The 57,671-nt window shown below is 69.5% G+C and carries 51 protein-coding genes and 1 tRNA gene (2 of these 52 running past the window's edge); 26 read left to right on the forward strand and 26 right to left on the reverse strand.

Annotated elements, in window-relative coordinates; genetic code table 11:
* Positions 1-925: the 5' portion of a Gfo/Idh/MocA family protein gene (locus ABN028_RS06745; protein ID WP_349695994.1), read on the reverse strand. It extends 77 nt beyond the left edge of the window; 925 of the gene's 1,002 nt are visible here — the first part of the coding sequence; its start codon is at positions 923-925; its stop codon lies off the left edge, out of view.
* 474 nt (positions 926-1,399) lie between these two features.
* Here ABN028_RS06745 and uvrA point away from each other — a divergent pair, with 474 nt between their 5' ends.
* From uvrA to ABN028_RS06760, 3 genes are all read left to right on the forward strand, one after another.
* Positions 1,400-4,612, forward strand: coding sequence for an excinuclease ABC subunit UvrA (gene uvrA, locus ABN028_RS06750; RefSeq protein WP_349695995.1), 3,213 nt, complete (start codon positions 1,400-1,402; stop codon positions 4,610-4,612).
* Positions 4,613-4,623: 11 nt separating this feature from the next.
* Entirely contained in the window at positions 4,624-5,265 is a 642-nt protein-coding gene (locus ABN028_RS06755; RefSeq protein WP_349695996.1) for a nitroreductase family protein, read from the forward strand.
* 170 nt (positions 5,266-5,435) lie between these two features.
* A complete protein-coding gene (locus ABN028_RS06760) occupies positions 5,436-6,407 on the forward strand; it encodes an NAD(P)/FAD-dependent oxidoreductase (protein ID WP_349695997.1) in 972 nt (323 codons plus the stop codon).
* A 35-nt stretch (positions 6,408-6,442) separates the two neighbouring features.
* Here ABN028_RS06760 and ABN028_RS06765 read toward each other — a convergent pair whose 3' ends face one another.
* Positions 6,443-7,522 (reverse strand): Gfo/Idh/MocA family protein, encoded by a 1,080-nt coding sequence (locus tag ABN028_RS06765; RefSeq protein ID WP_349695998.1) that lies wholly within the window; start codon positions 7,520-7,522, stop codon positions 6,443-6,445.
* Positions 7,523-8,001: 479 nt separating this feature from the next.
* Here ABN028_RS06765 and ABN028_RS06770 point away from each other — a divergent pair, with 479 nt between their 5' ends.
* Positions 8,002-9,216, forward strand: a complete 1,215-nt coding sequence (locus ABN028_RS06770) for a S8 family peptidase (RefSeq protein WP_349329177.1) — start codon at positions 8,002-8,004, stop codon at positions 9,214-9,216.
* A 94-nt stretch (positions 9,217-9,310) separates the two neighbouring features.
* Here the strand turns inward: ABN028_RS06770 and ABN028_RS06775 are convergent, their stop codons facing one another.
* Both ABN028_RS06775 and ABN028_RS06780 read right to left on the reverse strand, forming a co-directional pair.
* A complete protein-coding gene (locus ABN028_RS06775) occupies positions 9,311-10,117 on the reverse strand; it encodes a helix-turn-helix domain-containing protein (RefSeq protein ID WP_349329178.1) in 807 nt (268 codons plus the stop codon).
* 73 nt (positions 10,118-10,190) lie between these two features.
* Positions 10,191-10,916: a class I SAM-dependent methyltransferase gene (locus ABN028_RS06780; protein WP_349695999.1), complete on the reverse strand. Its 726-nt coding sequence runs from the start codon at positions 10,914-10,916 to the stop codon at positions 10,191-10,193.
* 35 nt (positions 10,917-10,951) lie between these two features.
* Here ABN028_RS06780 and ABN028_RS06785 point away from each other — a divergent pair, with 35 nt between their 5' ends.
* Complete coding sequence (locus ABN028_RS06785) at positions 10,952-12,343, forward strand: hypothetical protein (protein ID WP_349696000.1); 1,392 nt, start codon at positions 10,952-10,954, stop codon at positions 12,341-12,343.
* A 60-nt stretch (positions 12,344-12,403) separates the two neighbouring features.
* Here ABN028_RS06785 and ABN028_RS06790 read toward each other — a convergent pair whose 3' ends face one another.
* The 4 genes from ABN028_RS06790 to ABN028_RS06805 form a co-directional block, all read right to left on the reverse strand.
* Complete coding sequence (locus ABN028_RS06790) at positions 12,404-13,204, reverse strand: class I SAM-dependent methyltransferase (RefSeq protein ID WP_349696001.1); 801 nt, start codon at positions 13,202-13,204, stop codon at positions 12,404-12,406.
* Between the two features lie 47 nt (positions 13,205-13,251).
* Entirely contained in the window at positions 13,252-16,029 is a 2,778-nt protein-coding gene (locus tag ABN028_RS06795) for a PEP/pyruvate-binding domain-containing protein (RefSeq protein ID WP_349696002.1), read from the reverse strand.
* Positions 16,001-16,471, reverse strand: a complete 471-nt coding sequence (locus ABN028_RS06800) for a MarR family winged helix-turn-helix transcriptional regulator (RefSeq protein WP_349696003.1) — start codon at positions 16,469-16,471, stop codon at positions 16,001-16,003. The genes ABN028_RS06795 and ABN028_RS06800 overlap by 29 nt, the downstream gene beginning before the upstream one ends.
* A gap of 113 nt (positions 16,472-16,584) precedes the next feature.
* Positions 16,585-16,830: a hypothetical protein gene (locus tag ABN028_RS06805; RefSeq protein WP_349696004.1), complete on the reverse strand. Its 246-nt coding sequence runs from the start codon at positions 16,828-16,830 to the stop codon at positions 16,585-16,587.
* Between the two features lie 144 nt (positions 16,831-16,974).
* Between ABN028_RS06805 and ABN028_RS06810 the strand changes: the two genes are divergently transcribed.
* On the forward strand, positions 16,975-18,474 hold the full coding sequence (locus ABN028_RS06810; RefSeq protein ID WP_349696005.1) for an MFS transporter: 1,500 nt from the start codon (positions 16,975-16,977) through the stop codon (positions 18,472-18,474).
* Between the two features lie 236 nt (positions 18,475-18,710).
* Here the strand turns inward: ABN028_RS06810 and ABN028_RS06815 are convergent, their stop codons facing one another.
* Positions 18,711-19,931 (reverse strand): hypothetical protein, encoded by a 1,221-nt coding sequence (locus ABN028_RS06815; RefSeq protein WP_349696006.1) that lies wholly within the window; start codon positions 19,929-19,931, stop codon positions 18,711-18,713.
* A gap of 368 nt (positions 19,932-20,299) precedes the next feature.
* Between ABN028_RS06815 and ABN028_RS06820 the strand changes: the two genes are divergently transcribed.
* The 7 genes from ABN028_RS06820 (at position 20,300) to ABN028_RS06850 (ending at position 25,954) form a co-directional block, all read left to right on the forward strand.
* Entirely contained in the window at positions 20,300-21,289 is a 990-nt protein-coding gene (locus tag ABN028_RS06820) for an AAA family ATPase (protein ID WP_349329274.1), read from the forward strand.
* Positions 21,290-21,384: 95 nt separating this feature from the next.
* On the forward strand, positions 21,385-22,338 hold the full coding sequence (locus ABN028_RS06825) for a DUF58 domain-containing protein (protein WP_349329275.1): 954 nt from the start codon (positions 21,385-21,387) through the stop codon (positions 22,336-22,338).
* Positions 22,335-23,288, forward strand: a complete 954-nt coding sequence (locus ABN028_RS06830) for a VWA domain-containing protein (protein WP_349329186.1) — start codon at positions 22,335-22,337, stop codon at positions 23,286-23,288. The genes ABN028_RS06825 and ABN028_RS06830 overlap by 4 nt, the downstream gene beginning before the upstream one ends.
* A gap of 139 nt (positions 23,289-23,427) precedes the next feature.
* On the forward strand, positions 23,428-24,189 hold the full coding sequence (locus tag ABN028_RS06835; protein WP_349329187.1) for a DUF72 domain-containing protein: 762 nt from the start codon (positions 23,428-23,430) through the stop codon (positions 24,187-24,189).
* Positions 24,190-24,346: 157 nt separating this feature from the next.
* Positions 24,347-24,841 (forward strand): DUF3145 domain-containing protein, encoded by a 495-nt coding sequence (locus ABN028_RS06840; protein ID WP_349329188.1) that lies wholly within the window; start codon positions 24,347-24,349, stop codon positions 24,839-24,841.
* A 644-nt stretch (positions 24,842-25,485) separates the two neighbouring features.
* Positions 25,486-25,668: a hypothetical protein gene (locus ABN028_RS06845; RefSeq protein ID WP_349329189.1), complete on the forward strand. Its 183-nt coding sequence runs from the start codon at positions 25,486-25,488 to the stop codon at positions 25,666-25,668.
* 55 nt (positions 25,669-25,723) lie between these two features.
* Positions 25,724-25,954 (forward strand): hypothetical protein, encoded by a 231-nt coding sequence (locus ABN028_RS06850; protein ID WP_349329190.1) that lies wholly within the window; start codon positions 25,724-25,726, stop codon positions 25,952-25,954.
* A gap of 8 nt (positions 25,955-25,962) precedes the next feature.
* On the opposite strand, the gene ABN028_RS06855 is transcribed toward ABN028_RS06850, so the two are convergent.
* The 4 genes from ABN028_RS06855 to ABN028_RS06870 form a co-directional block, all read right to left on the reverse strand.
* Positions 25,963-27,372, reverse strand: coding sequence for a (Fe-S)-binding protein (locus ABN028_RS06855; protein WP_349329191.1), 1,410 nt, complete (start codon positions 27,370-27,372; stop codon positions 25,963-25,965).
* A gap of 61 nt (positions 27,373-27,433) precedes the next feature.
* Positions 27,434-28,642: an FAD-binding oxidoreductase gene (locus ABN028_RS06860; RefSeq protein ID WP_349696007.1), complete on the reverse strand. Its 1,209-nt coding sequence runs from the start codon at positions 28,640-28,642 to the stop codon at positions 27,434-27,436.
* Positions 28,623-30,077, reverse strand: a complete 1,455-nt coding sequence (locus tag ABN028_RS06865; protein WP_349696008.1) for an FAD-linked oxidase C-terminal domain-containing protein — start codon at positions 30,075-30,077, stop codon at positions 28,623-28,625. The genes ABN028_RS06860 and ABN028_RS06865 overlap by 20 nt, the downstream gene beginning before the upstream one ends.
* A gap of 213 nt (positions 30,078-30,290) precedes the next feature.
* Positions 30,291-31,709 (reverse strand): MFS transporter, encoded by a 1,419-nt coding sequence (locus ABN028_RS06870; protein ID WP_349696009.1) that lies wholly within the window; start codon positions 31,707-31,709, stop codon positions 30,291-30,293.
* 129 nt (positions 31,710-31,838) lie between these two features.
* On the opposite strand from ABN028_RS06870, the gene aceB reads away from it, so the two are divergent.
* Positions 31,839-33,437, forward strand: a complete 1,599-nt coding sequence (gene aceB, locus ABN028_RS06875; protein ID WP_349329195.1) for a malate synthase A — start codon at positions 31,839-31,841, stop codon at positions 33,435-33,437.
* A gap of 235 nt (positions 33,438-33,672) precedes the next feature.
* Here aceB and ABN028_RS06880 read toward each other — a convergent pair whose 3' ends face one another.
* The 4 genes from ABN028_RS06880 to ABN028_RS06895 form a co-directional block, all read right to left on the reverse strand.
* Positions 33,673-34,440, reverse strand: coding sequence for an SDR family NAD(P)-dependent oxidoreductase (locus tag ABN028_RS06880; RefSeq protein ID WP_349696010.1), 768 nt, complete (start codon positions 34,438-34,440; stop codon positions 33,673-33,675).
* Positions 34,441-34,487: 47 nt separating this feature from the next.
* The gene (locus tag ABN028_RS06885; RefSeq protein WP_349329197.1) at positions 34,488-35,591 is read right to left on the reverse strand and encodes an enolase C-terminal domain-like protein; all 1,104 of its coding nucleotides are present in this window, start codon (positions 35,589-35,591) and stop codon (positions 34,488-34,490) included.
* Between the two features lie 338 nt (positions 35,592-35,929).
* Positions 35,930-36,607, reverse strand: a complete 678-nt coding sequence (locus ABN028_RS06890; protein ID WP_349696011.1) for a DinB family protein — start codon at positions 36,605-36,607, stop codon at positions 35,930-35,932.
* 10 nt (positions 36,608-36,617) lie between these two features.
* Positions 36,618-39,347, reverse strand: coding sequence for a hypothetical protein (locus ABN028_RS06895; RefSeq protein ID WP_349696012.1), 2,730 nt, complete (start codon positions 39,345-39,347; stop codon positions 36,618-36,620).
* A 133-nt stretch (positions 39,348-39,480) separates the two neighbouring features.
* On the opposite strand from ABN028_RS06895, the gene ABN028_RS06900 reads away from it, so the two are divergent.
* Positions 39,481-39,966: an MSMEG_6728 family protein gene (locus ABN028_RS06900; protein WP_349329200.1), complete on the forward strand. Its 486-nt coding sequence runs from the start codon at positions 39,481-39,483 to the stop codon at positions 39,964-39,966.
* 13 nt (positions 39,967-39,979) lie between these two features.
* Here the strand turns inward: ABN028_RS06900 and ABN028_RS06905 are convergent, their stop codons facing one another.
* From ABN028_RS06905 to ABN028_RS06930, 6 genes are all read right to left on the reverse strand, one after another.
* A complete protein-coding gene (locus ABN028_RS06905; protein ID WP_502877589.1) occupies positions 39,980-41,443 on the reverse strand; it encodes an acyl-CoA carboxylase subunit beta in 1,464 nt (487 codons plus the stop codon).
* 121 nt (positions 41,444-41,564) lie between these two features.
* A complete protein-coding gene (locus ABN028_RS06910; protein ID WP_349329201.1) occupies positions 41,565-42,800 on the reverse strand; it encodes a beta-ketoacyl-[acyl-carrier-protein] synthase family protein in 1,236 nt (411 codons plus the stop codon).
* A 120-nt stretch (positions 42,801-42,920) separates the two neighbouring features.
* Positions 42,921-43,166: an acyl carrier protein gene (locus ABN028_RS06915; protein ID WP_349329202.1), complete on the reverse strand. Its 246-nt coding sequence runs from the start codon at positions 43,164-43,166 to the stop codon at positions 42,921-42,923.
* Between the two features lie 73 nt (positions 43,167-43,239).
* Positions 43,240-44,238 (reverse strand): beta-ketoacyl-ACP synthase III, encoded by a 999-nt coding sequence (locus tag ABN028_RS06920; RefSeq protein WP_349329203.1) that lies wholly within the window; start codon positions 44,236-44,238, stop codon positions 43,240-43,242.
* Positions 44,235-45,443, reverse strand: coding sequence for an acyltransferase domain-containing protein (locus ABN028_RS06925; protein ID WP_349696013.1), 1,209 nt, complete (start codon positions 45,441-45,443; stop codon positions 44,235-44,237). The genes ABN028_RS06920 and ABN028_RS06925 overlap by 4 nt, the downstream gene beginning before the upstream one ends.
* A 78-nt stretch (positions 45,444-45,521) precedes the next feature.
* Positions 45,522-46,640 carry a PucR family transcriptional regulator gene (locus ABN028_RS06930; protein ID WP_502877593.1) on the reverse strand — a complete coding sequence of 373 codons (1,119 nt, stop codon included), beginning with the start codon at positions 46,638-46,640 and terminating at the stop codon, positions 45,522-45,524.
* A gap of 357 nt (positions 46,641-46,997) precedes the next feature.
* On the opposite strand from ABN028_RS06930, the gene ABN028_RS06935 reads away from it, so the two are divergent.
* Positions 46,998-48,011 (forward strand): PHP domain-containing protein, encoded by a 1,014-nt coding sequence (locus ABN028_RS06935; RefSeq protein WP_349696014.1) that lies wholly within the window; start codon positions 46,998-47,000, stop codon positions 48,009-48,011.
* 15 nt (positions 48,012-48,026) lie between these two features.
* Here ABN028_RS06935 and ABN028_RS06940 read toward each other — a convergent pair whose 3' ends face one another.
* Positions 48,027-48,488: a YdeI/OmpD-associated family protein gene (locus tag ABN028_RS06940; protein WP_349329207.1), complete on the reverse strand. Its 462-nt coding sequence runs from the start codon at positions 48,486-48,488 to the stop codon at positions 48,027-48,029.
* Between ABN028_RS06940 and ABN028_RS06945 the strand changes: the two genes are divergently transcribed.
* The 5 genes from ABN028_RS06945 to ABN028_RS06965 all read left to right on the forward strand — a co-directional run bounded on the left by ABN028_RS06945 (position 48,487) and on the right by ABN028_RS06965 (position 51,764).
* Entirely contained in the window at positions 48,487-48,729 is a 243-nt protein-coding gene (locus ABN028_RS06945) for an NfeD C-terminal domain-containing protein (protein ID WP_349329208.1), read from the forward strand. The genes ABN028_RS06940 and ABN028_RS06945 overlap by 2 nt on opposite strands.
* 5 nt (positions 48,730-48,734) lie before the next feature.
* Positions 48,735-49,592 carry an alpha/beta fold hydrolase gene (locus ABN028_RS06950; protein ID WP_349696015.1) on the forward strand — a complete coding sequence of 286 codons (858 nt, stop codon included), beginning with the start codon at positions 48,735-48,737 and terminating at the stop codon, positions 49,590-49,592.
* Between the two features lie 168 nt (positions 49,593-49,760).
* Positions 49,761-51,170 carry a flotillin family protein gene (locus tag ABN028_RS06955; RefSeq protein ID WP_349696016.1) on the forward strand — a complete coding sequence of 470 codons (1,410 nt, stop codon included), beginning with the start codon at positions 49,761-49,763 and terminating at the stop codon, positions 51,168-51,170.
* A 36-nt stretch (positions 51,171-51,206) separates the two neighbouring features.
* Positions 51,207-51,488 (forward strand): dihydrofolate reductase family protein, encoded by a 282-nt coding sequence (locus ABN028_RS06960; RefSeq protein WP_349329277.1) that lies wholly within the window; start codon positions 51,207-51,209, stop codon positions 51,486-51,488.
* A 36-nt stretch (positions 51,489-51,524) separates the two neighbouring features.
* Positions 51,525-51,764, forward strand: a complete 240-nt coding sequence (locus ABN028_RS06965) for an NAD(P)-binding domain-containing protein (RefSeq protein ID WP_349696017.1) — start codon at positions 51,525-51,527, stop codon at positions 51,762-51,764.
* Between the two features lie 107 nt (positions 51,765-51,871).
* On the opposite strand, the gene aceE is transcribed toward ABN028_RS06965, so the two are convergent.
* The gene (gene aceE / locus ABN028_RS06970; RefSeq protein WP_349329212.1) at positions 51,872-54,637 is read right to left on the reverse strand and encodes a pyruvate dehydrogenase (acetyl-transferring), homodimeric type; all 2,766 of its coding nucleotides are present in this window, start codon (positions 54,635-54,637) and stop codon (positions 51,872-51,874) included.
* 209 nt (positions 54,638-54,846) lie between these two features.
* Between aceE and ABN028_RS06975 the strand changes: the two genes are divergently transcribed.
* The 5 genes from ABN028_RS06975 (at position 54,847) to ABN028_RS06995 (ending at position 56,824) form a co-directional block, all read left to right on the forward strand.
* Positions 54,847-55,047: a DUF1918 domain-containing protein gene (locus ABN028_RS06975; RefSeq protein ID WP_349329213.1), complete on the forward strand. Its 201-nt coding sequence runs from the start codon at positions 54,847-54,849 to the stop codon at positions 55,045-55,047.
* Between the two features lie 28 nt (positions 55,048-55,075).
* Complete coding sequence (locus ABN028_RS06980; protein WP_349696018.1) at positions 55,076-55,489, forward strand: YjbQ family protein; 414 nt, start codon at positions 55,076-55,078, stop codon at positions 55,487-55,489.
* 271 nt (positions 55,490-55,760) lie between these two features.
* Entirely contained in the window at positions 55,761-56,192 is a 432-nt protein-coding gene (locus ABN028_RS06985; RefSeq protein WP_349329278.1) for a DUF3052 domain-containing protein, read from the forward strand.
* Between the two features lie 21 nt (positions 56,193-56,213).
* Positions 56,214-56,678, forward strand: a complete 465-nt coding sequence (locus ABN028_RS06990) for a peroxiredoxin (protein ID WP_349696019.1) — start codon at positions 56,214-56,216, stop codon at positions 56,676-56,678.
* A 74-nt stretch (positions 56,679-56,752) separates the two neighbouring features.
* Positions 56,753-56,824, forward strand: a tRNA-Val gene (locus ABN028_RS06995).
* A gap of 21 nt (positions 56,825-56,845) precedes the next feature.
* On the opposite strand, the gene ABN028_RS07000 is transcribed toward ABN028_RS06995, so the two are convergent.
* Positions 56,846-57,671: the 3' portion of an SEC-C metal-binding domain-containing protein gene (locus ABN028_RS07000; protein WP_349696020.1), read on the reverse strand. 125 nt of this gene lie beyond the right edge of the window; 826 of the gene's 951 nt are visible here — the last part of the coding sequence; the start codon falls outside the window, past its right edge — the gene reads right to left on this strand; its stop codon occupies positions 56,846-56,848.

A 57,671-nucleotide genomic window follows, 5' to 3' on the forward strand; every position in this document is an offset into this window, starting at 1 on the left:
GGTCGAGCCCGATCTCGACGTTCGCGGTCGGCTTGGAGCCGTTGCCGATGTGGGTGACCCACTGCTCGAACGCCGACGGCTGGCGCTCCGGGATCGGCAGCTCGACCCAGGACTTGCCGTCGTCGTGGCCCGGGCTGCGGACGAGGAGCTTGTCCTCGGGCGTGCCGTAGAGCAGGCTCCCGAGGGTGCCGTGGATCTCGATCGAGAACGGGGAGTACGTCGTGGCGAAGCCCGCCTCGACGACGGCCAGGGCACCGTCCGGATAGCGCAGCGTCGCGACGGCGTTGTCCTCCACGGCCCGGCCCGTGACGTGGCCGTAGCTGGCGCTGACCGACTCGGGCAGCCTGCCGAGGAAGAGGCGGGCGAGGTACATCGGGTGGCAGCCGAGGTCGATCAGCGCGCCGCCACCACACTGCTCGGGGTCGTAGAAGTGGGCGGGCAGCCAGCCATCGCCGACCGCGCCGCCGTGGGACAGTCGGGTACGGACGACGGCGAGATCGCCCAGGTGACCGGCCTCGAGCACCTCGGTGACCGCCTGCGTGTAGCCGTCGTAGAGCCGTGGCAGGGACAGCATCAGCGTCACGCCGGCCTTGTCGACCTCGGCCAGGATCTCGTTGCACTCCCGGACGGTCAGGGCGAGGACCTTCTCCGTGAAGATGTGCTTGCCGGCACGGGCCGCCGCGCCGATGACCTCGGGGTGGATGTTGGTCGGAGTGTCAATGATCACGCCGTCCACGTCGTCTCGCGCCAGGAGCTCGTGAAGATCGTCGTGGAAGGGGATGCCGAGCTTCTCGGCCTCGGCGCGGCCGCGGTCGGGCTCCTCGTCCCAGGCGGCGGTGAGGGTGGTGTCCGGGTGTTGCTGTGCCTGTCGGGCGTACCCGCCGGCATGGACGTGCCAGAAGCTCAGCATGGCAAGACGAAGCATCGATACCCATTCTGTGGTGGTACGGACCCCCCGGTCGTACGGAACGGATCCGGGGGATCCGGGCGTTCCGGGGAGCGGACTCGTTGTCCATTCTTTCCGGCGTACGGGCTGCTTCGTCCAACCCGGCAGCGTGGAGTCGGCCGGTTATGGCCGCATGTCGGTGGCATGGAGGACACTGGGCTCCCTGATCCAGGACGGCCGACCGGGAGGTTCGACACCCATGCACGGGGAGACGGTGTGGCCCGGCCCGATGCCACGCAAAGATCGTCCTTCGCCGGGACCGATTGTCGGTCGTGCGTTCACCGAGAGAGGCTTGTCGGTGGGCGCGGTTAGCATGTCCGAGCGTGTGGTCATCCCCTGCGGCCCCACCCCTCACCTGATCCTACGGAATCCTGCCTTTTACCGCCCTGACCAGCACAAACGCCAACGACCTCCTATCCACCAGCACCGCCAGCCGAGGACGGAACCGCCGACGTGGCCGACCAGCTCATCATTCGAGGCGCTCGCGAACACAACCTGAAGGACATCTCGCTCGAGCTGCCACGTGACGCGCTCATCGTGTTCACGGGGCTGTCGGGATCCGGCAAGTCGAGTCTCGCATTCGACACGATCTTCGCCGAAGGCCAGCGGCGCTACGTCGAGTCACTTTCGGCGTACGCCCGGCAGTTCCTGGGCCAGATGGACAAGCCCGACGTCGACTTCATCGAGGGCCTCTCGCCGGCGGTGTCGATCGACCAGAAGTCGACGTCGCGCAACCCTCGGTCGACTGTCGGCACGATCACGGAGGTCTACGACTACCTCCGCCTGCTCTATGCCCGGATCGGGCACCCGCACTGCCCGAAGTGCGGCCAGCCCATCGCCCGGCAGACGCCGCAACAGATCGTCGACCGGGTGCTCGAGCTCGAGGAGGGTTCGCGGTTCCAGGTGCTGGCACCGTTGGTGCGGGGGCGCAAGGGCGAGTACCTCGACCTGTTCAGGCAGCTCACCACGCAGGGCTACTCCCGCGCACGGGTCGACGGCACCGTCTATCCCCTTGCCGATGTGCCGAAGCTCGACAAGCAGAAGAAGCACACGGTCGAGGTGGTTGTCGACCGGCTCACCGTGAAGGGTTCGGCGAAACGCCGGCTCACCGACTCGATCGAGACGGCGCTCCACCTGGGCGGGGGACTGGTGACACTCGACTTCGTCGACCTCCCCGAAACCGACCCGCACCGGGAGCGGGTCTGGTCGGAGCACCTGTACTGCCCGGTGGACGACCTGTCGTTCGAGGAGCTCGAGCCACGCTCGTTCTCCTTCAACTCGCCGTACGGCGCCTGCCCGGAGTGCACCGGGCTCGGCACCAAGATGGAGGTCGACCCCGACCTGGTGGTGCCCGACCCGACGAAGTCCCTCGACGAGGGCGCCCTGGCCCCGTGGACCGGCGCGCACATGTCCGACTACTTCGGCCGGCTCGTCGAGGCGCTCGCGACGACGATCGGGTTCCGCACGGACATGGCGTTCGAACGCCTGCCGGCCAAGGCGCGCAAGGCCCTCCTGCACGGATACTCCGACCAGGTCCATGTCGGCTACAAGAACCGCTACGGGCGCGAGCGGTCCTACTACACCACGTACGAAGGCGTGATCCCGTACGTCTCCCGGCGCCATGCCGAGGCCGAGTCCGACTCCAGCCGTGAGCGGTTCGAGGGCTACATGCGCGAGGTGCCCTGCCCGGCCTGCCGGGGTTCCCGGCTCAAGCCGATGTCGCTGGCGGTGACGATCGCCGGCAAGTCGATCGCCGAGGTCTGTGCGCTGCCGATCGGCGACGTGGCGGAGTTCCAGCGGTCCATGGACCTCAGCCCGCGAGAGAAGCAGATCGCCGAACGCGTGGTCAAGGAGATCGGCGAGCGGCTGCGGTTCCTGCTCGACGTCGGGCTCGACTACCTCACCCTCGACCGCCCGTCGGGATCGCTGTCCGGTGGCGAGGCGCAGCGGATCCGGCTGGCCACCCAGATCGGGTCGGGTCTCGTCGGGGTGCTCTACGTCCTCGACGAGCCGTCGATCGGGCTGCACCAGCGCGACAACCACCGGCTGATCGAGACGCTCGTCCGGCTCCGCGACATCGGCAACACCCTCATCGTCGTCGAGCACGACGAGGACACCATCCGGACCGCCGACTGGGTCGTCGACATCGGTCCTGGTGCTGGCGAACACGGCGGACAGGTCGTGCACACCGGGCCGTTGAGCGGCCTACTCAAGCACCCGGACTCGCTGACCGGTGCCTACCTGTCGGGCCGCCGGGAGATCCCGTTGCCGGACATGCGGCGGCCTCGCACGCCCGGACGGACCCTCACCGTGCACAAGGCGTGGGAGCACAACCTGCGCGATGTCACCGTGTCCTTCCCGCTCGGCACCTTCATCGCCGTGACCGGCGTCTCGGGTTCCGGGAAGTCGACGCTGGTCAACGACATTCTCTACACCGCGCTCGCGAAGCAGATCTACGGCGCCCGCGAGGTGCCGGGCCGGCACCAGAAGATCACCGGAACCGAGCACGTCGACAAAGTGATCCACGTCGACCAGTCGCCGATCGGGCGTACCCCGCGGTCCAACGCGGCGACCTACACCGGGGTGTTCGACCACATCCGCCGGTTGTTCGCCGAGACGCCGGAAGCGAAGATCCGCGGCTACCAGCCGGGGCGCTTCTCGTTCAACGTCAAGGGCGGCCGGTGCGAGGCGTGCTCCGGTGACGGCACGATCAAGATCGAGATGAACTTCCTGCCGGACGTCTACGTCCCCTGCGAGGTGTGCCACGGCGCGCGGTACAACCGGGAGACGCTCGAAGTCCACTACAAGGGCAAGACCATCGCCGAGGTCCTCGACATGCCGATCGAGGAGGCATTGGAGTTCTTCGAGGCGATCCCGCCGATCGCGCGGCACCTGCGTACCCTCGTCGACGTCGGGCTGGGATACGTGCGCATGGGCCAGCCCGCGCCGACGCTCTCTGGTGGCGAGGCTCAGCGGGTCAAGCTGGCGTCGGAGCTGCAGAAGCGGTCGACCGGCCGCACGCTGTACGTCCTCGACGAGCCCACGACGGGTCTGCACTTCGAGGACATCCGCAAGCTGCTTGGCGTGCTGGGGCGTCTGGTCGATCAGGGCAACACCGTGATCGTCATCGAGCACAACCTCGATGTGATCAAGACGGCCGACTGGCTGATCGACCTCGGTCCCGAAGGCGGCAACCGCGGTGGCGAGGTGATCTCCGAAGGCGCACCGGAAGACGTCGCGGCCGACGAGGACAGCTACACCGGCCAGTTCCTGCGGCAGGTGCTCCCGGACTATGCGGAGCACTCGAGACGTGCGCTGGCCGCCGCCCGGGAGACCGGTGCCGGTCGGACCACCAAGGCGAAGGTCACCGACCCCAGGAAGGAGCGGCCCAACGCCGGCAAGAAGGCATCGACGCCGACCAGGGCAGCGGGGTCCAGGGCAGCGGGGAGCAAGGCAGCGGGAAGCAAGGGCAAGTCGGCCGGGGCCGGGACCAGGACAGCTACGTCGGAGAACACAGCGAAGAAGGCCCCGGCGAGGAGGACGGCCGCGCAGAAGAGTGCGAAGAAGGCTGCCGTGAACAACACCGCTGGAGGAGCGCCGAAGAAGGCAACCGCCGGCCGTTCGGCTGGTGGCCGCTCGGCGTCGGCACGGCGGAGCGGCCGGTAGGGTCTGCCGGCATGGGCGTGCCTTTCGACACCGCGACAACTGACCGGCTTCTCTCCACCACGCGGGCCGTACGCAAGCGCCTCGACCTTGACCGCCCGGTCGAGCGTGACGTGATCCTCGACTGCATCAGGTTGAGCCAGCAGGCGCCGACCGGCAGCAACAGCCAGGGCTGGCGCTGGGTCATCGTCACCGAGCAGGACAAACGGGCGAGGCTCGCCGAGCTGTACCGCTCCGGCGGAGCGGCCTACATGCGGGCCGCCGCATCGGACGAGGCCGTACCCGTCGACGAACAGCTGGCGCGGGTGCGGGAGTCCGCACGCCACCTGCTCGAGGTCATCGACCGCGTACCGGTCCTGGCGATCCCCTGCATCCATGGCCGGGTCACCGACGTGCGGTATGCCGCCTCGTTTTTCGGTTCCATCCACCCGGCGATCTGGAGCTTCCAACTCGCCCTCCGTTCACGCGGGCTCGGCTCGGTGTGGACCACGTTCCACCTCGCCCACGAGCAGGAGGCGGCGGACCTGCTCGGCATCCCAGCCGACGTCACCCAGGCCGCGATGCTCCCTGTTGCCTACACCCTCGGCACCGACTTCAAGCCGGCGAAGCGCCAGCCGGCCGAGGAGATCACCTTCTGGGAGACCTGGCAGGGCTGAGAAGTCCAGTCGCCGGACGGCGGCGTCGTCGTGGTCGCGTGTCGCGATCGGGTGAGGTGCGCGTTTCCCCCGGACCCGCGGGTCCTCCACGTAGGGTGAAGGCGCGGGACACCGAGTGACGCACGCTCCGACCCGGGCCGTTGCACGTCGGGCCGCGGAGAGTTCTACGCATGATCGAAACGGATCTGCTGATCATCGGCGCCGGGCCCGTGGGGCTGTTCGGCGCCTACTACGCCGGCTTTCGAGGCCTGTCCGTGGCGGTCATGGACTCCCTCCCGGAGCCGGGCGGCCAGGTCACCGCGATGTATCCCGAGAAGCTCATCTACGACGTCGCCGGTCTCCCCGCGGTCAAGGGCCAGGAACTGGTGGACCGACTGGTCGAGCAGGCCGGGCAGTTCGACCCGGCCTACCTCCTCGGGCAGCGTGCCGAGGTGCTCGACCACGGCCCCGAGATCGTCGAAGTGAGCACCGAGCAAGGGCTCGAGGTCGCCGCCAGAGCCGTGCTGATCACCGCCGGGATCGGGACGTTCAGCCCGAAGCGGTTGCCGGTCGGACAGGAGTACGAGGGCCGGGGGTTGCGCTACTTCGTGCCCAAGCTCGCCGAGCTGGCTGACCTGGACGTGCTCATCGTCGGCGGGGGAGACTCGGCGTTCGACTGGGCGATCAGCCTCGAACCGTTGGCCCGGTCGATCACCCTCATCCACCGGCGGACGAAGTTCCGCGCCCACGAACACACCGTCGAGCGGGTACGCACCTCACGCGTACGCCTCCTCACCCCCTGGGAGGTCCGCGACGTCGCCGGGGACGATCGGATCGAGGCCGTGGAGATCGTCAACAACGCCACCCAGGAAAGCGAGCGGATCGAGGTCCAGGCCGTCGTCGCCGCCCTGGGCTTTCTCGCCGACCTCGGGCCGATGAGCCGGTGGGGCCTTGACCAGCGGAAGCGCCACATCGTTGTCGACTCGGCGATGCGGACGAACCTCCCGCGGGTGTTCGCGGCCGGGGACATCGCGGACTACGACGGCAAGGTCAAGTTGATCGCGACGGGATTCGGCGAGGTCGCGACCGCGGTCAACAACGCCGTGCCGCTGATCCGGCCGGGCGCGAAGATCTTCCCCGGCCACTCCAGCGACGCCCACTGAGGCGTCGCTGGAGTGGACCTTGCGCGTGGCACGGGTCAGGAGAGCGTGACCAGCTCGACCTGCCCGGACACCACCGACCGGGCCGCCGCCTCCGAGATCGCGAGGCTCGCCAGGTTGCGGCGCCCCGAGCTCTCCGGCTCGTCCCCGGCGGCGATGGCCCGGGCGAACTCCGCCAGGGCACCGGCCCGGCCTACATACTCCACGCCTGCCAGAGCCACCGGATCAAGGACTTCCACCTGGTCACCGCCGATGACACCAGCGGCACGGGCGGCCCCGGGGAGATGGCGCACGGACAGCACGTCGGCCTCGGTCGCGCCGGCAGGGCCGTCCCGGCCGGTCCAGTAGATCTCGCCCTTCTCGCACTCGAGGTGCCAGTCGCCGGACCAGGTCGTCGGTTCGCCACTGCTCACCCAGCTGCCGCGGTAGCTCACGACCGTCCCACCATCGAAGGTGATCGTGAGCGTCGCCGCCGCCGGGTCGTTGAAGTTGCTCCACGGCGGGTCCGTCACCTGGGCGAACACCTTGACCGGTTCCTGGCCGGTCACCATCCGCATCAGGTCGAAATGATGGATCGCCATGTCATACAGCAGTGGGTGGACGAGCTGATAGTGGCGGTGTGCGCCGACCGGCGCCGCGTTCGCCCACTTCCGGAAGTCCACCCTGACCAGACCGAGTGGGCCGACGTACTCCTTGGCGACCAGCCCGGCGGCCGCGCGTGCGGCGGGATAGAAGCGGTAGTTCTGGCTCACCATCACCGTGCGACCCGCCTCGTCGGCGACGTCCACGATCTGACGGGCTTCCGCGACCGTCGGTGCGAAGGGCTTTTCCACGAGCACATGCTTTCCGGCCCGCAGTGCCTGCACCGCCAGCGGGACATGCGCCGCCACGCTTGCGGTGATCAGGACGGCATCGGCATCGGTGCGTTCGAACGCAGACCGGAGATCGGTGAAGCACCTGTCGGCGCCGAGTTGCAGCTTCGCCCGCGCCGTGGCGAGGTTGGTCTCGTCGGCGTCGACGATCGCCACCCGGTCGACCGTCGGTACCCGGGGTACGGCGTTGCGCGCCCAGTCGCCTCCCCAACCACCGAGTCCTATGTGGATCAGACGTAATGCCACGGGTCGTGTCTCCTCATCGTCGGAACGTCAGGTGCTTCTACGCGGTCGCATCCGCCGACTACGAGCCTCGGCGAGGTTCCGGACATGACGCGAGCGGATGCCCGATGGTGGCCACGATCGCCGGCAACCCCGCGGGCGGGATGGGTCCGCACATGGACCTGATCAGTGCTGCGACATGCGCGTTCATCTCGGTCCTTTTGATCGGGTCCTTCGGTGCGCGCGTTGTTACCCTCGGGTAACCGAAACCGGACAAACGGCCCGATTCTCGGCAGGTTGGTGCCGAATCGGTGACCTCTCACTGGACAACACAAGGGACGGGCCCATAGAAAGCAGGATCAGCCCGGCAGTCGGGGCGGGGACGACAGAACGCGGTGTCATCGCAGAACCTGCGCGGGCGACGTGCTTTGGACCATGACACCTCACCCCTTCTTCACCGGCGTCCATACGCAGGCACACGAGACGCAAAGGAGGGGCCCCCAGTGACGAAACTTGCATGGCGGCGACCAGTCGCCGTCGTCGGAGCCGCGCTGCTCGCTGTCGCAGGCCTCGCTAGCTCCGCAGTGGCCGCGCAACCGAATGAGAAGGGAGGGTCCGACCAGGCGCCGCTCATCGGCACCGAGCGGGCGACAGCCATCGACGGCCGCTACATCATCAAGCTGCGCGACGGAGTCACGTCCGCCGACGCCAAGTCGGCTCGTGTCGAGGCACGAGACGCGGGCGGCACGGTCCACGCGACGTACTCCAGAGTCCTGGACGGATTCTCGGCATCCCTGTCTCCGACGGCTCTGGAGCGGTTGCGGTCCAACCCCGAGGTCGAGTACGTCGAGGCAGATCAGCGGGTCCACACGACCGAGACCCAAGAGCCCGCGACGTGGGGGCTCGACCGGATCGACCAGCGGAGCCTTCCGCTCGACAACAGCTACACCTACAACGCCACGGGCGCCGGCGTCACGGCGTACATCATCGACACCGGCATCCGCATCAGTCACCAGGACTTCGGCGGCCGGGCGGTCAGTGGTTTCGACGCGGTCGATGGCGGTAGCGCCGATGACTGCAACGGGCACGGCACCCATGTGGCCGGCACGGTCGGTTCCGGGACCTACGGCGTGGCCAAGGGCGTCGAGCTCGTCGCCGTTCGGGTGCTCGACTGTGGCGGAAGCGGCACCATCGCGGGAGTCGTCGCCGGCATCGACTGGGTGACGTCGGACCACGAGGCCGGCGCTCCGGCCGTGGCCAACATGAGCCTCGGCGGTGGCGCATCGACCGCACTCGACGACGCGGTCGTCAACTCGATCAACGATGGCGTGACCTACGCTCTCGCCGCCGGAAACGACAGCGGTGGGGACGCCTGCGGAAGCTCGCCGGCGCGGGTCACGGACGGAATCACAGTCGGTGCGACCGAGGACTCCGACGCACGGTCGTCGTTCTCCAACATCGGCACCTGCGTCGACATCTTCGCGCCTGGTACGGACATCGAGTCGACGTGGAACACCAGCGACACCGCGACCAATGTCATCAGCGGTACGTCGATGGCGACGCCGCACGTGGCAGGTGCCGCGGCGTTGTACCTCGAGGGTGACCCGGCGGCCGCTCCCGCGGCAGTAGCCGATGCCCTTGTGGCGGGCGGAACCCCGGACGTCGTGAGCGACCCGGGTGCGGGTTCGCCGAACGTTCTGCTCTACACGGGTTCATAGCGCGTCTCACCGGGGTTGGGAATGATCACGCATGCGTGATCATTCCCAACCTCACGCCGTGGATTCGGAAACCGCAGCGTCGCTCGAGGCCGCGTCAGGCTACGTGCTCAGTGGCGCTGTCCTGCGCCGGCCGGCGCAGGAGCGAGGTCGCGGACATGCCCGCCAGGTCCCGGCAGTCGCGGGCGAGATGGGACTGGTCGGCATAGCCCGTCGTAGCCGCCAGGTCAGCCAGTGAGGCTGCGGGTGCGATCCGCGCGAGGTGCCGGATCCGCAGCATCCGGACCACGCGCACGAACAACGCCGGACCGTAGCCGACCCTGGCGGTGAAGCGCCTCCGGAGCTGCCGCTCGCTGAGGCCGACGTCGCCCAGCACCTCTCCGAGGCGGGCGTCGCCGGCCAGGAGTGTACGCACGGCATGATCGATCTCGCAGTCCACCTCCGGCGCCATCGCATGGTCCCGCCGCACCGTGACGAGAGGCGCGAAGCGGCGGGGGTCGGTGTTCACCTGATCCACGACCTGCCGAGCCGCCGCGGATCCCCACAGGTCCGCGAGGTCGACGCGCTGGTCGCGCAGGTCGGCGGCTGGCACCCCGAGGATCCGGGGCGCTCGGCCGGGTCGGAACCTGATGCCGTGGATCACCATGCCGACAGGGATCGATGACGTCCACGCCCGCGTGTCGGGTCCCGCGACCACAGCCCGGTCGGGCGTGACCATGATGTCGAGGCATCCGTCGGGGAGGATCGGCGAACGGTCGCCGAACGACGACCACCACAGACAGGCGACATCGTCGGCGAGATGTGGCGGCGGCGCCCACTCGTCGTAGGTCGCCGCGGCGTTGGTGTGATCGCCGCCCGGTCGCGCGGGCGCGGAGGCGCGCGGACGGATCTGGACTCCGTGCACTCTCGAACGCTAGCCCGGACCTCGGACAACCGCGCCCGACGGCACGGCGGGCGAGCCTGTCGCCCTCTCGCGCTCAGCGCAGGCGCAGCTCGGCAAGGTAGCCCGGCCCCTCCCGGTCGACGCCAGCGAGTCGCCACGGTGAGTGCTGGGTCAACCGCGCCAGCTCGTCGCGGGAGCAGAAGAGGTAGTCGAACCACGGATCGGCGAGCCGGCCGAACCGACTGCGGAGGCGCGTCTGTCCGCCCGCGCGGCCGTGTCGCCGGTTGTGGGAGTGATAGTCGAGATGGTCCGGATCGTCGGTGACGTACGGATCGCGGCATCCACCGAGGACCTGCGCGTTCGGTGTGGCCGACCGGGCGAGAGCGTCCAGAACGACGTCCGCATGCTCCGGCGTACCCAGGAGGGCGAGGTTGTTGCCCAGCAACAGGAAGGTGTCGAAGCGCTCGCCGAGTACGGGAAGCTCCTCCAGGCATATCTGATGGACCTTCCGGACTCCTCGTGCGCGGGCCACCTGGCAGGCGCCGGGGGAGGGGTCGATCGCGGTGACGTCGAGTCCGCGTTCCTGCAGGTAGAGACTGTGCCGCCCGGCACCACAGCCGGCGTCGAGCACGCGACCGGTGGAACGGTCGCAGGCAGCCCTCTCGAGGTCGGACCAGTCCGCCGACCCCGTGAAGTAGATCTCACCCGCGTGGGGCGCGAGCAGGCCGTCGTTGCGCTCGATGGCGCCGTACCCGCTGCGTCCGGCGTACGTGGCGAGCAGCAGCTCGCCGAAGGCGTCGCCGATCTTCGGGCCGTCCATGCCGGAAGACCTTAGCGATAGACGACACTGTGAGCATGTCCTTTCGCCGCTGGCTGACTGCGTTCGCAGCGCGCGGTCCCCGCCCTGACGTGCGCACCAGGGCCGAGGTCCTCGAGGCATTGGGTGGCGAGGGCTGCCCCGTCTGTCGGAGTACGGAGCAATCCGTCCGCCGGTGGTTCTTCGCGTACGAAAACGACACCCGGGTCGATCCGGACATGCGGGAACGGCTGGAACGCTCAGGCGGCTTCTGCGCTCCCCACACCCGACACCTGCTCGACATGGGTGCGTCGGTCTCGTGGCTCGCCCGCTGGGTGTTCGCGGACGTGGCGCGGGCGGGTGGGAACGCGCTGGCAGCTGAGCGTCCGCCGAGTGTCGGCGCGTGCCCCGCCTGCGAAGCGGCGGCGCGGGCGACGTCCGACGCCCTGGCAACGTTGGCCGTCGGGCTGGTTGATCCGGAGGCGCGCCAGCTGCTCGAGGCGGGAGACGGGCTCTGCCTCACCCACGGTCTCGCCGTCGCCGAGAGGGGCGCTCCGATGATCGGACGGGCGATCGTGGCGATGCTGGACGCCCGCCTCGCCAAGGACCCGGTCACCGCGAGAGACCAGTTGGTGAGCGCGGACCCGGACATCGCCCGCCGACGGCGCTACCGGGAGACCCGGCTGGTGGAGGTCCTGGACGCGGAGGAGGCGACGCGGGCGAGGCCAGCAGGTGACGTCGACCTGGTTCTCGACTGGCCGTGCTGCCCGCTGTGTGCGGCGGCCGGCCTGGTGGAATGGCGGTACCTTCGCTGGCTGTCCGGAACGGCGAGCGCTGAGGCGACCGAACCGCGCGGGGATGTCGCGCTGTGCGTCCGGCATGTGGCAGACCTGGCCGGCTTCCGGGATCACGGGGATCCTGCGCGTCTCACACTCACCGAGGACGGTCTCCTGGTCCCGGTGGCCGCGGCGATCGAGCATGTCGCCGGCCTCTGGCGGGTGGAGCTCCAGGCGTACCTTCGCCGGCTCGAGGCTGGGTCTCTGTCGCAGGTCAAGGCGCCCAGAATGCTCGGGCACGGACTCTCGTGCCAGTTGTGCGGCGCGCAGGAGGCCGCGGTCCGGCGGCAGCTGCGCCTGATGGGTTTGGTGGCCTCGGACCAGGAGTACGCCCCGCGGATGGCCAGGTCCCACGGGGTGTGCCTCCGGCACGGTCGCGCCGGCGGTGGATCGGCGGACTCGGGAGCGGACCCCACGAGCCTCGCCATGCCCTGGCGCCTGCTGCTCCAGACGCGGATCGGACTGCTGTCGTACGCACTGGACGAAGCCGAACGCAAGTCCAGCTGGGATGCCCGCTGGGAGGTGCGCGGAAGCGAGATGGTGGCCTGGCGCCGGGCACCGACGTTGCTCGACGGCGCGGTGCTCGGCCCCTTCGCCCCGGAGCCGTCGGTCTGAGGCGCACCACAGACCGCTGACCGGTCGTACGCACCAACCAGCGCGCGCCGAGCGACGGGTTCAGGCCCGGGGGTCGCCAGCGCTGGGAGCGTCGACCAGCACGGTGTCGACCAGCACAGCGTCGACCAGCACAGCGTCGATCCGGAGTCGGCGGTAGTCCGCCCACCAGGAGCCGTCACGGTGGAGTTTCGGGCGAAGCTGGGCGACGAGGCTCTCGACGAAGCCGACGCTCTCCGACACATCCGCCACGAGATGCTGGCCGAACATCCGGAGCCAGTTGGCAAGACCGTCGTCACCCACGAGTCTCGTCGGGCGGTCGAAGAGCCACGCCTGACGGACCTCGAAGCCGGACCGTTCGAGGACCGCGGCGTACTCTCCGATCGTCGGGAAGTACCACGGACAGCTGGAACGCCCGACGCCGTGGTCCACGCGCAGCTCCTCGGCTGCCTCGACGATCGTCGCGACGTTGCCCGCACCGCCGAACTCCGCGACGAACCGCCCGCGAGGGCGTAGCGCCCGGGCGATCGAGCGGGCGGCTTGATCTGCCTCCTGCACCCAGTGCAGCGTCGCGTTGCTCAGAACCGCGTCGAACGCGCGGTCGTACGGCAGGTCACGCGCGTCGGCGACGTCGACCGGCAGGCCGGGATGCTTTTCGCGGGCTCGCTCGATCATCGCCGGACTCGCATCGGCACCGACCGCGAGGACGCCGGCCTCGCGAAGTTGGGCGACATGGTCGCCGGTGCCGCAGCCGAGGTCGAGGACGTGCTCGCCTGGCCGTGCGGCGAGAAGGTCCACGACTTCAGCGCCGAGCGCTGTCACGAAACTGTGCTTGGCGTCGTAAAGGTCGGCGTTCCAGGCCATGCCGGCAGGCTAACGCGCACAGACCAACATGCGAGATATCAGTCTCGCTATTCGGTCGACGGGGAGGGCCGGGGCGCCGACGGTCGGACGGTGCCGGTGGTGCCGTCGACGGTGACCTGCTGGCCGGTGGTGAGACGCTCGGTGGCGTCATGGACACCGACCACCGCCGGGATGCCGTACTCGCGTGCGACGACCGCGCCGTGCGAGTTGGCTCCGCCCATCTCCATGACCAAGCCTCCCGCGGTGAGGAACAGCGGCGTCCAGCCGGGGTCGGTGGACGGCGCGACGAGGATCTCGCCCGGTTCCAGCCGTGCGCCGACCGGGTCGAGGATCACCCGCGCGGTGCCGGTGACGATGCCCGCCGAGGCCGGCGTGCCCACCAGCCGCCCGTCCGACCCAACGTCGGACTCTCCGCTCGGACCACCCTTCTGACCGTCGGCCTGCAGCTGCGCCTCGGGCTCGGTGCCGTCGGAGAGCATGACCCGTGGGATGCGCCGGCGGCGGAGTTCGTCGTCGTAGGCCTGACGTCGTTCCGTGACCACCTCGGCCAGGTCCGCACCGTCCAGCGCCGCGCGGGCCTCGGCCAGGTCGAGGAAGAACACGTCGTCAGGTTGGGCGATGCGGCCACTCGAGGTGAGCGCGGCTCCGACCAGCGCGAGCTGGTGTCGGGCGGTTGCGATGGCCTGGACGAGGTGGAACTTCGGCAGCTCCCGGACCCCGGCGAGCTGCCGTGCTCGGCCGAGCAGTGCCCGCACTGCTCGGCCCCGCAGTCGCCCGCGACGCGCGGCCCGATCGGCCAGGGTCCCGACCATCGCCTCCGCCTCCGCGACACCCCTGGCGAACAGCCGGTCCGGTGAGGCGGCCCCAGCGTCAGGCTCGGCCATCCGTAGGTAGTTGGTGAGGACGCCGAGGAGGTGGCGCGGGTCGTCGGACCATCGGGGCATGCCGAGGTCGATCTCCGCGACCGCGCGATGGCCGTAGCTCCGCAGGAAGTCCTCCAGACCCTGCTGTGCCGCGGGCGGCAACGAGCCGGCGTTGTAGCGCTCGGCCAACTCCTCCACCCCGGCCGTAAGGAACAGCCCGGTCGCGGCCGCGTCGGCACGCACGCGGGAGGCCACCTGCCACAGGTCGAGGTCCATCTCGGTGGTGACGTTGTGCGGAATGCCACGCAGGACCGTCGGGATGTCTCCGGGTCGCGCGTCGTCGCCGAGCAGCCTGCCGGCTAGGTGCAGGGCGGCGAAGCCGGCTCCGAACACCGGAAGGATCCGGGGCACGAGCGGGGCCACCTCGCCGAGGATGCGTACGGCTGCGTCGAGGCGCTGCGCAGGCGTCGCGTCGTCCGGCACGGCGAGCCGGCGGTCCACCTCGATGCCGATGCGGCTGAGCGCTGCTCGGGCCTTCGCCGGCCGGATCAGTGCGTACGCCAGCCGCGGCGGCACGTGGTGGCGCAGGGCGACCCGCCCTACCCGCCGCAGGAACGGCAGCCACGACGGGTGGGCCATCGTCAGGCGCGGATCTGCGAACAGGTGCCGCATGATCGCCGCGGACCTCGCCTCCATCACGCCCAGGATCCGAGGGAGGAGGGCGCGCCCCACCCGGCTGCGCACGGCCGTGGTGACGTCGATGAAGAGCCGTTGCCCGGCCGTGGTGAGGACCGTCGGACCGGCCAACGGGTCGGTCACCGGGGAGCCGAGCAGCCGCGACGCCCCGGACGCCATGACCCGGAAAGCGGCGATTCCCATCGGCGTGATCGGTCGGTACAGGCCCTGGGCGACGCTGAAGCAGAAGTACACGCGTGGCGCGGCAGCGGCGTCGCCCTCTCCGGGAGCGGATGCGCTCGACGGCAACGGGTACAGCGTCGTGACCGGGCGGGCCTGGGTGAGCCACATGGCACCGTGCTCGTCGACGGCCCACTCGATGTCCTGCGGCGCGCCGTAATGGTCCTCCACCCGGGTGCCGAGGCCGGCCAGTGCCACTACCTGGTCGTCGGTGAGGCACGCCCGTCCGCTGGCGTCGCCCGCGTGGAGCTCGACCTGTTTGGTGCCGCCGCCTGGTACCGACCGGATGACCAGCCGCTTGTCGCCGATTCGCCGGTCGAGGATCGTGCGGCGACGTACGTCCACGACGAAGTGGTCCGGGCTCACGGCCCCGGAGACCACGGCCTCACCGAGTCCGGGGCTCGCGTCGATGACCGCCTCGTGGCGTCGCCCGGTCACCGGGTTGGCGGTGAACAGTACGCCTGCGATCGCCGAGTCGACCATCCGTTGGACCACGACGGCGAGCCGAACGGTGCGATGGTCGATGCCGTTGCTCGCCCGGTACACCACGGCACGGTCGGTCCACAGCGAGGCCCAGCAGTGGCGTACGGCGTCGATGACCGAGGCCTCGCCGACGATATTGAGGTAGGTGTCCTGCTGTCCGGCGAAGCTGGCGAACGACAGATCCTCCGCCGTGGCCGACGAGCGCACCGCCACGGGCACGTCGTCACCGAGCCGGGTGTAGCCGGCGATGACCGCGTCGGCGACGTCGGCGGGAACCGGAGCGGCCAGCAGCGCCGAGCGTGCCCGCTCGGCCAGCAGACGCAGCGCCGGAACGTCGGTCGGCGGGGTGTCGGCCAACGCATGCTGCACCTCGTCCAGATCCGCGGATTCGGCCACCCGCCGGTACGCCTCGGTGCGTACGCACATGCCCGGCGGCACCGGGAAGCCCGCACGGGTCAGCTCGCCGAGGTTTCCGGCCTTGCCCCCGACCTCGGCGAGCATGCTGCCGTCGAGGTCGGCGATGTCCAGGACGAGGTCAGTGCGCCGCGTCTGCGTCACGCTCATCGAGGTGTCTCCTGGAAGCCTTGCCGAGCAGCGCCATGGCCTCGCTCACCACGCGCTGCTCGTCGTCGGTCAGGTAGGTCATCAGCTGGCGTTGCGCCTGCGCGCGTACCTGCTCGAACGCGCGGAGGTAGTCGCTTCCCGCCGTGGTGATCCGCAGTCGCTTCGCCCGCCGGTCGTCAGGGTCCTCGTCTCTGTCCACCCAGCCGCGGCGTACGAGAGGGTCGATCAGTCGGCTGGTCACCGACATGGACCGCCCGATCTGGGCGGCCAGGTCGCGGACGGTGGGGTCGGCGCCCGCGTCGAGGACGTACAACGTCGCCACCTGGAGGAGGTTGGGTTCGGTGTCGTCCATGCGTCGGAGCATGCCGAGCAGGAGGTCGGGGATGACCGCGCGCCGGAACTGCCGGATGTCGTCGGCGAGCTGGTCGTGACCGGCGGACACTGCGTCTCCAGTTGCTTGCGAACTCACAACTAATTCATGAACGCAAACTTAACAGTGGTTGTCCGGTGACACAACGCAGGAGACGCAGCAGATCGCAGCAGGGCTGAGAGGACTCAGCGGGCGGGTGTCCCTCGGCGGCCGCCGGTGAGCAGGCGACGTAGCGCCGGGAGCGCCCGGCCCACCTGCACATCACCGTCGAGCCCGTCGAGTCCGCGCCACGCGATGCCGGCGAGTACCTGATCGTGAGGGCTGAGCTCAGGGTCGTGGCCGAGAGCAGGTGACGCGCTCGGAGGTACGTCCACCAGGAAGCAGGTCTCGCGCACGACCGCCGCACAGACCCGCGATACCGTGCCCGCCACACCGCTCACCCCATCATCGGGGCCAGCGAACGACACAGACGACCACGTTGGCAACGGCCACAGGCGCGATGTAGGCCCGGTGTCGGACACCACGTCGGTCCTCCGGCCGATATCCCGGCACGTATCGGGAGCTAACGTGGCGCGGTGAGTGTTTCCAGGGAGTCGGCGGGGCCAGGTGGCACCCGGCCGGACGGGACGGGGCCAGGGGAGAACGGGCTGGCAGAGAACGGGCTGGCAGAGAACGGGGCGGCGGAAGGGGCCGCCGGTGAGCGGCTTCTCGGGCCCACCTACCGGTCATTGACGATCGGGATCGTCGCGCTGGTCCTGCTGGTCGCGTTCGAGGCGATGGCGGTCACGACGGTCATGCCGGTGGCGGTCCGCCAGCTGGACGGGTTGGCGTTCTACGCCTGGGCGTTCTCCGGCTTCATGACGGCCAGCATGTTCGCGACGATCGTCGCAGGCGAGGTGTGTGACCGGATCGGTCCGGTGGTGCCGTTCGTGGTCGGCGTCCTCCTCTTCACCGTCGGACTGGTCGTCGCCGGCGTGGCGGAGACCATGCTGGTCTTCCTGGTCGGCCGGATGATCCAGGGCCTCGGGGGAGGCGCACTCGTCGTCACGCTCTACGTCATTGTCGGGCGGGCGTTCCCTGGGTATCTCCGGCCGCGGGTGTTCGCGGCGATCTCCAGTGCCTGGGTGCTGCCGTCGATCGTGGGTCCGGTGATCGCCGGCTCGGTGACCGAACAGTGGAGCTGGCGACTGGTGTTCCTCGGACTCGTGCCGGTCGCGATCGCACCGGTCGCGCTGGTCCTGCCGCGTCTCCGCGGCCTCCCGGTCGTGCCGCCAGCGGCCCGCCGGCAGGGACGCAAGCGGCGTGCGCTGGCGGCGGCGGTCGGGATCGGCCTTCTGCAGTACGCAGGACAGCGGCTCGTATGGTGGAGCCTGCTCCTGCTCGCGGTCGGGCTCGCCCTGATGGTGATCAGCCTGCCGAGGCTCCTTCCTCCAGGAACGCTCCGGTTCGCTCGAGGGCTGCCATCCGTCGTCGGCATGCGCGGACTGTTCGCGGGCGCCTTCTTCGGGGCGCAGGCGTTCATCCCGCTGATGCTGGTGGAGCACCGCGGGTGGTCGACGACGGTCGCCGGCCTCACCCTGACCGTCGGCGCGCTCGGCTGGTCGACGGCCGCGTGGTGGCAGGGCCGGCCCAGCGTACGGACCTCCCGGCCGAACCTGATCAAGGCAGGTGCGACGTTCCTCACCTGCGGGCTCGTCCTGGTCCTGTGCTCGGCGTTCCCTGCGGTTCCGGGTTGGGTCGCCGCACCGGGCTGCGTCCTTTCCGGTCTGGGCATGGGGCTCGCCATGGCGAGCCTGTCGGTCCTGCTCCTGGAGTACGCGCCGACCCACGAGCACGGCGCGAGCGGTGCCGCCGCCCAGATGGCCGACTCGCTCGGCAACGTCTCCTTGGTCGGCGGCGCAGGGGTGATCTTCGCCCTGCTGCACGACCGGGCGGATCCGGTCGCCGTCTTCGTGGCCATCGACGCCGTCATGATCGCCGTCGCCGTCGCCACCGTGCTCCTGGCCCTCCGGGTCAGGCAGCCGGACCGTCTCGACCAGGCGCTGCGCACCACCCGGGTGACTTCCACCGGGTAGCGCCGGGTTCTGCCGGTCTGCCTGGATTCGCTCCGTGGCGTGGCGTGTCAAGGTTCCAGATCAACCGGTCGATGCCCGACCGTCCGTGTCATGGTGGGGTGGACGGACCGGGGGATTCGCCAATGAGGCTTTGGACGACCGTGCGGACCGCCGCGGTCGCCATGGCGACCGCGGTGTCCAGAGTGCGGTGGCACCCGCGTCCGAAGGGCCTGTCAGCAACGGCGTCAGCTACGCCGTCAGGGCGTCTGCGTACGGATGTCGTTGACGATCTTCTGCAGGGTCCGCTTCTGATCAGGGGTCCCTGCCAGCCGGACGGCGACGTGGGTGTCGGCGTGGCCGCGCCCTGCCTCCGCGAAAACATGACTCAGCGCGACCGACGTCCGCGCGGTCGCGCCGGAGCCGACGGTCCATTCCGCATACATCGTGGTGTCGTCGGTACGCCGCCAGTTGGCAGAGAGCTCCGGCAGTTGGTCACGGATCTTGCCCCACTGGGCGCCGTCGCAGCGTGGCCGGCAGCGTTGCACCTCGACGACGCCGCCCGGTGGGTCACCCGGGTGTCCGGAGAACGCGTAGCTCTCGTCCACGCAGATCCACCGGACCGCGTCGGGTCCGGCCTTGCTGCTGCGCAAACACCCCCACGACTTGGGAACTCGGAAGTCGAACGAAAACCCACGCAGATCCATGAGGTAGGTCGGCTCGTCCTTGCCGAAGGTGGGACCGGCAACTGGTCCGGCGGGCCCATCGGGTATGTGGGAGCGGGGAGACGACGACGGCGACAGCGGGTCCTGCGGGGAGGTGGAGTCGCCGTCCGGCGGGGATTCGCTCGGTGCCGGAAGCGGTTCGGTCTGACCGGCCTGGGGTGCCCGCGGACCGGCCACGTCGTCGCCGGAGTCTACGAGTGCGCGGGCGAGGAAGCCGCCACCGCCGATGACTGCGCACGCGGCGAGGATGCACGCGGCCACCACGAGGAGCGAGTGGGAGGACCCCGTCTGCTGGATGACCGGATTCGCCCCCCCTGGTGTACCCGACGGCGTGATCGTGGTCGCGGCAGGGGAGCCGGCCCAGTGGGGTGCGAAGTCGGGACCGACCGCGGTGCCGAGCCCTGCGGTGGTTGTCGACGCCTCGTCGCCGAGCCCGGCGGCACCGAGCAGGGCGAGACCGGCGGTCGGGTGCGTCCCCGGTGCGTACGCGGTCGCTATCCAGGGGACGGTCTCGTGTGGTGCACCGGCGACGATCGCCTCCGGGGACTGTGCGGCGAGGCGTTCGACCGCGCTGACGAGCCGATCGCGGGCGGCCGGGTCGGCGGCAGCCGCCGTGTGGAGGACGGTCAAGGCGACCGCACGTCCGGCGGGGTCATAGCCCACGAGGACCACGCCGGCATCTCGTGCGGCGAGCCGGCCGTGCACGCGAAACGGCCCGAGCAGCGTCGGATCGCCGGGACGCAACGGCTCGACCATGTGGACCCCCGGTGTGCTGATGCCCCTGGGACAGGTGGCGTGGCCTGGCTAATGGCACGCTTGGTTGCGTGGCCGACGATACGACGTGCAGGCCATTGGAGAGGAATCGCCACATGACGACGCCGGATCGCAGCGAGCTGGCCGCCGGCCGCCCGGAGGGGGTGAACCCGCAGGTGCGTGGTGCGCAGCCACCAGGTCCATCCCAGGGCCACCCATTTCCGCAGGAGTCGGGCCAGCGGGATGCCGCGAGTCCGGGCGGGGCGCCGCCGGCGATGTCCGACGGGCACGCGCCGGATGCGGGCGGAACCGCACCACCAGGAGTCGGCTCCGGCAAACCGGCGGACGGTGGTGGAATCGTCGCGGAGGGAATGGTCCTCGCAGACGCTCTGAACGAGGTGAAGCGGGTCATCGTCGGCCAGGACCACATGGTCGAACGCCTCATGGTCGCCCTGCTGGCCCGGGGGCACTGCCTGCTCGAAGGCGTTCCAGGCGTGGCGAAGACGCTCGCGGTCCGTACGTTCGCGAAGGTCGTCGGCGGCAACTTCGCCCGCCTGCAGTTCACGCCCGACCTGGTGCCGTCCGACATTGTCGGCACGCGGATCTACCGGCCGAGCAAGGAGGCGTTCGACGTCGAGCTCGGACCTGTCTTCGTCAACTTCGTCCTGGCCGACGAGGTCAACCGCGCGCCCGCGAAGGTGCAGTCGGCGATGTTGGAGCTGATGGCCGAAGGGCAGGTGTCGGTGGGCGGCAAGACGTTCCCGTTGCCGGCGCCGTTCATCGTCATCGCGACCCAGAACCCGCTCGAGTCCGAGGGTGTCTACCCGCTACCGGAAGCGCAGCGGGACCGGTTCCTCGTCAAGGTCGACGTCGACCTGCCCGACGCCGAGGAGGAGTTCCGCATCCTCGAGCGCATGAGTGTCAACCCGCCGTCAGCGCGCCAGATCCTTGCCCCTGAACGGATCCTGGCACTCCAGCACGCCGCCGACCGGGTGTTCGTCCACCGGCTGGTCGCGGATTACGTCGTACGTCTGGTCCTCGCGACCCGCCGTCCGGCCGACTACCACGTCCCGGATCTCGCCGGGGTCATCGAGGTGGGGGCGAGCCCGCGGGCGACCCTCGGGCTGGTGTCGTCGGCGCGGGCGCTGGCGTTGACGCGCGGCCGCGACTACGTACTCCCGCAGGATGTCCAGGACGTCGCGCGCGACGTCGTACCCCATCGGCTCGTTCTCGGTTTCGACGCGCTCGCGGACGGTGTGGGGGCCCGCTGGGTCGTCGAACGCATCCTTTCTGTCGTACCTCCACCACGGCCGGTCTGGCGGCAGGACATCGGCGGGAGTGGCCGGCCGGAGTTCCGGTGACCTGGCCACCGACACCCGGACCGGCGGGTACGCATGGACCCGCACCGGTTCCCGTCGAGGGCCGGCACCATGAGGGACGCCACAGTGAGCGGAGCATCGCCAGACTTGCGCCGGAGCGCGCGCTGCGGCGGCTCGAGCTCACCATCGTGCGGCGGCTGGAAGGCTTCCTGCACGGCGAGCATCTGGGACTCCTTCCGGGACCGGGCACGGAGCTTGCCGAGGCGCGCGTCTACCGCCCCGGCGAGGACGACGTACGCCGGATGGACTGGTCGGTGACCGCCCGCACGACGACACCGCACGTCCGCGACGTGATCGCCGATCGGGAGCTCGAGACGTGGGCACTGGTCGACATGTCGGCCTCCATGGACTTCGGCACGGCAGCACTGGAGAAGCGCGAGCTGGCGGTCGCCGCTGTCGGCACGGTCGGCTTCCTGACCCACCGGCTGGGCGACCGGTTCGGCGGGCTCGTCGTGCGCGGTGGTCGGGTCCGCCGCTGGCCGGCCCGGTCGGGCCGGCTGGCGCTCTACGGCTTGCTGCGTTCGCTGCTCGGCGAACCACGTACGCCGTCCGATGAACCGGCGGACGACTTCGCCACTGCCCTGGACACGCTTTCGCGCGGCCCGCAACGCCGGGGCCTGCGGTTGGTGGTGTCGGACTTCCTCGACGGATCCGCCGACGATCCCACGCTTCCACTGCCCTGGGAGCGGGGAATGAAGCGGCTGTCCGGTCGCCACCAGGTCCTTGTCGTCGAGGTCCTCGACCCCCGGGAGCTCGAGCTGCCACCGGTCGGCGTCGTCTGGCTCACCGATCCCGAGACTGGAGTCATGCAGGAGATCAACACGTCCGACCCGGGCCTGAGGGCGCGCTACGCGGCCGCCGCGCATGCCCACCGCGAACGGGTACGGGCGACGTTGCGCCGGGCGGGTGCGGCGCACCTGCTGCTGCGTACGGACCAGGACTGGGTGGCCGACACCGCCCGCTTCGTCCTGGGGCACCGGCGGGTCGCCAGGCGACTGCACGCCCCACCGACGAGAGGAGCCGGCGCGTGAGCTTCCTGGCACCGGAACGCCTGTGGCTGCTGCTCCTCGTACCTGCCCTCGTTGCCGGCTACCTCGTGGTGCAGTGGCGCCGGAAGAAGTACGCACTGCGGTTCACGAACCTCGCCCTGCTGTCCCGGGTGGCACCCCGCAACCCGGGCTGGCGCCGTCACCTCGCCGCCGCGCTGATGATCGTCACCGTGGGCCTGTTGGCGACGGCGTTCGCCCGCCCGCAGACCCAGGTGGACGTCCCCCGCGAACGCGCGACGATCATCGTCACCGTCGACGTGTCGATCTCCATGCGCGCCGACGACGTGGATCCCACCCGGCTGCGCGCCGCGCAGGACGCGGCGAAGGCGTTCGTCGACAGTCTCCCGCCGAAGTTCAACGTCGCGCTGGTGTCCTTCGCCGGGACGGCGAGCATCCTCGTACCGCCCACGACCGACCGGGCCGCTGTCGTCCGGGCCATCGATGGGCTCGAGTTGGCGGAGTCGACGGCGACCGGTGAGGCGATCTTCACGTCCTTGGACGCGTTGAAGCAGGTGCCCGCCGACCCGAGCCGACCCGCCGAGCCGGCTCCGGCGCGGATCGTCCTGCTCTCCGACGGCTACCGGAACATCGGGCGGAGCGTGCAGGACGGGGTGGCGGCTGCCCGGCGCGCGCAGGTGCCGATCTACACGATCGCGTTCGGTACGCCGTTCGGCTCCGTGGAGATCGAGGGGCAGCGGACACCGGTACCAGTTGACGAGGAGACGATGCGCCAGATCGCCGAAGCGACCGGGGCGAAGACCTACACGGCGGCCTCGAGTGAGGAGCTGGAGGAGGTCTACACCGACATCGGCTCCTCGGTCGGCTACACGACGGAAGAGCAGGAGATCACGTCGCAGTGGACGGGCTACGCCCTGCTCACCGCCGTCGTCACGGCCGCCGCGTCCCTGTTCCTCCTCGGCCGCCTGCCGTAACGCGGGCTCGTCCGCTGGGGCGGGAATGATCACGCATGCGTGATCATTCCCCACAGGCATGGCAGATTCGGAGTGCAACCTGGGGAATCGGCGTGCATCGTTTCGATGCGCAGGCCGCTTGACCGGGAAAGTCACTGGCATGGCGATTCTCGTGGGCACGTGCGGGTGGAGCTACCGGGACTGGCGAGGCCCGTTCTATCCGCCGAAACTGCCCCAGCGCTCTTGGCTCGACTTCTACGCCGAGCAGTTCGCGACGCTCGAGCTCGACAACGCGTTCTACCGGTTGCCGACGTACGACGTGTTCAAGGGGTGGCACGACCGGCTGCCCGCCGACGTCATCGTGGCGGTGAAGGCGAGTCGGTTCCTCACCCACATGAAGCGGCTCCGGGAGCCGGAGGAACCCGTGCGGCGGTTGCTCGACCATGCGGGTGGACTCGGCGACCGGCTCGGCCCGATCCTGCTACAGCTCCCGCCGAACCTGCGCGCGGATCTCGATCTGCTCGCCGGGTGCCTCGCCGCGTTCCCTGCCGGCGTGCGCGTCGCGGTGGAGCCTCGGCACGAGTCCTGGTGGACAGCCGAGGTACGCCGGCTCCTCGAAGACCATGGCGCCGCCCTCACCTGGGCCGATCGCCTGGGCCGGCCGGTCACCCCGTTGTGGCGTACGACCGACTGGGGTTATCTGCGGCTCCACGAGGGTCGTGCGCGACCGTGGCCCCGCTATGGTCGAGGGGCACTGAGTTCGTGGGTGACGCGGATCGCCGAAACCTTTGACGACAAGGCCGACGTCCATACGTACTTCAACAACGACCCAGGTGGCGCAGCCGTCGCGGACGCCGTGACGTTCGCGGAACTGGCGCGGCGCGCTGGTCGTTCGGTAACGCGCACACCGGAAGGAATCTGAGCGCTTCCGCGCGGCGACGGAACGAAATCCCGCACACATGCGGTGTCGCTTGGGCGTGTCGCGATGGGTTCGTGCACAATGATCGCGGTACCGGACTATCCCGTGCTGGGACGAGGACGCTGGGGAAGGCGCTCCCTCGACCAGAGAGGTGGTCTCGGTGACAACTCGAGGTGTGCTGTTCATCCATTCGGCGCCGTCGGCGGTTTGTCCCCACGTGGAGTGGGCCGTCGCCGGCGTTGTTGGTGCGCGGGTGAACTTCGACTGGATACCCCAGCCGGCATCTGTCGGCGCTTACCGCACCGAGCTCTCCTGGCAGGGCGAGCCGGGCACGTCGGCGACCCTCGCGTCCGCACTGCGTGGCTGGCAGCAGCTCCGGTACGAAGTTACCGAGGAACCCAGCCCCGGTGTCGAGGGCGCGCGGTACTGCTACACGCCGAGCTTGGGGATCTTCCACGCGGTGACCGGACCGCATGGCGACATCCTCATCCCCGAGGACCGGCTCCGGGCGGCGATGGTCCGAGCGAGCCTGGGTGAATCCGCGCTCGAGGATGAGGTTGATCGCCTGTTGGGCAAGCAGTGGGACGACGAGTTGGAATCGTTCCGGCACGCCGGTGACGGTGCGGCCGTGCGCTGGCTTCACCAGGTGGTGTGACAGGTGCCCGTGGTACGTGCATCCTCGACTCTTGCGGCAACCCGCCCCGAACTGGGCGGATGGGCTTTTTTCAAACGTCGTACAGACTCGGAAGGAAATTGTCTGAACTTACTGACCCGTCGGGTCTACCGCACCATCGTGCACATGGGTAGTGTCCTGGTGACGCAGGGCGCATTGCGGACTCACCCTCCGCGATAAGGGCAAGACCACACCAGACGTGGCCGCGCGGCACCGACAGGGGCGACCTCGGCAGCCGGGAACGCGGCCGCACCACGTGGGGCGTGGCCTTCGGGTCACGCCCTCGCCCTTTTAATCGTTATTCTTCCCGACCGCTTGCCGGTATCGTTCTGGCTGGTTCGGATGCGGCCGCCCAGGGTCTTGATCGACTTCCTGCGGGCTCGGCCATACCCCCAGGTGTATTCCGCTCGCCGCCCGGGTTGGGGCTGCGTGGCATACAGGCGCGGGTACGTCCACTCACCGATCGGTCCGACGGCATGGCTTGCCGAAGGCATGGCCGACTGAGCTGCTTGATTGGTCTGGGGTTTGATTGGTCTGGGGTTTGGACTCGCCATCGGCCCGGGTTTCCGAACCGATTCTCCGTACGGTGGGGACGTAGGAGACGAACGACATCCGGAGGAATGGACATGGAGTGGAGCTTGCTCTACGTCATCGCGACGCATGAGGAGACGAAGGCGGACGTCGAGCGGATCGCCAAGGCATACCCGCGGCTGAACGCCATCGGGGACGTGGTCGCGCGGCTTGCTCGCACGGCGACGGCGCCCAAAGGGCTTCACGCACGGCGACGTGCGCCCGCCGTACGCACATGAGGTCACCACGAGCTGAAGTCGACACGAAGAAACACCAAGGAGGAGTCGCAGCATCATGAACGGGAACAACTACCTGTTCATCAGCACCATCCACGAACAACGACTGGCCGACGTCGAGCGGATGGCGGGGGCTTACCCGCTGCCCCGGCTTGGCGGCCTGGGGAGCGCCCTCGTGCGCTTCGTCCGGGCCGTACGCCGGCTGACGGCACAGGGTCTGCGAGGGAGCGCGGCCCTGCTGGGCTGGCTCGCCAACCTGCTGGACGCCAGGCCGCATGCGTTGAGCTGAGCCAGCTCTCAGCCTGAGAGGCCGCGACCACGGATGGAGGCGTCGACGAGCTCGACCGGGTGCATGAGGGGCAACGCGTCCGCGCCCAGGTGCCGGCGGATCTGGAGCAGGCATCCTGGGTTGGCGGTGGCGATCGCATCAGGTTCCACGGTGCGTACGTTGTCGACCTTGCGCCGGCCGAGCTCTTCGGCGGCGTCCGGCTCCAGCAGGTTGAAGACACCGGCCGAGCCGCAACAGAGCTCGGCTTCGGGGATGTCCACCACGTCCAGGCGGGGGATCGCGTTCAGCACAGCACGCGGCTGCGCGCGAACCCCCTGGGCGTGCCCGAGGTGGCAGGCGTCGTGATACGCCACCCGGGCCTCGATCGGATGCCGCGGAGCCTGCGGCTCCAGGTCGGCGAGCACCTCGGTGACGTCGCGCACCTTGGCACTGAACGCGGCCGCGCGCTCGGCCCAGGCCGGGTCGTCGCGCAGGAGCGTGCCGTAGTCCTTCATCGTCGAACCGCAGCCGGCGACGTTGACGACGATGGTGTCGACGTCGTACGCCTCGAAGATGGCGATCGTGCGACGGGCCCGCTCGAGCGCCTCGGGCTCACGGCCGGTGTGCATGCTGAGCGCGCCGCAGCAGGCCTGGTCGCGGGGGATGAGGACCTCGCATCCCTCGGCGGCGAGGACGCGTACGGTCGCGGCGTTGACCCCGGAGAAGAACACCCGTTGGACGCAGCCGGTCAACACCGCCACCTTCAGCCGTGGCGTACCCACGGCGGCCACCCGCGCGGGCGGTCGCGTCGCCAGTTCGCGCAGTGTGACCGGTGGCAGGAGCGACTCGGCAGCACGCAGCCGCGCCGGCAGCCGGGCGAAGAGACTGCTCCGTCGTAGCAGGCTGGCAAGACCCGAGCGCTGGTAAAGGATCCCGCCCAGTGCCGCCACCCGCAGCCGGCGCGGGTACGGGAAGAGCGCGAAGATCGCCCGGCGGAAGGCCCGGTCACGCAAGCTACGCGGGTAGTGGCGTTCGATCTGCGGGCGCATCGACTCGAGCAGCTTGTCGTACTGCACGCCGGACGGGCAGGCCGTCACACAGGCCATGCAGCCGAGGCAGGTGTCGAAGTGGCCGACCAGTGTGTCGTCGATGCGCGCATCGCCCTGTCCCACCAGGTCCATCAGGTAGATGCGGCCGCGGGGGGAGTCCATCTCCTCGCCCCAGAGCGCGTACGTCGGACAGGTGGGGAGGCAGAACCCACAGTGGACGCAGTCGTCGATGAGCGCCTGCTCGGGTGGGTGGTGGGCGTCGAAGTTTCCGCGGGCGCCGGCGGGCGCGAGGTCCGTGACCGGGGCGCTGGTCGGAACGGCGGCGCCGTCCGGGCGTTCACCAGTGCCAGCGAAGATGTCGCCGGACTCGGGAACATTGTCGACGCTCATCGCGATCTTCCTTCTGCCGCTCGTGGCGACGACGTGGTACTCATCCGCTGCTCCCTGGGGCTCAGTACCACGGCGCGAAGCGGCCGGGGCCGAGCCTGTTGTCGCGGTCGAGCTGGGTCTTCAGCGCACGCAGGAGCGGCAACGTCGCCGGCGCCGGGCCCCAGCTGGGGACGAGGTCGTCGAGGCCGGCGATCCTGCGGTGGAGAGTGACACTGCCGCCGCGTTCCAGTACCGCACTTCGCCAGGCCGCGACAACGGCCGCGTGCGCTGCGGCCTCGTCGCCGCGGATGCGTACGGTGTGGACGCCGATGCCGACGCTCGACGTGAGCGTCGCGTCGATGTCGTGGTCGGTGGCGAGGGCGTCGAGTCGGGCGGCAAGGTCGGGCAGGTCGCTGGCCCGGCTGCCGACGCGCAGGACCGTGTCGCCAGGTGCTCCGCGTACGACGTCGGCGACCTCGTCCCAGGCGGCCGATTCGCCGGCACCGTCGAGGACGTCGGCGCCGCCGTGTGCCAGACCGGAGTCTTCGCGGACGAGGTCCGTGGCCTTGCCCAGGCGGGTGGTGACGCCTGCCCGCGTGCCCTCGAAGCGAACCAGCAGGCGTCCTGCGTACCACTCGACCGCGACAGGCTCGAGAGGCGATGCGAGGAGGCCGCTCGCGCACGTGAACGCCGTCGGGACGTCACATACCACCGCGAGCGTGCCGGTCGCCTCGGGCAGCGGATGGACGCGGAGGACCACCTCGACCACGAGTCCGAGGGTTCCGAGCGAGCCGGAGAGGACCTTGGCCAGGTCGTATCCGGCGACGTTCTTGATGACGTGTCCGCCGGAGCGGGCGACGGTGCCGTCGGCGAGGACGACGGTGACGCCGATCACCAGATCGCGCAGGGTGCCGTAGGTGGCGCGGAGTGGTCCGGCGTCACCGGTCGCGAGCAGCCCGCCGACCGTCGCGCCCTCCGGCACTCTCGCGGCGTCGTAAGCGACGCGTTGCCCGTCGAGCTTGGCCTGCAGGTCCCCGAGCGCGATACCCGCACCCACCGCGACGGTCATGTCAGCCGGGTTGTACGCAAGGATCTGGTCGAGCCCGGTGGTGTCGATGATGGCGGCCGCGTCGCGGACGGGCCCGCCCCACGACTGTGCGGTGCCGGCGCCACGAAGCAGGACGCGCTGACCGGCGCCAGCGGTATCAGCCACGGCGTCCCGCGCCTCGCGCAGGTCGACCGGCCGCGTCGCGGGAAGCTCCGGCGTGGACTCAGAGCCGCTCGATGACACCGGCAGCCTCCAGCGGATGTGGACGGTAGGGTCCCGGTCGCTCGCCGCACAGACGCGGTGTCGGCAGGACCTTGCCGGGATTGCAGACCCCGAGGGGATCGAACGCACGGCGCACACGGTCCATGGTCGCGAGGTCGTCCTCGCCGAACATCACCGGCATGGAGCACGCCTTGTCCGTACCGATTCCGTGCTCGCCCGACAGCGACCCGCCGAGTTCGACGCACAGTTCGGCGATCTCCTTTGAGAGCTTCTCGGCCCGCTCGTGCTCGCCCTGCTTCTCGTCGTAGAGCACCAGCGGGTGCAGGTTGCCGTCGCCGGCGTGGAAGACGTTGGCGACCCGCAGCCCGGCCTCGTCACCCATCGCGCCGATCCGGCGGAGGGCCTCGGACAGACGGGTACGGGGGACCACGCCGTCCTGGACGAAGTAGTCGGGGCTGATCCTGCCGACGGCGGCGAACGCGGCCTTGCGACCGGTCCAGATCCGGGCGCGTTCGGCGTCGTCGGCGGCGACCCGGATCTTCGTCGTACCGTTCGCCTCGCAGATCTTCTGCACCGCCTCGAAGAGGCCGGCGCACTCGTCGGCGGGCCCGTCCAGCTCCACCACCAGTGCCGCGGGGGTCTCGAGGGTGTAACCCGCTCCGACCGCGGCCTCCGACGCCACGATCGCGAGGTGGTCCATGATCTCCATCGCGGCCGGGACGATGCCGGCGCCGATGATGTCGGTCACCGTGTCGCCGGCCTGCTCGATGGACGGGAAGTCCGCCAGCAGGGTTCGGACCGACTCGGGCTTGCGGAGCAGGCGTACGACGATGCTCGTGACGATCCCGAGAGTGCCCTCCGAGCCGACGACCACTCCACGCAGGTCCGGACCGGCGACCTCGGGCGACGGGCCGCCGAGGGTGACGACGTCGCCGTCGGGGAGGACGACCTCCATGGCGAGGACGTGGTGGGTGGTGAAGCCGTACTTCAGGCAGTGTGCGCCGCCGGAGTTCTCGGCAACGTTGCCGCCGATCGTGCAGACCTGCTGGCTCGACGGGTCGGGTGCGTAGTAGAGGTCGTGTGGCGAGGCCGCCCGGCTGATCGCGAGGTTGGTCACCCCTGGCTCGACGGTCGCGGTGCGGTTGACCGGGTCGACCCCGATGATCGAACGCATCCGCTGGAGCGAGACCACGATCCCCTCGGCGACGGGGAGAGCGCCTCCGGACAGGCCCGTGCCCGCACCTCTCGCGACGAACGGCACCTTCGCCTGGTGGCAGGCTGCGACGACCGCCGCGACCTCCTTCCCCGACGTCGGGAGGACGACCAGTGCCGGCGTGACGCGGTAGCCGGTGAGCCCATCGCATTCGTAGGTACGAAGCTCGCTGGGCTCGGCGATCACGCCCCCTGGACCGACGACGTCCTGAAGCGAGGTGCGTAGGCGTTCGATGACCGTCATGACCCTCCGGCTCCTGCTGCGGCGCGCACCACCCACGCTAACGTGTGCCGATGCACGCGGGCGGCAGGCTCGATGCCTGGTGACGCTCTTGGCCACCGCTGCGCGCCCCCACGTACTCCCGCCGCGCCTGGCACACATTCCGCCCGCTCATCCCGTGATCATGATGGTGATCATGAAAGAAACCTGGGTCCATACGCCGAGAAACTTTCATGATCATGGAACAGGGGCAGTCGGGGGAGGGGCTGGGGTGCTGGGGCGTGGGCGCAGGAGGAGGGCCAGGAGCACGAGCGCCACGGCGACACCGGTCATGATCCAACCGATCCGGTGCAGGCCCGCGCTGCTCAGATCGTGCTCGAAGACCACGCCGAGCACGCTGGTCGCCGAGATCGCTCCGAGGTAGCGGAACGTCTGGAACAACCCGCCGGACGAGCCCATCCGGTCCCCGGGACTCGCTTCGTACAACGCACTCTGCAGGCCGAGGTTGTTGAATCCGCCCGGGATACCGAAGAGCAGGGCGACGGCGACGAGGACCACGATGGGTGTCGCGTCCGACAGGACCTGGACGAGGACCGTCGCGAGCAGGAGGACCAGCGACCCGAAGACCAGCGTCGCCCTGGATCCCCGCTGGCGGACGAGCCGGGCCGCGACGGGCGTCATGAGAACACCCATCGCCGCGATCGGCAGCACCAGCAGGCCGACCGTGTCCGCCCCGAAGCCCCGGACGGACCCCAGCCACAGCGGCAGCCCGAAGAAGACGCAGTAGAACACCAGGTTGAACCCGCCCTGCTGGCCGAGTACGGCCGAGAGTCCGCGGTTGGCCACCAGGCCGCGTATGTCGAGGAACGGCGTCGCCGTCGAGCGCTCCCGGAGCACCAACAGGACCGCCAACCCGGCGACGACCACCGCGAGCCACCACAGTGCCCCGCCCTCGATCGAGAGGACGAAGACGAGCAGCCCGGTGAGTGTGCCACTGAACAGGAGGATGCCCGGCAAATCGACCGTGGCGAGGAGGGATGTGTCGCCCGCATGCCTGGTGGGGACCTGAGGGAGGACCCGGAGGGCGAGGACGATGCCGGCCAGCGTGAGGGGCACGTTGACGAGGAACACCGCCTCCCACCCGGCGAACGCCACCAGGAAGCCGCCGAGGACGGGACCGAGGGCGGCGCTGGTGGAGGCCGCGATGCTGAGGAAGGCGAGGGCGGCGGCCGGCGGCCGAGGCTCCGCGGTCGTCGAGTCAGGGTTTCCCATCGCCGCGGCGCGGATGAGGACGAGCGCCGCGGGGAAGGCGGTGGACGTACCGGCCGCGAGGAGGACGCGGACTCCGACCAGCCACCAGAAGCCGGGAGCGAAGGGAGCGAGTACGCAGGAGGCGCACACGAGCGTCAGCCCACCGACGAACAGCCGACGCGCCCCGAAGAGGTCGACGAACCGTCCCATCAGCGGTTGGCCCACCGCGGCGGCGAGGTAGAACCCGCTCACCAACCAGGTGGCGGTCGCCACGCCGACGTCGAACTCGTGCTGCAGGGGTACGAGCGCGACCGCGATCATGGAGGAGTTGAGGGGATTGAGCAGCGTTCCGAGGACGACGGTGGCGAGCAGCCGGGTCGGCACTCCCCATCGGTCCTCTGACACGCCCTCCATCCTCCTAGAGAGTCGCAGCGAACGGTCGGCGGACTGTCGACCGGAGCTGCCGCGTTTGTGGCCGATGTGCTAGACGTTGCCAATAGCCGGGAGAGTAGTCCGGAAAGAAAGGTGCAGATCGTGGCCGACATCACGGTGGCAGGCCCCCGTGTCGAACGAGGCGAGGAGATCCTCACCAGCGAGGCGCTCGCATTCCTACGCGACCTGCAGGAGCGGTTCGGCGCGCGGCGCGACGAACTGCTGGCCAGGCGACGAGAGCGGCGTGCGGAGGCGGCGCGGACCGGCCGGCTGGACTTCCTACCGGAGACCCGTGAGGTGAGAGACGATCCGTCCTGGCGCGTTGCACCGGCACCCGCTGACCTCCAGGACCGTCGCGTGGAGATCACCGGACCGACCGAACGCAAGATGACGATCAACGCCCTCAACTCCGGCGCCAACGTGTGGCTCGCCGACCTCGAGGACGCCAACACACCACACTGGGCCAACGTCGTCGGCGGTCAGGTCAACCTCCACGACGCGATCCGGCGGCAGATCACCTTCAGCTCGCCGGACGGCACGACCCGCACGCTGCGCGACGACGCGCCGCTCGCGACGATCGTCGTACGCCCCCGCGGGTGGCATCTCGACGAGCGGCACCTGCACGTCAACGGCACACCGCTCGTGGGTGCGCTCGTCGACTTCGGGCTGCACTTCCTCCACAACGCCCGGGAGCTGCTCGACCGTGGCAGCGGACCGTACTTCTACCTGCCGAAGATGGAGAGCCACCTCGAGGCCAGGCTCTGGAACGATGTCTTCACCTATGCCGAGGAGCGGCTCGGCATCCCGGCCGGCACGGTCCGGGCGACGGTGCTCATCGAGACGATTCCGGCGGCGTTCGAGATGGAGGAGATCCTCTACGAGCTGCGCGAGCACGCCTCGGGGCTGAACGCCGGCCGCTGGGACTACCTCTTCAGCATCATCAAGACCTTCCGTGACGTGGGCCCGTCGTTCGTCCTGCCCGACCGCAACGCCGTCACGATGACGGCACCGTGCATGCGCGCCTACACCGAGCTCCTGGTGGCGACCTGCCACCGGCGGGGGGCGTTCGCGATGGGCGGCATGGCGGCGTTCATCCCGAGCCGGCGCGATCCCGAGGTCAACGAGCAGGCCCTCACGAAGGTCCGCGCCGACAAGGAACGCGAAGCGAACGACGGCTTCGACGGTTCCTGGGTCGCTCACCCCGACCTCGTACCCATCTGCAAGGAGGTCTTCGACGCCAAGCTCGGCGACCGGCCCAACCAGCTCGACCGGCAGCGCGACGACGTGCACGTGATCGCCGAGGACGTGCTGGATGTGAAGTCGACCCCCGGGTCGGTCACCGAGGCCGGCCTGCGCAACAACATCGCGGTGGCGTTGCACTACCTGGCGGCCTGGCTCGGCGGCAACGGCGCGGTCGCCATCTTCAACCTGATGGAGGACGCCGCGACGGCCGAGATCTCGCGTTCGCAGATCTGGCAGTGGATCAACAACGCGGTGACACTCGACAGCGGCGAGGTCGTCACGGCCGAGTTGGTGCACCGGATCGAGGACGAGGAGCTGGCGCACATTCGTTCCACCGTGGGCGACGAGGCGTACGAGTACGGCCAGTACGACGAGGCGCGGGACCTGTTCGAGCGCGTGGCGCTGTCCTCGGACTATGTGGACTTCCTCACGATTCCGGCGTACGACCTGATCGACTGACGTGGCGGCTGGCGGGGGAATGACCACGCTGAGCGGGTGAGTCGCCTCGCCTGATGGGTGGGTGCCTCGCTTGGTGGCGACTCGACCCGCTCGGTGGCGGCTCGCCTCGCCTGGTGGGTTAGTAGCCATGCCAGCGAGGCCAGAGGAATCTCGACGGGTGTCGACGCCTTGCTGAGGTCCCACTTGCCTGCTCAGCGTGGTCATTGCCGCCTGGGGACAGTGGGGCGGGTCGCGGTCAGAAGAGCGTGAAGCCGCCGTCGATCACCATGACGGACCCGGTCATGAAGCTCGACGCGTCGCTTGCGAGGAAGACGACGGCAGGTCCGAGCTCGTCAGGCAGGCCGTAGCGTTTCATCGCGGCGGGTTCGACGCACCACTTGTGGTACTCCGGCTGGTCCACCGGTGACATCTCGGTGAGGAAGTAGCCGGGCGCGAGGGCGTTGACCCGGATGCCGTGTGGTGCCCACTCGGCGGCGAGCGCCTTGGTGAGCTGGTGGACCGCAGCCTTCGACGCGAGGTACGACGGCTGCCACCGCGGCTGGTTGACGATCATCGCCGACATCGAGCCGACGTTGACGATCGTGCCGGTGCCGCGCTCGACCATGTGCCGGGCGACGGCGCGACTGCAGTACCAGAGTCCGTCGACGTTGGTCGCGAAAACCTCGTGCCACGCGGCATCAGGTGTCTCCAGTGCGCGGCCGGGCGCGCTGATCCCGGCGTTGTTGACGAGGATGTCGAGCGGTCCGAGGTCGTTCGTGACGGTCGCTACCATCTGCTCGACCTGGGCGGTGTCGGTGATGTCGGCCTGGACGGCGATCGCGCGGATCCCCTTCCGAGCCAGGTCATCGGCCGCCTGGCGTGCGGCGTCGATGCCGCGGGCCGCGAGCGCGACGGCGGCACCGGCCTCGCCCAACGCCTGCGCCATCGCCCGACCGAGCCCGCGGCTGCCGCCGGTGACGAGAGCGACCTTTCCCGCGAGCGAGAACTTCTCCAGCACTGTCATGGCAGACAGTTCAGCACTGTCATGAGAGTTCTGTCACGGCCGTCCGGTCACGGCAGGCTGCCGGACACCGGTGGCACGGGTAGGCCGAAACCTGGAGCTTCGGACAGGTGGAGCATCCCGTCGACCAACCGGTAGCTGTCGGCGCGGACTCCTTTCGTCCGCCCTGGTACGCCCTCGACCGCGACGACGTTGCCGAGCCCGGCGGCGAGATGCGCGGCGTACAACGTCTTCAGCGGTCGGCCCCATGCGTGCGGTGATGCCTGCGCGCCGGCTGCCCGCAGGCGAGGCATCACCTGGCGCCAGGCGGTGAATCCGAACGTCACGACGTCCATGAGCAGAACGTCCAGCAGTCCGTCGGCCGCCAACTGGAGAAGGAAGGGGACGTCAGGATCGCGTTCCCCGTCGGCGACGAGCGGGCGTGACTCGAGTTGGTCGAGATAGCGGCGCAGCCGGCGCAGATAGGCGCGGGTCTCCCGGAACGGCTCCTCCACCCAGAACAGCCCGCAGTCGGCGACCGCATCGAGGTAGGCGAGAAACTCGCCGGTCGTGTAGCCGTCGTTGGCGTCGACGAGGATCCGCGCATCGGGGTGGGCCGCCCGGACCGCGCGGGTCACCTCGATGTCGCGGCGGATCCCTTCGCTGGCCGGCATCCAGCGGTGGCCGCGTCCGATCTTGAGCTTGAACGCCCGATAGCCGAGTCGCCGGTCGGACGCGCAGTTGGCGAGGACCTTGTCGATACCGCGGGCCGGGTTCTTGACGGTGAGGTCGTCGAGGTAGATCGCCCCGTCGTAACACGGAACGGCCGTCTGTCCCGCATCTCCGAGGAGACGAAACACCGGCTTGCCGAGGATCTGGCCGGCCAGGTCGTGGAGCGCGAAGTCCAACGGGAGGGCACGGGGATCGGTCACGCCGACGTCCGGGTCGAACAGGTCGACCACCCGGCGCCCGACCAGGTGGTCGGCGGGCCCGACCTCGCCGGCGGCGATGCCCCAACCGATGGCTCCGGCGTTCGTCTTGACGACGGCGACCTGGAAGGTTCCGCCGGCACCGTGGGATCCGAGTCGGGCGTTGCGTCCGATGGTCCTCGGATAGCGGTCACGGAGGTTTCCGGTGATGACCCGAGCAATGCGGTGACCCGCGAGCGCGGACATCAGTGCCGGTTGCAGACGTACGGCATCACGGTCGGGAGGTTCCGGCGCGCGCCGCCAACCGCGACATCGCGACGCCAGTGCAGTTGGGGACTTCGCCCGCGATGACGGTCTCCGCGCAGGATGGTTCTACGGTGACTGGTTCCCTGCCGGGGCCGATGTCTCGCCGTCACCGCGCACACCTCTTATCTGCCGATTCTCTGCCGAGAGTTCACCGGATGCCGTCGACCGGGAACTACACCCGTGTCGGCCGGAATGTTAATAGCGCACTAGGCCTGAAGTGTCCAGAAAGTCCCGGTTCACCCGGGCTCAAGTGGCCGCTGCCGGCCGCAACCAGTCCGCTACCGGCGGCGTAGGGACGTCGAGGGCGCCTTTGCCGCCCGCCGTGCCTGCGCACGCATCACGGCGAGTTCGCCGCGCTCGTGCCAGGCGAGGCGACGCAGGAGCTTGACCGAGGTCCACGTCGCGCCGTTCGTGGTGCGTACGAGGTCGGCGGGCATGGTCTCGACCGCCTTGCGTACGTGCGCTGCGGACAGTTCAAGCTCGGCGAGAAGGTCTCCGGCCGGTTCGCGGTAGCCGAGCCCGGTCATCGGCAGGTAGTAGCGACTCTCGGTGTCGACGATGTGCCAGGCGACCTGCCGGACAGTCCGCCAGGAGGCGTACGAGGGAAGTGCCCGGTGCGGGTCGTCCCAGTCGAGCACCGCGTCCGGGCAGGCACGCACGAGCGCCATCACGTCCCGGCGACTGTCGGCGAGGACCGCCAGGGTGGCGCGCCGTTCCGCGTCCGTCGCCGGCCGATGGTCCCGATGGAACGCCCGTTCGTCACCCCGGACGCGTTCGGCGACCACCAGGTCGGCATCCTTGCCGAGCTGAGAGTTCAGGTCGCCGAGCGCCTTCGCCTCATCCGGACCCTGGCCACACCGGCCCCACACGTCGACCTCGAAGCTCCAGGCGGCCGACCCGTGGTCGAACGCCATGGCGACATCGTTCTCCACATACACCTGGACCCGCGTGCGCATGCGTCCAGGTCTACCTCGTCACGCGCACCTCGTGGGCGGTGGTGTCGGGCAGGTCGATCGTGGCATTGGCATTGCCAGCGGCCAGGTCGACCGGCACCGGCTCACCGTCCACGGTCACTCGCGGGTCCTCACCGAAGCCCGACACCGTGAACGTGGCCGAACCTGCCGCGTAGCCTCGGACCGACAGGTCCAGCGTGCGACCGGGGGAGTACGCCGTCACGTCGATGTCCACGTCACTGTGCGGCGCGACCGCCACGGGGAACGGTGTCAACTCTCCCTTGCCACCGCCCCTCACCTGGTAGAGCACGGGGAAGCGGAGCGAGTCGGCCTTGATCGCGAGCCGGTAGGCCTCGACGTACCGGTTCTTCGCCAGCGCCACCCTGGCGGCGGCGAGCAGCACCTTCGCCTGGGTGTCGCCGGGACCGAGGTCGTCCCCTACATTGTCGATGGTGTCGGCGGCGTCGCGACGCCACTGGATCACCAGGCTGCGGTCGCGTTCGGCCGTCATGTCGAGTCCGACGCGAAGCGCGAGCTCCCCGCCCGTCGTTCCGAACGCGTACGCCGGAGCCGATCCGCCACCGACCTGCTCGACCGTCACCGTGTACGCCCGTCCCTTGTCCAGCGACACCACGGGGACGTCGAAGGAGGTCCAGCCACTCGCCGGGATCTCCGCGCCCGACAGGTGCCGCATCGTCACCACCCGGCCGGTGTCGTCGGTGACCGTGAGCCGTAGCGGGGTTGGGGATCCGGTGCGTTCGGTCCGGACGTCCACCTTGCTCATCAGTCGCAGGTCTCCGGCCGTGAACGTCGTCGACACCGACCGGCGTCCGGTCAGCTCGCCGTCGGGTGGGGCATCGCGGACCACGTCCCACGGATGCAGGTCGTCGACGAACGGGTTCACCCAGGTCGCGACCGCGTCCGGCGAGTCGGCTCCCTGCCAGTTGTAGATGGACGTGTAGCGCGATCCGTTGACGTAGGTCTGCCGAAGCAGCATCGTCTTGTCGGGTGCGTAGCCGGAGACGGAGTTCTCGAGGTTCGGGTTGGCGATCCGGCCGAACTCCCGGCTCTTCTGCAGGTGCCAGAAGCCCCCCTTGGTGTAGTCGTCGAGCTCGATGTACTCCGAGCCGGGCCTTGCCCGATGGACGATGCCCTGCGCGATGCTGGGGTGTACGTCGTCCCAGTACGGCTCCTGCATGCGGGAGTACACCTCGGCGTGCACGTTGTGCCGGAGCCCGTCGGTCGGGAAGACAGCGCCGTCGGCGCCGGCGTCGATCCGTTGCCGCGGAAGGCCCGCGTAGAAGACGTCGGCGAACAGCTGCTGTGGGTAGGACTGGTTCCTGAAGAGCCAGCGCTTCTCCGCCTCCGACAGCCCGTCGGCCGGATCCAGCACGACCCCTTCCGCCTTGGCCGCCGCGACCGTGCTCGGGTTGTAGTCGGCATACAGGTCTCGCCGTTCGACGCCCCCGTTGTAGTCCGTGTACGCCTGGTCGGCCACACCCTTGCCGCCCCGCTTCGACCAGTACGTGCTCTCCATCGTCGTCGAGAAGTCCAGCACCCGATCCGCCTCGCCGCTGCGCTGCAGATCCCAGACCAGTGGTCGGATGACGTCGAGCGACTCGTCCGCCTTCTTCTCCAGGTAGGCGTTCAGGTCGGGGTTCCGCCACGTGAGCCACGGCGTGCTGCCCCAGATGTTGGGTACCGAGAGCCCGTAGCGTGGTTCGTACGCCTCACCGAGCAGGTCGTCGAGGCGCTGGTCGCGGAACACGTCCTTGTCGGGCCCGGTCTGGTCCTGCGGGCTCCACAACACCTGGTGGTACTCGAGGTCGCCGAACGTCCCGCCCTTGCCGTCGGGCACTCCACCGGGTGTGCCCTCCCAGTCGCTCGTGGACTCGATGCCGAAGGGCAGGCCGTACTCGCGGGAGAGCCGCAGCCACAGCTGGTAGTTGGCGCTCATCTGCGCGGCGCTGCGTACCGGGAAGTAGTCGAGGACCGCCATGCCGCGACCCACCTCGGGACTCTCGTGGATGGCGGACCTCACGTAGTCGAGCCGGCTGCGGAAGTACGCCTCGCCGCGGTGGTCCTGGCCCAGCACGAACACCATCCGGTCGGGCACCCGCATGTCCTGGGCGTTGACCATGCCCGGCAGGTCGGCGTACGCCCAGATCTCCCCGACGTACGCCGGCTCGGAGCTGCTCCCTTCGACAGTGACGACGACCTCACCGTCGCCGATGACGGCCGGGTCGGCGGAGTCGAGGAAGAACGAGGAGTACGGACCGCCTCCGGGATCACTGGTCGCGGGATCCCTGACGTAGAAGAGGGTTCCGTCGAGGAGCACCCGGAAGCCGAACGTCTCACCCCACGCGTCGTTCGGCCGGATCTCCCTGAACTGCAGGGTCAGCGGTTGCGTGCGGTCCACGTCGAGCCGCACGCTGAAGCGCCCACCATCGCGGACCGACCGGGCGGAGTACGCCTCGGTGAGCTGGCCGGCCTCGACCTCGCCGCGTGCGGACTTGGCAGGGCCGCTCGTGGAGAGGCGATGCGCCCTCTCGCTGACGGCGTCGCCGAGCCGAACCATGTCGGTGACGCCCACGGCCGCCGAGCCCGCAGTGCGCGCGGCGCTCGCTGGCGGGTCGGCGGCGACTGCTGCCGGCGTCCCACCGGTGGCGATGGCTGCGCAGCAGAGACCGAGAGCGAGGGCCGGGCCGAGCAGCCGGCGAGCACGCAGGGCGCGGGTTGGCATGCTTGCATACCTCCATGGCAGGAAGGACGCGGTGCCGGAATAGTCGACGCCCGGCAGGGCGCGGTCAACGCGCATGGCGCTGTCCGGACGCCTGCCGACCGCCACCGGTCACGACCCGACCTACGCTGAAGGGATGCAGACGTTTCTGCCGTACGACGACTTCGCGGCCAGCGCCCGGGTCCTCGACCGGCGCCGGCTGGGCAAGCAGCGAGTCGAGGCCCTGCAGGTGCTCCGCGGACTGACGAGAGCCGGCTACGGATGGCGCCACCACCCGGTCGTACGCATGTGGACCGGCTACGAGGAAGCGCTGGTGCGGTACGGCCTGGAGGTCTGCCGGGTGTGGGCGGAAGCTGGCCGAGGCGACACCTGCGCTGCCAGCCTACGGACCGAGTACCTCAGCCGCACCGGCCGCGACGTCGTACGTGTCCAGGAGGAGTTGGCGCGGGCGAACGAGCTGCCGCCCTGGCTCGGCGACCAGGCGTTCCACCACAGTCACCAGTCGGCGCTGGTTCGCAAGGACCCCGCCTACTACGGCGCACAGTTCCCCGACGTTCCCGACGACCTGCCCTACGTGTGGCCGGCGTCAGACCGCGGGACAGCGCAACGACGCGGTGCGTGACGCGGGTCAGTCCTCACAGCGGGATGTTGCCGTGCCGGCCCCTGGTCGCCTCCGCCTCGGCCAGCGCTGACGCCAGCCGGGTCCGGGTCTGTTTCGGGGAGACCACCTCGTCGATGACACCGAGCGAGACGGCCTTGTCGAGCCCGCCGACGAGCTTCTCGTGCTCGACCGCCAGCTCGGCCTCGACCTGCGGCCGGATCTCCGGCTCGACCTCGGCCAGCTTGCGCCTGTGCAGGATGCGGATCGCCGCGATCGAGCCCATCACCGCGATCTCCGCGGTCGGCCAGGCGAACGTCCTGGTCGCGCCGAGCGCCCGGGAGTTCATCGCGATGTACGCACCGCCGTAGGCCTTGCGCGTCACGAGCGTGACCCGTGGCACCACCGTCTCGGCGAACGCGTGCAGCAGCTTCGCCCCGCGCCGCACGACACCATCCCACTCCTGCCCCACGCCAGGGAGGTAGCCGGGCACGTCGACGACGACGATCAGGGGAACGCCGAACGCGTCACACATCCGGACGAACCTCGCAGCCTTCTCCGCCGAGGTGGAGTCGAGGCAGCCGCCCAGCCGGAGCGGGTTGTTGGCGATCACCCCGACGGTACGCCCACCGAAGCGGCCCAGGGTCGTCACGATGTTGGGCGCCCAGCGGGGATGGAGCTCGACGCCAGTGCCCTCGTCGAGTACGGCGTCGAGCAGCGGGTGGACGTCGTACGCCCGGCGGGCGGACTCCGGTAGCAGGTCGGACAGGTCGGTGTCGTCCACCGCCGAGATGTCGACCTCGCCCTGCGTGCCGAAGAGATCGGCCAGCCGGCGTCCCTCCTCGAGCGCTGCCTGTTCGGTCTCGGTGACGATGTGGACGACGCCGGAGCGGCGACCGTGCGGCTCCGGACCGCCGAGCCGCAACATGTCGACGTCCTCACCTGTGACCGAACGCACGACGTCGGGGCCCGTGACGAAGATGCGGCCCTCCGGACCGAGGATGACCACGTCCGTGAGTGCCGGACCGTACGCGGCCCCACCAGCCGCCGGCCCCAGCACCACAGAGATCTGGGGGATCTTGCCGGACGCGCGGGTCATCGCGTGGAAGATGCGGCCGACCGCGTGCAGCGACAGCACTCCCTCGGCGAGCCGCGCACCGCCGTTGTGCCACAGACCGATGACGGGTACGCCGTCGGCGAGGGCGCGATCATAGGCGGTGACCACGACCTCGCACCCTTCGTGGCCCATCGCCCCGCCCTGGATGGTGGGATCGGAGCAGAAGGCCACGACCGGTCGACCGTTCACGCGGCCGGTGACCGCGAGCATGCCGCTGGCGTCCTCGGGTGTGAGGAACTCGATGCTCTCCGGGTCGAGCAGGGCGGCGAGCCGGTTGCGCGGGTAGCGCGGGTCCTGCTCGCGTGGCGGCCTGGCCGGCTTGGCAGCGGAGCCGCCTGCCGCGGGATTGGCAGCGGTGCCGGCCTGGTTCTCGGTGACGGTCACGTTCCTTTCACTCCGGTCGCTAGGTCGAGGGTCTCGCCGGGTGGTCGACCCGCGCTGTCGCGCTCCGACCACTGTCTCACCCAGCGCCGGTCAGCGACACTCAGCGTCGACCGGAGTCTCCTCAGGGCGTACGGAACGCGATGACGAGGTTGTGACCACCGAACCCGAACGAGTTGTTGATCGCGGTGAGGGGGCCGTCCGGCAGCTTGCGCGGTTCGGTCGCGACGTCCAGGGCCACCTCGTCGTCGAGGTCGTCGAGGTTGGCCGTCGGCGGGACGACGCGGTGGTGGAGGGCGAGGACGGTCGCGATCGACTCGGCCACGCCCGCTGCGCCCAGCAGGTGCCCCAGCGACCCCTTCGGTGCCGTGACCAGGACGCCGTCGGCCGCCTTGCCCAGGACGGTACGGATACCGACCGCCTCGGCGATGTCGCCGGCCGGCGTCGAGGTCGCGTGCGCGTTGATGTGGCTGAGCTCTGCCGGTTGGATGCCGGCGTCGGCCAGCGCCTCACGCATCGCTGCGGCGTTGCCCTTGCCCTCGGGGTCGGGTTGGACGATGTGGTGACTGTCAGCAGACGCACCCGAACCCGCGACCTCGGCATAGATCCGGGCGCCACGCCGCAGGGCGTGCTCTTCGGACTCGAGCACCATGGCGGCGCCGCCCTCACCGAGGACGAAGCCGTCACGCGCCTTGTCGAACGGCCGGGACGCCCGCTCCGGCTCGTCATTGCGGCGGGAGAGCGCCATCATCGCGCCGAACGCCGCCACCGGCAGCCGGTGGATGGCCGCCTCGGCGCCCCCCACCATCGCGACGTCGGCCTTGCCCGAACGGATGATCTCGAGCCCGTGCCGGATCGCCTCGTTGCCCGACGCACAGGCCGCGACCGGCGTCTGGACCGCCGCGCGAGCGCCGATGTCGAGGCCCACCCAGGCAGCGCCACCGTTCGGCATGATCATCGGGATCGTGTATGGCGACACGTGCCGGGGGCCCTTGGCCTGCAGGACGTCGTAGATGTCGAGCATGCTGATGAGACCGCCGATGCCCGACGCGACCGAGACCGCGATGCGCTCACCCGGAACGTCGGCACCGTCCAGTCCCGCGTCCTTCCACGCCTCACGAGAGGCGACGAGCGCGAACTGTTCGTACCTGTCGAGCTTGCGCGCCTCCACCCGCGGGATGACCTCGGTGGGGTCGACCGCGGCGGGAGCGGCGACTCGGGCGGGCAGGTCGGCGAAACGCTCGTCGGTGAGGGTTCTCGCCCTGGAACGCCCTGCCAGCAGGCCCTCCCAGGTCGAGGCGACATCGCCGCCGAGCGGGGTCGTGGCACCTAGTCCTGTGATGACAACCTTGGTGCTCATCGGGATCTCCCCATTTCTTCGTACTGCAGAAACATCTGTGCTTTTCCCATCGCGTGGTGCGGACGCGGCCAGCGGGTGGGATGTTCCGGGTCATCACCCACCCGCCCGGCCGCGCCGTCGTCAGCCCTGTGACTGCTCGATGAACGCGACAGCGTCGCCGACGGTCTTGAGGTTCTTCACCTCGTCGTCGGGGATCTTGACGCTGAACTTCTCCTCGGCCGCGACGACCACTTCGACCATCGACAGCGAGTCGACGTCGAGGTCGTCGGTGAACGACTTGTCGAGCTGGATGTCCTCGGCCGGGATTCCCGCGACCTCGTTGACGATCTCCGCGAGCCCTACGCGAATCTCCTCGGTGGTGGCCATACGTTGATGCTCCTTCTTCTGTTTCGAGTGTGATGCCGCGCCCGGGGATCGAGGGCGAGGTCGGCTGGCGGTGTTATGGAATACGGATGACCTGAGCTGCATAGACCAGGCCGGCCCCGAAACCGATGATCAGTGCGGTGTCCCCGCTTTTCACCTCGCCGGCCGCGAGCATGCGCTCCATGGCCAGCGGGATGGACGCCGCCGAGGTGTTGCCCTGTTCGGCGATGTCGCGGGCGATGACGACATGGTCGGGCAGCTTCAGTGCCTTGGCCATGGCGTCGGTGATGCGCATGTTGGCCTGGTGCGGGATGAAGGCGTCGAGCTCGGCCGGGCTCACGCCCGCTGCGTCGAGCGCCTGCTGTGCGACCTTGGCCATGGCGTACGACGCCCACCGGAACACCTGGTTGCCCTGCATCATCAGGTGCGGGAACTCACCAGAGGCCAGGGCGTCGTCCCAGTTCTCCTGCTGGCGGATGACATCGGCCTGGTGGCCGTCAGAGCCCCAGACGACCGGCCCGATGCCCGGTTGGTCCGACGGTCCCACGAGCGCCGCCCCAGCGCCGTCGCCGAAGAGGAACGCGGTCGACCGGTCGGTGAGATCGGTGAGGTCGGACAGCCGCTCGACACCGATCACGAGCACGTAGGTCGCCGAGCCGGTACGCACCATCGACTGAGCCAGCTCGATGCCGTAGCAGAAGCCGGCGCATGCGGCTGAGATGTCGAACGCCGCGACGCCGCCGGTGCCGAGCTCGGCGGCGATCGTGGTGGAGATGGCCGGCGTCTGGGACAGGTGCGAGACCGTGGAGACGAGTACGCAGTCGACCTGATCGGCCTGGACGCCCGCGTCGGCGAGGGCCTTGCCGCCCGCGGCGACGGACATCGAGGCGACCGTTTCCTCAGGCGTGGCCCACCGGCGGCTCACGATGCCGGACCGGGTACGGATCCACTCGTCGGACGAGTCGATCCGTTCACAGATCTCGGCGTTCGACACGATCCGGGACGGTCGGTAGCCACCGACGCCCAGGATGCGCGCATGGGACACGCCGGTGGCTGACCGGATCGCACTTGTCACGTGGCACTCACCGCCGGGTGGAGCCGGACGATCGGTTGGCCGGGCGAGACGGGATCGCCGTCCTCGACCAGCCACTCGACCACGATGCCGCCATGTGGGGCGGCGACCGGTAGGTCGTCACGCAGGCTTTTGACACTGCCGACGACCGCTCCGGGCGTCAGGGAGGCGCCCGCCGGCTGATCGAGAGCGAGATCAGGTGCGAGGCTGAACACGCCCTTCATCGGCGCGACGAGGAGCCGCCAGGTGGGATTGCCCTCCAGCGGTCCACCTTCGCCGTGTTTCTCGACGAACGCACGCGCGTCGTCAAGCTGGTCGGGAGTCTTGAGGGCGAACGTCTCGATGCCCTTCAGTGCTCGCCGTGCGATGCCGGTAAGTGTGCCTGCCGGCGGCATCTCCAGCATCCCGGTGACCCCGAGATCCTGCATGGTCTGCATGCAGAGGTCCCAACGCACCGGTGAACTCACCTGGGTCACGATCCGGTCCAGGACCTCACGGCCGTCGTGGACGATGTGCCCGTCGCGGTTGGACAGCAGGCGGGTCCGCGGGTCATGCGTACTGATTGCCTTGGCATAGCCGCCGAGCAGGTCGACCGCGTGGGCGACGTACTCGGTGTGGAACGCGCCGGCGACCTGCAGCGGGACGAGGCGGGTCCGCGCGGGCGCCTTCTTGGAGAAGTTCTCGAGGTCCTCCAGGGTGCCTGCGGCGACGACCTGGCCGGGACCGTTGTTGTTGGCGGCGACGAGGTGGTTTTCGGCGATGGCGGCGAGCACTTCCTCAGAATCCCCACCCAGCACCGCCATCATGCCGGTCGGTGCCTTGGCGGCGGCGGCGGCCATCGCCTTGCCGCGCTCGCGGACGAACACCATCGCCTGTTCGGCACTGATGACGCCCACGCCAGCGGCCGCGGTGACCTCACCGACGCTGTGCCCGGCGGCGAGGTCGATCACGCGGAACGCGTCCGCCGGATGCGGGAACAGTGCGAGAGCGGCGACCAGGCCCGCGCCCACGAGGAGCGGCTGTGCGATCGCCGTGTCGCGGATCGTGTCCGCGTCGGCCTTGGTGCCGTAGTGCACGAGGTCGACGTCGCAGACGGCGGACAGCCAACGCAGCCGTTCGGCGAAGGTCGGGTCCTCCAGCCACGGCGTGAGGAAGCCAGGCGTTTGCGCGCCCTGGCCTGGCGCGACGATGACGAGCACGGTTCCCACGATGACGAATGAACGCCGCCAAGGGGCGACGTGGCGGGACGAAACTTGCCGGCGGTTCGCTGTAGGAACCCGACAAAGTCACGGCGTGTGAGGAGCCTCCGGTGGGTGCAGCCGGCCCAGTGTCAACGCAATCCTGAGCGTGTACGCATGTCGCGGATTGGACGGCGAATAGCCGGACAGCTCGGTGATTCGGCGCAATCTGTAGCGGACCGTGTTGGCGTGGACGAAGAGCATCCGCGCGGTGGCCTCGACCGACGCGCCGTTTTCGAAGAACGCCGCGAGGGTCTCGAGCAGGACCGGGCCGGCCTGGTCCAGCGGTGCGTAGACGTCGGTCACGAGCTGCCGGCGGGCGTTGCTGTCACCGGCCAGGGCGCGTTCGGGAAGCAGGTCCTCGGCGGCAACCGGTCGCGGGGCGTCGAGCCAGGCGGGGGCGGCGCGGAACCCCGCGATCGCGGCGCGCGCCGCCGCAGGCGCGGCCAACAGGTCGGGAACGACCGGACTCGCGACCACGGGTCCCGGCCCGAAGTGGGCGGCGACGGAGGCGGCGGCCTTCTGCGGGTCCTCGACTCCACCGAGGATGACGATCAGCCGATCCCGTTGGACGCCGGTGAGAACGTCGAGGTGGGCGTGCCGGGCGTCGCGCCGGATCAGCTCGACGGCCGCCTCGGCGCCGCCTTCCGGGGTGCGCCCGACAACCACGAGGATCGCCGTCGCGTCCGACCAGCCCAGCGCCGAGACCCGCGACCGTACCGCCTCGTCGGCCTCGCCGCGTAGCAGGTTGTCGACGATGAGCGCTTCGAGGCGGGCGTCCCACGCGCCGCGCATCTCGGCGGCGCGGGCGTAGACCTCGGCCGCGCCGAAGGCGATCTCCCGGGAGTAGAGCAGGACGGCCTCGCGGACACTCGGCACATCCTCGGCGGGAACGATCTCCTCGACGCGTTCCTCGACCACCTCGATGCCGATCCGGATCATCTCCACCGTCTGGTGCAGGGTCACCTTGCGGGTGAGCTCGCGTGGTGCCGTGCCCAGGACGTCGCCGGTGAAGACGGGTCCGTCGGTAGGGGTACGGAACCATGCCACGAAGGCGGCGAAGAAGGTCTGCGCGACGAGCCCGATCCACGACCGGTCCTGCGGCGCCATTCCGCGGAACCAGTCGAGGCGTTCGCGCATCCGCTCGATGGTGGCCGAGGCGAGCATGCCACTCGCGCGTTCGAGATGGGTTGCGGTGACCGCACGGTTGAGACTCGACACATGGGCAGTCTCCCACGCGAGTGCCGGGAAACGGTCACACGTGGTGATCGATTCGGCAATTCTGTCGTACTCTCTGTCAGACCCACCCGATAGGGGGCGAGATCGCCACAGGGTCTGCTGGGAATGATCACGCATGCGTGATCATTCCCCACGATGCGCGGCAAATTCGCCGCGCATCGTGGGGAGTTGCCGTGCATCGTAGGGATCGGTGCGGTCCCGGGGGGCCTGCCCGGCATCTGTCCTTCCTGTCCAGAACGCCGCCACCCGGAGCGGTGAGATCGAGTGGTGCGAGACGCTGTGACCGTGGAACCCATTGACCAGCTGAAGCGCATCGCCTTCCTGCTCGAACGCTCCCGCGCGCAGACCCACCGCGTCCGTGCGTTCCGGAAGGCGGCATGGGCCCTGGAGGAGCTGCCGTCCGAGGAGATCGCCCGCAGATCCACCAGGGGGACGCTCACCGAGCTCGCCGGCGTCGGACCCGTCTCGGCGAAGGTCGTGGCGGAGGCCCTCGCCGGTGAGACGTCCGGTTACCTCGCGAAGCTGGAGGCCGAGACCGACGCTCTCGTCGACGGCGGTGACGAGCTGCGTGCGGCGCTCAAGGGCGACCTGCACACCCACTCGGAATGGTCCGATGGTGGCAGCCCGATCCGTGAGATGGCCGAGGCGGCCCGCGGCCTCGGCCACGACTACCTCGCGCTCACCGACCACTCGCCACGGCTCACCGTTGCCCGGGGCCTGTCCGCCGAACGCCTTCGCCAGCAGGTGGACGTCGTACGCCGGTTGAACGACGAGCTGGCGCCGTTCCGCATCCTCACCGGCATCGAGGTGGACATCAACGAGGACGGCTCCCTCGACCAGGAGCCCGACCTCCTCGCTGAACTCGACATCGTGGTGGCGAGCGTCCACTCCAAGCTGCGGATGCCCGCGACGGAGATGACGCCTCGCATGGTGGCCGCCATCGCCAACCCGGCCGTCGACATCCTCGGGCACTGCACCGGCCGGCTGATCACGGGCAATCGGGGAACTCGACCGGAGTCGGTGTTCAACGTGGAGATCGTGTTCGAGGCGTGCCGGCGGTTCGGCGTCGCGGTGGAGATCAACTCCAGGCCGGAGCGCCTTGACCCACCGCGGCGACTGCTGCGCCAGGCGGTGGAGCAGGGCTGCGACTTCACCATCGACACCGACGCGCACGCACCAGGTCAGCTGGACTGGCAGCCGTACGGATGTGCACGGGCCGAGGAGTGCGGCGTACCCGCCGACCGGGTGCTCAACACTCTGCCCGTCGACGACCTGCTCGCCCGGACCCGACGCGACTGATGCGGCGCCGCGGCCTCAGCGGCGGCGGAGGCCGGCGCCGATCCGTTGCACGGTCTGGGTGACCCGGCGGGCGCGGGTCTCGGGGCGCGCCGCCTGGCCGATCCACTCGACGTACTCCCGCTGATGGGAGTAGGACAGCCGGCTCCAGTGGTCGAGTACGCCACCGGAACGCAATGCCGCGGCGAGATCATCGGGCAGCTCGACCACCCGCGGCTCATCGTCGGAGACCAGCGTGACCGTCACTGTGTCACCGACCTCGGCTCCCGCGGCCTCGCGGTGGGCCCGGTTGATCCCCACGTAGTACTCCCCGCCGTAGACGGCGACGGTTGTGCGGAAGGTGTGCGTACCGATGGTGACCCGGACCGCCGGCCGCGCACGGCCGAACGCCGCCCTGACATCGAGCGGTACCTTGACGAACGTCCCTGTCCCGGACTCCTCCGAGCGGTCGAGCGTCGCCTGGAAGGTGTGCGCGTCCATGGCTGGGATCATAGGAGCCTCGGCGGCAGAAGGGGTGCGGATGGTTGGCAAGCAGGGGAGGGTCACCGGCACGATCGGGCCCGGCCTCGTCGGCGAGGTCATGGTGGCGATCCGCGGCGGCGTGGAGGCGTTCTACGCCTACCCGAGCGTCCCGGGCGAGACGTTCGAGATCGGTACCCAGGTGATCGTCGTCGAGTACCACGCACCACGCACGGTCTACGTGGCTCACGCACTCGGCTGAAGCTCGTGGCCTGGACTCGCGCCCGCGATGGGCTCCCGCTGTACTACGAGTGCTTCGAACCCGCGAGCCGCCCCCGGGCCGCGGTCCTCCTCCTGATGGGCCTGGGCGCCAACGCGCGGATCTGGGCTCCCGTCGTCGCACCGCTGCGGGCGGCCGGCCACACGGTGGTGGCGATGGACAACCGTGGCTGCGGCAGGTCCGGTGTCCCGTGGCGACCGTGGTCGACGCGGACGATGGCCGCCGACGCCGTGGCCGTGCTGGACGCGCTCGGTGTCCGTCGTACGCACGTGATCGGTGCATCCATGGGCGGGATGGTGGCGCAGGAACTAGCCCTCGCGTTCCCCGAACGCGTCCACTCGCTGGTGCTGGGATGTACGTCGGGTGGCCTGCCGCGCGGTCCCGCGCTGGTGACGCGACGCGGCGTCCGGGAGGTGCTCGCGCTCGCGGTCCGCACCGTCAGACCGGTGCCGTTGGACGTCCAGGTCGAGCGGTTCCTGTGTGCGAACATCTCGGGCGACTTCGCGGCGACTGCGCCGCGCGACGGAGAATGTTGGCGGGCGGTCGAGGCGATGCTCGCCGAACCGACCTGCCTGCGCGGCCTGCTGCACCAGTCCCTCGCAACGGTGCGGCACTCCAGCTGGTCGCGCGTCGGCGGGTTGCGGCCAAGGGTCCTGGTGCAACACGGCACCGCCGACCCGGTGATCCCGGTGGCGGCCGGCCGGGAGCTCGCCCGACGGATCCCGTCGGCCGATTTCCAACAGCTCGACGGTGCCGGTCACGCGCTCGGACTCGAGCGTACGGAGGAGATCACCCAGCGGGCACTGGCGTTCATGCGAGCGGAGGAGTCCGGTAGCCGAGTCTGAGCCTCGCGACTGTCGGCCGCACACGGTTCCTGTCGACGTGTCCTGTCACGAAGGTGCCGCACCCGCCGCGAAATCCCAGTCGATCATGAAAAGTCGGCACCCGCGTCCTAGGCTTGGCCAGCCTCATGTGGAGGCGTAGGTCTTGGCTAAGGAGCTCTGACGTCACTCATGCCGTGGTACCTCTACGTGGCCATCGCGCTCGGCGCTGTGGTGGTCATCGTCCTGGCGTTCCGCGCCATCTGGAAGGTGGCCGAACCTAACGAAGCGCTCATCATCTCCGGGCTGGGTGCCCGGGGGGAGAACACCGACACCGCTGAGAGTCTCGGTTTCAAGATCGTCACCGGCAAGGGCAAGCTCGTGCTGCCGGGCTTCCAGACGGCCCGTCGGCTGCTCCTCGACTCCCGGTCAGCGACGCTGCAGGTCGGCTGCGTCACCAAGCAGGGGATCCCTGTCCACGTGCGCGGCGTGGTGATCTACAAGGTGGGCGACGACTTCGCCTCGATCGCCAACGCGGCCCGGCGTTTCCTCGACCAGCAGGCCACGATGGACAGCCAGATCCACGAGCTGTTCGCCGGGCACCTGCGTTCGATCATCGGCAACCTCACGGTCGAGGACCTCATCCTCAACCGCGAGCGCCTGGCTTCGGAGATCCGCGGTTCGTCGGCCGACGAGATGAGCAAGCTCGGCCTCGTCGTCGACTCGTTCCAGATCCAGGAGATCGACGATTCCACCGGCTACATCACCAACCTCGGCAAGCCGCATGCTGCGGCGGTGGCCGCGCAGGCGCGGATCGCCGAGGCGCAGCGTGACCAGGAGGCCACCACGGCCGAGCAGGACGCCGCGGCCGAGAAGGCAGGTGCGGTCCGGCAGAGCCAGATCAAGCAGGCTCAGTACCAGGCCGAGGTCGACCAGGCGGCCGCGAAGGCGCGGCAGTCCGGCCCTCTGGCCGAGGCGTCGGCCCGCCAGGACGTCATCAGGGCAGAGACAGAGGCGGCCGAGCTCGCCGCCCAGCTGGCCGAGCAGAAGCTGCAGTCGGACGTACGCAAGCCCGCCGATGCGCGTGCCTACGAGACCCGGACGATCGCCGACGCCGACCGCGACGCTCGCATCTCCGCCGCACAGGCTGAGGCCAAGGAAACCGAGCTGCGTGCGCAGGCAGAGGCGCAGGCGACCCGCACCACCGGTGAGGCGGACGCCGCCGCGGCACGGGCGCGGGGGCTCGCGCAGGCCGAGGCGGCCCAGGCTCAGGGCCTGGCCGAAGCCGAGGCGATCAAGGCGCGCGCGGCCGCGCTCGCGGAAAACCCGGACGCGGTCGTGGCGCAGCAGCTGGCCGAGAAGTGGCCGGAGATCGTGGGCGAGGGCGCGAAGGCGTTCGGCAACGTCGACCACATGGTCGTGCTCAACGGTGCCGACGGCGTCTCGGACCTGCTGGCCAAGGCGCTCACCATGGGTGGCACCGGCCTCGGCTTGGCTCGCACCCTGCTGAACGGGATGCAGGACAGCGCCAACGCACCGAAGGCGGAGGCCAACGGCACGGCGCCGGTCACCACGCTCCAAGACGGCGAGCAGACCGGCTGAGATCGCGCACCTGGGTGCGCCCGGCACCGACCGTCCCTGACAGCCGGTGCCGGTGCACCCGGATGGGTCGTTCGCCCGTCGAAGGCAAGGAGGGGGCTTGCGGCCGAGGGCCGGGACGTGATGGTACATGGCGCGTACACCGCGCAGCGGGCACTCGAGACCGGGGTGCTCGACGAGTTGCAGATCCACCAGATTCCGGTGCTGCTCGGCGCTGGTCGTCGGTTGTTCGAAGTGCTTCCGTCGCGCATCGAGTTGGAGATCGATCGGGTGATCGACACCTCGGATGCCACCCATATCCGTTACCGCGTCCGCCGCTGAGCTGGCCGCGCGTCTCACACGAGAGGGTCAGCCACCATGCCGCACATCGGACTCATCGGAGTGGGCGAGATCGGCCGAGCCGTCGTGATGGGTCTGTGCGGCGCTGAAGACGAGTCGCCAGCGGTCTTCCTCTCCCCGCGGGGAGCCCGCACCGCTGCGGAGTTGTCCGAGCGTTACGAGCGTGTACAGGTATGCGTCGACAACCAGGAAGTCGTGGACCGCTCCGAGATCGTGATCATGGCCGTACGCAGACGGAAGCAACGAACGGAGCCCTGAAACTGAGCCCGCCTGGTCACCCGGCCCGACACAAACAAGCGGGCGGTGGATCATAAGCCCGCGAGGCTGTCGATCCACCGCCCGCCAACTCAGAGGTTGTCGCCTTCTCAGGCGTCGCCGCCCTCCTGCGCGACGTCGCGTACGGCGGTGGGGTCGGCGATGGAGTAGCGGTCCGCGGCCTCACGTACCGTCGACGGCTTCACCTCCCCTCGCCGCGCCAGGGCGGCGAGCGTACCCACCACGATGGACGGCGCGTCGACGTTGAAGTACCGCCGGGCCGCCGGCCGGGTGTCGGCGAACCCGAACCCGTCCGTGCCCAGCGAGGTGTACTCGCCCGGTACCCATCGGGAGATCTGGTCAGGAACCGCTCGCATCCAGTCGCTGACCGCCACGAACGGCCCGGGGGCGTTCTCGAGTTTGCTCGAGAGGAACGGGATCCGCTGCGGGCTGTCGGGGTTGAGGAGGTTCCACCGCTCGCAGCCGACCGCCTCGCGACGCAGCTCGTTCCACGACGTCACCGACCAGACGTCGGTCGCGACGCCCCACTCCTCGGACAGCATCCACTGCGCCTCCAGCGCCCACGGCACCGCGACGCCGGACGCGAGCAGCTGCGCCCGCGGTGTACGCCGATCGGTCGGGCGGGGATAAGGCGCGCAGAGGTAAATGCCGCGGAGCAGGCCGTCGACGTCGAGGTTGGCCGGCTCGGCGGGCTGGACCTGCGGCTCGTTGTAGACGGTGAGGTAGTAGAAGACGTCCTCGCCGTGGGGGTGTTCGTCGGAGGAGCCGTACATCCTGCGCAAGGCGTCCTTGACGATGTAGGAGATCTCGAACGCGAACGCCGGATCGTAGGCGACACACGCCGGGTTGGTCGCTGCTAGCAGCTGGGAGTGACCGTCGGCATGCTGCAGACCCTCGCCGGTCAGTGTGGTCCGCCCGGCGGTCGCGCCGATGAGGAAGCCGCGGCCCATCTGGTCGCCCAACGCCCACATGAAGTCGCCCGTGCGCTGGAACCCGAACATCGAGTAGAAGATGTAGACCGGGATCATCGGCTCGCCGTGGGTGGCGTACGACGTGCCTGCCGCCGTCACCGAGCCCATCGCGCCAGCCTCGCTGATGCCTTCGTGCAGCAGCTGGCCCTGCTCGGACTGCTTGTACGAGAGCAGCAGCTTGCGGTCGACTCCTTCGTACGTCTGGCCGTGCGGATCGTAGATCTTCGCCGTGGGGAACATCGAGTCCATGCCGAAGGTCCGGAACTCGTCCGGCGCGATCGGCACGAACCGCGCGCCGATCTCCTTGTCCCTCATCAGGTCGCGCAGGAGCCGGACGAACGCCATCGTGGTGGCGATCTTCTGCTTCCCCGACCCCTTCCGGATATCGGCGTAGACGGGGTCGCCGGGCAGCTTCAGCGGCGTCGGGTGTGCCCGACGCTCGGGCACAGGCCCGCCGAGCGTACGCCGCCGCTCCAGCATGTACGCGATCTCCTCGTCCTCCGGCCCGGGGTGGTAATAGGGCGGGAGGTCGCTCTCGTCGATCGCCTTGTCGGAGATCGGGAGGTAGAGCCGGTCGCGGAACTTCTTTACGTCGTCCTTGGTGAGCTTCTTCATCTGGTGGGTCGCGTTGCGGCCCTCCAGCGCCTCGATCGTCCAGCCCTTGATCGTGTGGGCGAGGATGACCGTGGGCTGGCCGACGTGCTCGGTGGCGGACTTGAACGCCGCGTAGACCTTGCGGTAGTCGTGCCCGCCCCGGGACAGCTTGCGCAGGTCGTCGTCGGACATGCCGTCGACCATCGCCCGCAGTCGGGTGTCGCCGCCGAAGAAGTTCTCCCGGATGTACTCACCGGTCTCGACGGAGTAGGTCTGGAACTGCCCGTCGGGGGTGGTGTTCATCTTGTTGACGAGCACGCCGTCGGTGTCCTGGGCGAGCAGCGGGTCCCAGTCGCGTCCCCAGATCACCTTGATGACGTTCCACCCGGCGCCGCGGAAGAAGGACTCGAGCTCCTGGATGACCTTGCCGTTGCCGCGGACGGGTCCGTCGAGCTGCTGCAGGTTGCAGTTGATGACGAACGTGAGGTTGTCGAGCTCCTCGCGGGACGCGACCCCGATGGCGCCGAGCGACTCGACCTCGCTCATCTCCCCGTCGCCGAGGAACGCCCACACATGCTGGTCCGACGTGTCCTTGATGCCGCGGTGGGACAGGTAGCGGTTGAAACGTGCCTGGTAGATCGCGTTGACCGCGGTGAGGCCCATCGAGACGGTGGGGAACTCCCAGAAGTTCGGCATCAGCCGCGGGTGGGGGTAGCTCGACAGGCCGTTGCCGAAGCCGTGCGAGACCTCCTGGCGGAACGCGTCGAGGTGGCTCTCGCTCAGCCGGCCCTCGAGGAACGCCCGGGCGTAGATACCGGGGGAGGCGTGGCCCTGGATGAAGACCTGGTCCCCGCCGCCGGGGTGGTCCTTGCCCCGGAAGAAGTGGTTGAAGCCGACCTCGTAGAGACTCGCGGCCGACTGGTAGGTCGCGATGTGCCCGCCGACCTCCAGGCCCTTGCGGTTGGCCCGCGACACCATGATCGCGGCATTCCACCGGATATAGGCCCGGATCCGGCGCTCGACGTGCTCGTCGCCCGGGAACCACGGCTCCTTCTCGGGCGGGATGGTGTTGATGTAGTCGGTGCTGCGTACGCCTGGAACGCCCACCTGGCGCTCGCGGGAACGTTCGAGCAACCGCAGCATCAGGTAACGGGCACGCTCCTGCCCTCGTTCGTCCAGGACGGCGTCGAGGGACTCGATCCATTCACGGGTTTCGTCTGGATCGGTATCAGGGAGCTGGGTGGGAAGACCATCTGTGATGATGGGCCTACGCTCTGCTCCGGAAGCCACGGCGATCCCTTTCTCGGGAGGTGGGGGGTTCTCCCCACGAAGCCACTGCTGTCGTCCTTGACCTTCATAGTCTCTCGCGGCAGCGGTGCCGCAGTCGAAAGACCCTGGTGTGGCGTACGGTTTCGGACGTTCGCAATGCCGTCAGTTTTCATCCGACCGGTAACCGGGCAGTCTCTGTGAGGTCACAACCACGTCTGGTGGAGGTCGTCATGCACGCGCGGGTCGGTGATCGGCTTCACGTCTTCGGACGGCATGTCGGGAACCCCGAGAGGATGGGTCAGATCGTCGAGGTCCGCGGAGAAGACGGGAGCCCACCCTATGTCGTCCGGTTCGACGACGGCCACGAGGCGCTCGTCTTCCCGGGGCCGGATGCGGTCGTGGAGCAGAAGGGATCATCCCGTAGGACCTGATCGGCCCCAGGGCCCGGGAGGGGTACGCATGCGCAGCGAGGTCGTCGACGTCCAGACCGGTCCGGAGGAGAGCGTCTACGACCTGACCGGTGACTGCGAGCGGTTCCTCGCCAGTATTCCGGGGCGACCGGACGGGTTGCTCCACGTCTTCGTCCCGCATGCGACGGCCGGTCTCGCGACGATCGAGACCGGCTCCGGTAGTGACGACGACCTTCTCCAGGTGCTCCAGCGGGTCCTGCCGCCGGAGCTGGGGTGGCGCCACCGGCACGGGTCTCCTGGTCATGGGCGTGATCACCTCGTGCCGGCGTTCCTTCCTCCGTACGCCGTCCTGCCGGTGCTGTCGGGGGTACTGGAACTCGGCACCTGGCAGCGCCTCTGCCTGGTCGACACCAACCGCGACAATCCGCGCCGAAAGGTGCGCCTGTCCTTCGTCGATGGCTGATTCCTGGTTTGCAGCGCTGCAACCCGTTCCGCGCGGCTGGGACCCGCGGGCGATAGGTTCGTGCAAAACTCCCTCCACACTTGCGTACGACCGCACCGACACGCTGGACTACCGGCCAGCGTTCCGGGGGGTGTCTTGGGGGATCATGATCTGAAGGGGACCGACCGGACGGCGATCGCCGGAACAGCGAGCGTCGCCTGGTGGGTCGGGTAGTCGATCGAATTCCCTGATGCGACCATAAGCACTGATGACAGAACAGGAGGACGGCGTCGTGAGTGCGACCGCAGGCGAGGCCGAGGGCCAGTCTGGGCCGGCAGAGCGGCTGGGATTGCGGCCGGGCATGGTGGTGCAGGAACTCGGGTGGGACGATGACGCCGACGAGGACCTGCGCCAGGCGATCGAGAAGCACACCGGCAACGAGCTGGTCGACGACGAGTACGGCGACGTCGTCGACGCCGTGATCCTCTGGTGGCGTGATGACGACGGCGATCTGGTTGATGCGCTGGTCGACACCAAGACCGACCTCACCGACGGCGGGGTGATCTGGCTGCTGACGCCGAAGGTCGGTCGGGACGGCTACGTCGACGCGAGCGAGATCGCGGAGTCCGCGCCGACCGCCGGGCTCTCGACGACAACCAGCCTGTCCGTGGCACCCGACTGGCTGGGCACCAAGCTCGTCACGCCACGCGCCCGCCAGCGCTGACGGCGCCCACGAGGGGGACGCATGCCGATCGGGGTCGGCGAGGTGGCACCGGACTTCGCGTTGTCCGACCAGCACGGGGCCGACGTACGCCTCAGCGGCTTCCGGGCCGTCAGGAATGTCGTCCTGGTGTTCTACCCGTTCGCCTTCACCGGTATCTGTACCGGCGAACTGCGGGCGCTGCGTGACCACCTGCCCTTGCTGGAGGGTGCTGACACGGCGGTGCTGGGGGTCTCGTGCGACACGATGTTCGCCCTCCGGGTCTTCGCGGACCGTGAAGGGCTGACCTATCCGTTGCTCGCGGACTTCTGGCCGCACGGCGCGGTGGCACAGGCGTACGGCGTCTTCGACGAGGAGCGTGGGTGTGCGCTGCGTGGCACGTTCGTCATCGACCGGGCCGGCGTGGTCCGGTGGACCGTCGTCAACGCCATCCCGGATGCCCGGGAGGTCACGACGCTGGTGCGAGCCGTGGAGGAACTGCCTCGCTGACCGTCGATGACCGCACCGGGGTGGGCACCCGGTAACCTTTCGCCTCGACCGGGTGTTTCCGGTCACCATCTCCCGGGGCCGTAGCTCAGTGGTAGAGCGTCGCGTTTACACCGCGAGTGTCGGCGGTTCGATCCCGTCCGGCCCCACCGTCCTGGTCCGGTGACATGTCAGTGGAGGTCCGGGCGGCCGCAGCACTTCTTGTATTTCCGGCCCGCGCCGCACCAGCAGGGTGCGTTGCGGGCCGGTGGCCAGTCGATCACTCCGCCCTCGTCGGCGATCTCCTCCATGCACGCCTTTCGGGTCGCGTCGTCGGCGACGTCCTTGCCCGTGCGTTCTGCGTACTCCGTCAGCTTCGCCACGGTCAGAGGCACCATGACGATCCTGGTCCGGTTGGGGGCAACCGCGAGTTGGCGGTTGGCGAGCTCCCGTTCGCGGAGGAAGGTGTCGGCGTCACGGTGCTGCACGAGTTGTGGCCAGCGTTCGTGCGCCAGGGGAATCTCTGGGCGGGGCCAGAAGAGGACCCGGACCTGCACCGAACGCGACGCGTTGTCCGAGAGGGCGTCATCAAGGCCGGCTTGGTCGACGAACGGCGGGGCGGCACCAGGCTCAACCACCTTGTTGTCCAGGTTGTCAGCCGGAAGGCCCAGGGCCCTACGGACTCGTCGGCGACCCGCCAGAATCATTCCGGCGAACGACAGTGGTCCGGGATCTCGGTCCGGGCCCGGCAGGTCCTCCTCTGTGCAGCGGGACACCGCGATGTTGAACCATCGCAGCGCCTCGTCGTACTCCCGACGCTCCTCCAGCAGCTCTCCCACCAGGAAGTACGGCGTGATGGACGCTGGCCGGTCCCGGCGGAGGGCGTCGAGCTGGTCCTGTGCTTCGTCCCCGCGACCGAGGTCGAAGAGGACGTCGGCCAGGCTGCACCGCGCGAGGCCGCCATCTTCGCCACCCAACTCGACACACTCGGTGAGCAGCGCAATCGCCCGCCCGTGC

The sequence above is a fragment of the Actinopolymorpha sp. B17G11 genome, from assembly GCF_040196095.1.
Lineage (GTDB): Bacteria > Actinomycetota > Actinomycetes > Propionibacteriales > Actinopolymorphaceae > Thermasporomyces.

What these genes read in the sequence shown, in the direction of transcription:
- ABN028_RS06755 (WP_349695996.1), top strand. Translation starts at nt 4,624, where the DNA reads ATGGGCGTGCCTTTCGACACCGCGACAACTGACCGGCTTCTCTCCACC.
- ABN028_RS06760 (WP_349695997.1), top strand. Translation starts at nt 5,436, where the DNA reads ATGATCGAAACGGATCTGCTGATCATCGGCGCCGGGCCCGTGGGGCTG.
- ABN028_RS06780 (WP_349695999.1), bottom strand. Translation starts at nt 10,916, where the DNA reads ATGGACGGCCCGAAGATCGGCGACGCCTTCGGCGAGCTGCTGCTCGCC.
- ABN028_RS06785 (WP_349696000.1), top strand. Translation starts at nt 10,952, where the DNA reads ATGTCCTTTCGCCGCTGGCTGACTGCGTTCGCAGCGCGCGGTCCCCGC.
- ABN028_RS06790 (WP_349696001.1), bottom strand. Translation starts at nt 13,204, where the DNA reads ATGGCCTGGAACGCCGACCTTTACGACGCCAAGCACAGTTTCGTGACA.
- ABN028_RS06795 (WP_349696002.1), bottom strand. Translation starts at nt 16,029, where the DNA reads ATGAGCGTGACGCAGACGCGGCGCACTGACCTCGTCCTGGACATCGCC.
- ABN028_RS06815 (WP_349696006.1), bottom strand. Translation starts at nt 19,931, where the DNA reads ATGGTCGAGCCGTTGCGTCCCGGCGATCCGACGCTGCTCGGGCCGTTT.
- ABN028_RS06820 (WP_349329274.1), top strand. Translation starts at nt 20,300, where the DNA reads ATGGTCCTCGCAGACGCTCTGAACGAGGTGAAGCGGGTCATCGTCGGC.
- ABN028_RS06835 (WP_349329187.1), top strand. Translation starts at nt 23,428, where the DNA reads ATGGCGATTCTCGTGGGCACGTGCGGGTGGAGCTACCGGGACTGGCGA.
- ABN028_RS06845 (WP_349329189.1), top strand. Translation starts at nt 25,486, where the DNA reads ATGGAGTGGAGCTTGCTCTACGTCATCGCGACGCATGAGGAGACGAAG.
- ABN028_RS06850 (WP_349329190.1), top strand. Translation starts at nt 25,724, where the DNA reads ATGAACGGGAACAACTACCTGTTCATCAGCACCATCCACGAACAACGA.
- ABN028_RS06855 (WP_349329191.1), bottom strand. Translation starts at nt 27,372, where the DNA reads ATGAGCGTCGACAATGTTCCCGAGTCCGGCGACATCTTCGCTGGCACT.
- ABN028_RS06865 (WP_349696008.1), bottom strand. Translation starts at nt 30,077, where the DNA reads ATGACGGTCATCGAACGCCTACGCACCTCGCTTCAGGACGTCGTCGGT.
- ABN028_RS06880 (WP_349696010.1), bottom strand. Translation starts at nt 34,440, where the DNA reads ATGACAGTGCTGGAGAAGTTCTCGCTCGCGGGAAAGGTCGCTCTCGTC.
- ABN028_RS06885 (WP_349329197.1), bottom strand. Translation starts at nt 35,591, where the DNA reads ATGTCCGCGCTCGCGGGTCACCGCATTGCTCGGGTCATCACCGGAAAC.
- ABN028_RS06890 (WP_349696011.1), bottom strand. Translation starts at nt 36,607, where the DNA reads ATGCGCACGCGGGTCCAGGTGTATGTGGAGAACGATGTCGCCATGGCG.
- ABN028_RS06895 (WP_349696012.1), bottom strand. Translation starts at nt 39,347, where the DNA reads ATGCCAACCCGCGCCCTGCGTGCTCGCCGGCTGCTCGGCCCGGCCCTC.
- ABN028_RS06900 (WP_349329200.1), top strand. Translation starts at nt 39,481, where the DNA reads ATGCAGACGTTTCTGCCGTACGACGACTTCGCGGCCAGCGCCCGGGTC.
- ABN028_RS06910 (WP_349329201.1), bottom strand. Translation starts at nt 42,800, where the DNA reads ATGAGCACCAAGGTTGTCATCACAGGACTAGGTGCCACGACCCCGCTC.
- ABN028_RS06915 (WP_349329202.1), bottom strand. Translation starts at nt 43,166, where the DNA reads ATGGCCACCACCGAGGAGATTCGCGTAGGGCTCGCGGAGATCGTCAAC.
- ABN028_RS06930 (WP_502877593.1), bottom strand. Translation starts at nt 46,640, where the DNA reads ATGCTCGCCTCGGCCACCATCGAGCGGATGCGCGAACGCCTCGACTGG.
- ABN028_RS06945 (WP_349329208.1), top strand. Translation starts at nt 48,487, where the DNA reads ATGGCTGGGATCATAGGAGCCTCGGCGGCAGAAGGGGTGCGGATGGTT.
- ABN028_RS06940 (WP_349329207.1), bottom strand. Translation starts at nt 48,488, where the DNA reads ATGGACGCGCACACCTTCCAGGCGACGCTCGACCGCTCGGAGGAGTCC.
- ABN028_RS06955 (WP_349696016.1), top strand. Translation starts at nt 49,761, where the DNA reads ATGCCGTGGTACCTCTACGTGGCCATCGCGCTCGGCGCTGTGGTGGTC.
- ABN028_RS06965 (WP_349696017.1), top strand. Translation starts at nt 51,525, where the DNA reads ATGCCGCACATCGGACTCATCGGAGTGGGCGAGATCGGCCGAGCCGTC.
- ABN028_RS06975 (WP_349329213.1), top strand. Translation starts at nt 54,847, where the DNA reads ATGCACGCGCGGGTCGGTGATCGGCTTCACGTCTTCGGACGGCATGTC.
- ABN028_RS06980 (WP_349696018.1), top strand. Translation starts at nt 55,076, where the DNA reads ATGCGCAGCGAGGTCGTCGACGTCCAGACCGGTCCGGAGGAGAGCGTC.
- ABN028_RS06990 (WP_349696019.1), top strand. Translation starts at nt 56,214, where the DNA reads ATGCCGATCGGGGTCGGCGAGGTGGCACCGGACTTCGCGTTGTCCGAC.